Raw genomic sequence first — 57,671 nt, 5'->3', positions numbered from 1 at the left:
CGCTCAACACACATGTCCTGAATGCAGCACCGCGCAAGCTGGTTGCGCGTGTAACACCGCTGACGGCTGCTGCCCAGCAGGTTGTCGTTTCTTTTGCTGTTGCAGGCCTTACAGGGTTCCTGACTTCTCGCGTCACCAGCAATACAACGGGCACGGGAAAAGCAGATATCGTGAACGGCATGGTTAGCGGCTTCAACGACACATTTTTCCTCGCGGCATGCATCGCCTTGTTCGGATGCCTGCTCAGTCTGATTCTGCGCAAGCCGAAACGCAAGCCTGAACCCGAGCTTCAAACAGGGGATCAGCCTGATCCTGCGATGATGATGGGTCACTAAGGCGGATAGAGCAGGCTGTACTTTACCCTTTAAGGGCGGGTTAGCCTATTTAAATCAACTAAGGCAGTCTGGAGCTTATGCGCTCTGGGCTGCCTTTTTACGTCTTGTGAACTTTTTCTGTTCTATATAAATTGAACTAAAGAAACGACATTATACCGATTAACGGTTCATGATCGTCAAAGAGCGTTGTAATGGGCAAGAATACCAGCCTTGGCAGGCTGTTTAAGTCGAAAAGGGAAGGCTAACGATCTCCATAGAGCTTATTTTCCCTGAATCGGGGACATTTGAATTCTAACGATCTCCAGGAAGCTTATTCCATTCGAAATCCTGAAAAATGAGCCTGATCAAGCTGGTTTCAGCACAATAGCGTCTCTGGGGATCGTTAGAATTTTCCAAAGCCCGAATATGCCGAAATAAGGTTTCTCCTGATCGTTAGCGCTCGCAGTAGAGGGTGGCAGACTTGCACTTGCCAATTGCCATGAGCGATGTACGATATTTGACTAGTGCCTGGATTGATGAGCATATTGGAGTGGATTGTGTACATTTTTTAGTTCAACTTATATAGCTTGTAACTATCAATGAAAAACGCGCAATGCAGTCATCATCTCCCGGAAAGAGGCTGCATATCGGTCAGGGGAGAAGGAAAGGGTCACATGCTGTCTTCCCTGAATGCGAATATACTCCCGCAGCTTCTTGTTATTCATCAGGTCCAGAGCTTCACTCACGGCGACTTTCACATTGCCAAGCGGGTAGAACTTTCCGGTTTTGTTGTGTGTGATAAACAAACGCACGCCATCCGAATCGGTACTTAGGACGGGACAGCCGCAACTGATGGCCTCGGCTACGGCGTAACCGAAACCTTCGAGTAAAGAAGTGGACAGCATGATGCCACCAGAAGCTGCGATCATCGAGTAGAACGTCGGCATCTGTGAATGTGGCACATTCATAAAGATGCCGATCCGGTCTTCTAATCCATATTCGGCCAGCATGTGCCGGAACATGACCTCGTCTTCCGGATTAGCCAAGGTAGGATCGTGAAACAGCCAGAGTCTGGCTTTGGGTTTCTTTTTAATAATCGCTTTGCATATTTCGAGATACTCCCGCCAGTTTTTGTTATGCTCCAGCCGCCCGACCCATGCAAGAACAGGATATGGCGGCGCTTCTACGGAGGTTGGGGCGAAGGTATCCGTATCCAGCATATTTGGAATGACAAAGCGATGCAGCCATGGACAGATGTGAATGAACATATCGAGCAGATGATCGGTTGGCGGCAGGACTGCGGCATCGCAGTGTGCTTGTAGATAGGGCACGCCCATTTGAATCGTCTCCAGCGCCTGATCCCGTGTACCGAGCCCTTGGGCTTCGAAGATAATCCGTCCTTTGTAACCGAGACCTCTCAAACGGCCGGGCATGGCAATATCCGAAGTGGTAATAATGGCATCATAGTGCTCGGAGTGAATCAAATGATGAATATCCTGATCGCTGGAAGCTGTAAAAATGCGTGTGTCACTGCTGTTCTGCAAACCTGAGCCTGTATTCAGATACAATAAATGTGCTTCAATGCCATGGCGTTTCAGTACGGCAGTACGCAGTCGGTTCAGTGTATCTACGCCCCCGCTGGGAACATAAAACGTGAATAATACCTTCACACGGTTCACCCTCTGACTATTGGTCAGGAGCTCATTCTCCTGTACTCCATGGTACGTTTAACCGAAGGGGGGGGTGTGGGTAAAAGTTCATTTGTTCACAGTTTAGACACAAAATATTAAGCTTTATTTTAAGTGATATTAAGCTGGGACTAGGATACATCTCGTATCATACAAATGATTTCCCGTGTAGAGTTAGTCATGCTGCTGCACGGGTATTTTAACGGGAAAGGATGAAGGACGTGCTCGAAGTGAGACAGGTGAGCAAAGTGTACGAAGGACAGCGCGGTGTGCACCAATTGGACTTCACCATGGAACGAGGCGAGATTGTCGGTTTTCTTGGACCGAACGGTGCTGGCAAAACGACAACAATGCGCATGATCACAGGGTATTTGCATCCCACGGCAGGCTCGGTGCTGGTGGATGGGGTGTCCGTGCATGATCAGGGACGCAGCGTTCGCGCCAAAATTGGTTATCTGCCGGAGACACCCCCGCTTTATCCGGATATGACGGTGCAGTCGTATCTCAAGTTTGTCGCAAATCTGAGGGATGTTCCAGCGCGCGAGGTCAAGCTGCGTGTCAGCGAAATGGTTAGCAGACTTGGGCTGCAGGGCAGGGAAAAACAAATGGTGCGTGGTTTGTCCAAAGGTTACAAGCAACGTCTGGGACTGGCAGGAGCCATTATACATAAGCCGGATCTGCTGGTATTGGATGAGCCGACCTCAGGACTTGATCCTAATCAGATTATTGAGATCCGGGATTTGATACGAGAGCTCGGTGAAAATCATACGGTGCTGCTTAGCACGCATATTTTGCCTGAGGTAAGCACACTCTGTAACCGGATGCTGATCATCAATCAGGGAAAACTTGTATTGGATGGATCACCTCATGACCTCGGCTCAGCGATGGCGGATCGCTTCAAGGTATCCCTCGAAGTGAAAGCTACGCAGCAACAGCTGATGGATGTATTAACACCTTGGGAGAAGGCACACAGCGAGGTCATTGCTGATTCAACCCTATCCTCAACGCCAATTTTAGCTTCTAGCTCCACTTCCTCATCGTCTGGAGAAGGCACAGTTTCGGCAGCAGTGGCTTCAGACGCGCCGGAGAATGCAATATCCAGCACACCTTCAACCGTTCGCGTCAGACTCACCGGGGAAACGTCGGAAGACTTCCGGGAAGAGCTCTTTTATCTGTTGTCCGGGGCAGGTTTGCCGATCCTTGAGATGAAACGTGAGAACCTCAGTCTGGAGCAAATCTTCCTGAAATTAACGACATCCGAACCGGAGGCCACTTCGGAGGCAGTAGCTGAACCAGATGAAGAAGCCATAGGAAATGAGCATGTTTCAGAGGTTCAGGCTGTATCTGAGCGGGAAATGTCTGATTCCGATTCAGGGGAGGGAAGCAAATGAGACGAATGATGGCGATCTGTACCAAAGAACTGCAGGCGTATTTTCTGTCGCCGACTTCTTATTTTGCTTTTGCCGTATACGTGCTGATGACCAGCCTGTTGTTCTATTCAAGCTTTGTTTACTACCAGCCAAGCATTGTGGACTATCGCCTTGTTCTGGGTGATACGTTGTCCATGCTGCTTTTTGTGGTGCCCCTGTTGACCATGCGACTCGTTGCAGAAGAGTTCAGGCAGGGAACGGATGAGCTGCTGCTGACTTCACCGACACGAGTGACCGAGATTATTTTCGGAAAATATCTGGCCTCACTCGCCATACTGCTTGTATTGATTCTATGCAGTCTGGTATATCCGTTCATTATGTCGTTCTATGGAAAGCTGGACCTGACCTCTGTCTGGTTGTCTGCACTCGGTTTGTTTTTCCTGGGCGGCAGCATGATGGCAATTGGACTATTTGCCTCCACGCTGTCCCAGCATCAGATGGTGGCTGCCGTGGCGGGTTTTATTATATTGCTCGTTTTGTGGATGCTTGATTCATTCGCAGGAAATACGGGGTCTGCATTGCAGAAATGGCTTGATCCGTTTGCGCTGACCAATCACTTTGACAGCTTCACCAAAGGCGTTCTCAGCGGACCGGATGTTCTATACTATGTCACGCTTACGGGTGTGTTTTTACTGTTAAGCATTCAAATTGTGGAACGGAAGCGGTGGAGGTGAGAAGATGAAAAAATGGCTAAGTCATACCAACAGTACCGTTTTGTCTGTCGCGGTGATTGGCATCTTTATTTTGCTGACCCTGTTCCTGAACTCGCTTGGCGGCTTTCAGCTCGACCTGACTTCAAATAAACAGTATACGTTATCAGACCAGTCTCTGACGGCAATTAAAAATGTCAAAGATGACGTCAATATTCTTGTATTAACGGTTGAAAATGCAAACAATACAGTGCTGAACCGTGAAGTGGCCGATATGGTTCAGGAATATACGAAACGAAACAGCAAGCTTAAGCTGAAGCAGTACAATCTAACGCAGGAGCCAGCGCTTGCTTCGAAATACGGCATTACGGGCAGCTCGATTGTGCTGGAGCAGGGAGATCGCCATAAGGTCATCGATATTGCCAGCCTGTTCACGGCGAACGGGGATGGAAGCGATGGTTCTTACCAGTTTACAGGGGAAGAGAAATTAACTCAGGCTCTGATGAATCTCTCTTCTACGGAAACCAACAAAATGGTATTCCTGACCGGACATGAAGAGTTAAGTCTGGATCAGATGGGGACACTGCGATCTTCACTGGAACAGAATAATATCACCACAGAAGAGCTGCAGCTGAATCAGGCTGGTAAAGTGCCGGAGGATACCGATGTGCTCGCCATTATCGGGCCGCAGCGTGATCTGAGTGACGCCGAGCTGAAAGAAATACGGACTTATATGAGCAAGGGGGGCAAGCTGTTCATTTCCCTCGGTTTTGCAGAAGATATGAAATCAAGCTGGAAAAACATTGATGCCTTAATCGCTGATTATGGTGTGGTGGATGAGCATGCCGTCATGGTGGATAACAAACAGGCCAGCACGATGGGGCCGCTGTGGGTTGTGCCGGAGTATGGCAGTCATGCAATTACAGACAAGCTGGCTCAGAACAAGCTGTACCCGATGCTGTCTCTGTCGATTGCACTGACCAGCAAGGAGCAGGACAAGTACACCTTGTCTCCGCTAATGCATTCCTCCGATGACAGCTATGGGGAGACGAATATCGCCGGCCTGCTGCAAAACGAAACGAACAATGATAAAGATGCTGACGTTCAAGGTCCTGTCGAACTTGGCTATGCAGCGGATACGAAGGATGGCAAGCCCAAAGCGGTCATTCTGGGATCGTCTATTTTCATGCAGGATTCGCAAATTTCGAACGGTGGCAATCGGGATTTTATTTTGAATACAGTGAATTATTTGAGTGAAAAACAAGACGGTCTAACGATTCGACCACGTGTCCAGGCTGGATATGAGATTGCTTACCTGGATGGTCAGCAGGCCAGAACGATCTTTTTTGCAGCGATTGTAGCATTCCCGCTTGTCTTTGTAATCATCGGTGCACTCTTATGGTGGAGGCGCAGACGGGTATGAAAAAGTTAATACCAACGATGGTTGTCGTTGTGATCTTGATTGCGGGCTGGCTGTATGCAGCCAATCATAATTATTTTCGGGAAGAAGAGGCAGTACAGGCGAAGCTTCTTGGTATCACTTCAGCAGATATTGAGGCGATTACCCTGCATGAAGGGGCTGCAGATAATTCCTCAACTCTTGAGCGAAAAGATGGCATCTGGCAGATGTCACAGCCGAAGGGTTATCCGCTGAACGAATACAGTGTGGGCAGTTGGCTTGATGCGCTGAGCGGCGCAGATCAGGAGATGGTTGTGGAAGAATCGCCCAAGGATGTGGAGAAGTACGGTTTGGGCAGCACTGCCACAACACTCGATATCAAAGTAAAGGATGGGCGTGAGCTTAAACTGGTGATTGGCAATCAGCTGCCTGCGGGGGATGCACATTATGCGCGCGTCGATGCAGGGCCGGTGGTGGCTGTCAAAAATGAAGCTGTAACGAATATCGCCCTGACACGTCATTCTTTGCTGGACACGACTCCGTTCAATATGGATGAATCCAATGTCCGTACACTGGAATGGGAAGGGGAAGCCGCGAGCTGGATGCTCAAGGCGTCGGCTGAAGGAGAAACCGCATCCGAACACGAATGGACGTTAAATGGCAAGTCAATTAAGGCAGAGAATGCAATCTCGCTCATTGGCAAAATCAAAAACCTCACAACTGGCGAAGACGTTCGCAAAGCGTCCGAGTTAAAAGGAGCCATCCCTCGTTCCACACTGTCTGTTGAACAGCAGGTGAACGGGCAAGAGACGACCACGGTTTATCGTTTGCTGACCACATCTTCTGATCCCGACCAGATCTGGGTAATTACCCCGGACGGAGAGTGGGCTTACACGATGGATGCAGCAGCTCTCAAGGAAGCTGAGAAGTTTCCGGAAAGCATTAAAAATACGTCCGCCGTTCCTTCAGATGCCAATAGCTCCTTAGCTTCTTCGGAGTCTGATAAGTCGGGAGCATCCGCGAAATCGGGGTCTTCTGACAAATCTTCAACTTCTGCGGCAGCTTCCGGGAAGTGAACCTTAGTCAAAAATAGACAGCTTAGTCAGGAAAAGCACAGTTCTGCGCTGAATGCAGTGACTGTGCTTTTTAGTGTGTGCGGGCAAGAATGTCTATATAAGTTGGCAGGTTAAAGTGCCATATCCTTTCAGCATATCGGTAACACCAGACGCGCATCCTATCTATGTGAACCAAACCAACCACATTGGAGGATGAACATTACATGCCAACAGTCAAAAAGGCAACAGCGATTACGTTATCATTGTCTACTGCAATTTTTGTAATGGCCGGCTTGACGGGTTGTGGGAATCGCGATCACAATTTGCATACGCAAAGTGTTCGCGAACAGGCGCATGGCATCAATCGGTATGGCGTCGAGACCAATGGAATGGACGGAATTCGTGCGCATAGTTACCGGATGCATAATGTTACTGACCTGCGATCCAGTGATGAACTGGCAAAACGCATTGCGGAGATGAAGGAAGTGGAATCCGCCCATGTCATGTTAACGGATCGTAACGCATACGTTGCTGTTCGTTTAGCGAATGGACATGCAGGCAAGCTGGGAAGTAAATCGACTGGACATATGGGCAACCGTTTGAATGGCACGATGCGTAACTATGCCAGCGATACGATGCGCGATGGAAATATGAATCGGGACATGGGCGGTATGCGAGTTCATGGCGGATCGGGCACGAATTCTCCATACAGCACAAGCGGAATCGCACCGGGACTGAATACCGGCACCGCAACAGACCGCAGCCATATGGGCAATGACCGCGGCATCTATGGCACGATGGGCACAGGCGCGGTAGGCATGATGCGCGGCTTGACCAAGAGCGGTACAGCACGCCCGATGAATGAAAGCCAATATGGCACAAGAAGTGAACGTCCACGTATGATGGATAGCTCCGACGATAACACGCCGGAAGAAATCAAAGGCAAAATTTCAGCCAAAATCAAGCAATTTGCACCGAACGTCGAGAACGTATACGTATCTGCTAATCCTGATTTCGTAGGTCAGGTCGAGAACTATGCAGCGGATCTGCGTAACGGTAAACCGGTCAGCGGTATGATCGATACGTTCCAGTCGATGGTAGAGCGTATTTTCCCGACCAATGCGGCTGAAACTCATCACCGTGACGGTGTGCTGGGTGACGGTGTAATGAACCGTAATCATAATGGCGGCGTGATGAATCGAATGAATCGGTAAGATGCTGAAATGAACAAGTGTGCCTTTGCTGCGGGATGCATCCACTGCAAGGGCATATTTGTTTGTACATAGTACATAGTTGGTCAAAAACCAATAAATATCTATTTAGGATTCATGAATATTAATTAATTTTTGTATGAATTGCTTTAACTCTCTGGTCGTTTCGTTCAAGTGGTTGATCGTTTCCATAAATTCGCTAACGAGCTCAGCCTGCTCCTGTGAACTTGCCGTAATTTCGCCAAGGTCGTTATCTAACAATTGGATGGACTGCCTCACCGTCAGCAATGACTTCTCAATTTCGTTAGTGGCATTTTTGGTATCTACAGACAGTTTGCGAATTTCCTTGGCGACTACCCCAAAACCGGCTCCTGCATCCCCTACACGTGCGGCTTCAATGGCCGCATTAAGGCCCAGCAAGTTCGTCTGCTCGGAGATCTCACGAATAAATCCAGCAACCTCAGTTACACCGCCGGAAGTCTGAACAGCTTTTTTGGTATTGCCTAGCATTTCTTCTGAGGTAGCGCTCAGTTCTTCCGAATGAGCTGCAACATGTTGTACACTGTCGACCAGTTGGTTGGTTAGTCCTTCAACGATGTTCATTAGCTGCTGCAGCTTTTCCTGGTCTTCCATGCTATATACGAGGGTAAATACAGCGACAATCTCGTCAGCAACATTTTTGACAGGAATGAAAGCAACATCAAAGGGAATGCCAAATACCTCCTTCGGAAAGTGACTGTATGTCGTTGTTGTACCGTTTCGAAGATCGGCAAAATTCCGATTTGCCTCAGGGAGTGGATCTCCCGTCTTAAACTTCAGTTGTTTAAGCGATTCTCCTGAAGAGAAATACAGATATTTCTCTCGATCAATTAAGGATAACGTCACATCTTGTCGGATGGCTGCTCGAAAATAAGGCATGCTTTCAATTAGTGCTTGAATAATGTCCATTAATGTGTGGCTCCTTTTATGCAAGGCTATAAATTTTAATACAAGTTTGTTTTAGGTATATCGGCTCTCGAGTGAAGAAAATGAATAAAAGAGTAAGGACGAATTTGAAAATCGCAAGCATACAGAATTCACTTATTCTTTCACAATCAAAAATGGAGCAAGCAGTGATTTGCTTAAAAATGAGTGTTATGTGCTGGCCCGCCTGAAAATCCCATTCAACTGCCCATTTTTCTTATAAAACTGAACCAACGCCCTTGATCTGACATAAGATGAGTTGACTGTATCCCCTTAACCTTGTTACACCAACACAACCCGAGCAAGGAGGGGTGAACATTGAAGGGTATCGATCATCATAAAAGCAAATTTTTGTTAACCCACCGTGAGCGCGAAGTATTCGAATTGCTGGTTCAGGACAAAACAACGCGTGACATCGCAGGGCAGTTATTCATCAGCGAGAAAACGGTGCGTAACCATATCTCCAATGTGATGCAGAAACTCAATGTTAAGGGTCGTTCGCAGGCAGTTGTAGAGCTGATTAAGCTCGGAGAACTGAAGATTTAGATGCGAACCGCAGTTCAATGTGGCAGCACAAAAGCCTTTCTCTATCCTTCAGAATGAAGCATGGGGAAAGGCTTTTTTGTTAATGAAATATTGAGATAATAATCCTGTATTCTTCCCAACGTAACATTTTTATCTGCTTATACGTCTAAGTGCAGAGTTTTTTGTAAAAAATAAAAGGGAATCATAAAGTAAACTCGAATACCTTTTTAACAACATAAAATCTTCTAGCAATTATGAATGGCGGTGAATGTATGAATGAACAGATTAAAGCTGAGGCAATGCACGTGCTGGCGGAGCATCATGGAATTGCTCGAACAAAGGATTTTATCAAAGCGGGTGTATCCCCGTATCACATAAAAAAGTTGGAATTCATTGGTGAGATTGAACGAATAAAGCAAGGGCTTTACCGACAATCTGGACTAATACAGGAAATGCCCAATGAAATGGTCGAAGTGTCAAAGCTGATCCCTAAAGGAGTGATTTGTCTTCTCTCTGCACTTTCCTATTACGAGCTGACAACCTACAATCCTTGGGAGTACCAAATCGCTATTCATCGCAGCAGTAAAAAGCCAAAACTTCCAGACTATCCTCCTATTAAAATATTTTATCTGGCAGATGCTCAATACAACATTGGAATCGATGAAGTGGATATCAATGGCTCGGTAGTTAGAATTTATGATCGTGAAAAAACAATTTGTGATATGGTGAGGTATCGAGAGAAGCTTGGAATGGATTTGATGAAGGAAGGGCTGAGGAATTACCTTAAATCATCTAATAAAAACATAACCAAGCTTGTTTCATATGCTGATAGGCTGAGGATTCAAACGGTTTTGCAAAAATATCTGGAGGTATTAATTTGATGAGTGAGATTAAAAACGTCCCCGCTTCTGTTTCAGAACGCTTGAAGAATATAGCCAAAGAATCAGGAAAGGCTTTTGATACACTGCTGCTTTTATATTTTCAGGAGAGGTTCTTATACCGCTTATCTATCTCTGATTTCAGAGACAAATTTATTTTAAAGGGTGGGCTGTTTTTGTTTTCGCAAACGCAGTTCAAGGCGCGCCCAACTAAAGATGTTGATTTTCTCGCCAGACAGATCGCTAATAAACTGGAATTATTAAGAGAGTCATTCATTTCAATTTGCTCCATAAGTGTTCCCGAAGACAGTGTTGTATTTCAGTTGGATGAAATGACAACGGAGAGAATTAAAGAAGATGCCGATTATGAGGGTGTGAGAATTAAGATAACTGCACTTCTAGGGCGCATGAGGAAAATCTTGCAGTTTGATATCGGATTTGGTGATGTGGTGGTTCCGAAGCCACAGCTTATTGACTATCCTGTTCTATTAGATATGGCAAAACCACAAGTACAAGCCTACTCAAAAGAATCTGTCATTTCAGAAAAATTTGAAGCCATGATTACATTATCAGTGATGAATAGTCGTATGAAAGATTTTTATGATATTTATATGCTGTTAACAACGAACAACTTCGATGGTCGTGTTCTTTATCAGGCAGTATTAGAAACCTTTAGACATCGTGGCACAGTACTAGAAAAAGAACATCCACTGTTTCAAGGGACATTTGCTATTGACGGAAATCGCACAAAACAGTGGCAGGCTTTTCAGCGTCGTTTAGGGATAGAAAAACAACTCGTATTTCAGGATGTAATGGATGCACTATATCATTTTCTCCATCCCGTTTATCAATCCATCCTTAAAGAAGAAGAACATAGCGGGTATTGGCACTGTGCCAATATGATGTGGATCAACAAGTAGCACACGCGAGGGATGGAGTCCAGTACAAAACGACTCGGATGCATGATACAGATTATTGATCAGCTATAACTTCCATGCTCCTCCAAAAAAACTCTCCATTTTCTTTTTGAAAATGGCTGATAAAATAACTGCTCTAATTCCTCATACTGTGCCTTGTTTAAATGCAAATATAATGCCTTTTTTGCAATTTTAGCAGCAGGTTGTGACGAAGTGTGATGACCTTGCATTTTGCGCTTGACCGGCACATGAAATTGCAAAAAATCTTCGTAACGTTTCCAACCTTCCCAGCTCAAGCGGGCTCCACGTTTCCAGTCGATGGCATAGAGAGCATAATATATGTTTGTGTCAGTCTGCTTGGCAGCAATGATCCAGATATTCGGAACGATTTTGCAGTGTTGTCTACGGTTCATGAGAAAATCCCCTTTATCAATGAATACAGCAAGGTATACGCATGGCCCTTGTGATGAATGTATCGTGGATGCAAAATTACATACGATTAACTTTAGCAGACTGTGAGAAAACTGCAAACGAAGTGTACCGGATTTAAACTTGCTTGATATACGCGATTAATAGCAGTAGCTCCAGAGAAAATCCCTCTTGCTTTGCCAGAACATCTTGATTAAAATAAAGATATAAAAATAATTTTCTTTTAAATAGAATAAATAATAAAAATAATTTTCATATAAAAGAGGTGCTTATGGCAGCCATCTTACACGCGTTGCAGCAACAATTAGATAACCTGCCGTCTCAGGAAAGACGGATCGCCGAGGTCATTATCGAGTCTCCTTCAGATGTGCCGGGCATGACCATTAATCAATTGGCAGAGCTAAGCGGTACAAGCGCGGCGACGGTGACCCGTTTTTGCAAATCATTTCACTTCAAAGGTTTTCCCGATCTCAAAATGAAGCTTGCGGCCGAGCTGTCACAGACACCGAATGAAACGGCCTATCAGGATATTGTTGCAGGTAACTCGTTATCCAGAATCGTTGAGGCTATTGAAGCAAATCATATGGCTTCTATTGCGGATACGACTCGTTTGCTCGATCTGGGCAGGCTGGAACAATCTGTACAGCTGCTCTGTCAGGCGAGGCGCATCGACCTGTACGGCGTGGCAACCTCGTCTATCGTGACACAGGATTTCTATCAGAAGCTGGTGCGGATCGGCAAAAGCTGTACAGCCTTTTCAGATTCCCACATGCAGATTACATCCGCTTCCTCCCTGGGGGAAGGTGATGTGGCGGTGGCTGTATCGTATTCGGGTGAAACCCCGGAAACGATTGATGCATTAACCTGTGCCAAACAAGCCGGGGCTTCCACGATCTCGCTGACCTCTTACGGCAGCAACACACTGGCTGAAACGGCAGATATTCCGCTGTTTACTTCCTCGCTCGAAGAAGGTATGCGACGCGGGGATATGGCTTCACGCATTGCGCTGCTGCATGTGATTGATATTTTGTTCACAGGCATGGTGAGTGCAGATTTTGATCAATTCATACCTAAACTTGAGCAGTCGTATCACAATGTGCAGTCCTATCGTTTCCATCACACCGGAGGTGCTTGACAGATGAATATTCGTATTTTTGAAAATGAAGAAGATTTAAACGCAACAGGAGCAGGACTAATCGCCAGCTTGCTGCAAACGAAACCACGTGCCGTTCTGGGACTGGCAACCGGAAGCTCGCCTGTAGGCATTTATAAGCAGTTAATTGCGATGTATCAAAAAGGCTTGGTGAGCTTTGCTCAGGCCTCTTCCTTTAATCTGGATGAATACGTCGGTTTGCCTACAGAGCATCGCGAAAGCTACCGCAGTTTTATGAATGAGCAGCTGTTTCATCATATCGACATGGACCTGTCCCGCACGAATGTGCCGAATGGAGAGGCGGCAGATTTGGCGGAGGAATGTGCTGGTTATGAGCGGCGTCTGGAGGATCGCGGGCCTGTTGACCTGCAATTGCTGGGCATCGGGCATAATGGTCATATCGGTTTTAATGAGCCAGGAACGGAATTAACCGGTCGCACCCATGTAGTGGATTTGAAGGAAGAGACAAGAAAGGCCAATGCACGTTTTTTTGACAGCATCGACGAAGTTCCAGCGCAAGCGATTACGATGGGAGTCGGTTCTATTTTAAAAGCAAAACAAATTCTGCTCATCGCCCGTGGCGAAGAGAAAGCGGAGATTATCCGCGAAGCGTTCATGGGTCCAATTACAACCTCCTGCCCGGCATCCTTGCTGCAATGTCATCCGAATGTAGTTGTACTGCTGGATCGTGCCGCAGGGAGGCTGGTTCGATGACCAAAGCCCATCATCAAGTTAGTGGCGGTGAGTTGGAAAAAAAGATAACTTTGCTCCGTGGCAGACTGCTGCTCTCCGATAAAGTGCTGGAGGACGGTCTGATCGTCTGGCACGCCGATAAAATCGTATATGCTGGCATACCGGAAGGTCTGCCTGAAGCCCTTCGGCAAGAAGCTGGCGAGCTTCCTGTCAAAGGAGCGGGTCTGATCGTACCTGGCTTTATTGATATTCATGTGCACGGCGGCAACGGAGAAGATTTTATGGATGCAAGCCCGGAAGTGCTGGACAAGATCACTTCATTCCACAGCTCACAGGGAACAACAGCGATGCTGGCGACATCCATGACGGCTCCGAAGGAGCGTCTGGATCATGTTTTGGCCGAGGTAGATCGCTACCGCTCCGGGGAAATGCGCTATGCACAGCTGGAGGGCGTGCATCTGGAGGGACCTTTTTTTAGTCCGAAATGGCCTGGTGCGCAAAATCCCGATCATATTGTGCTCCCAGATGTGACCTGGCTGCAGGGGTGGGAAAAGCAGTACCCTGGCCTTATTCGTCAGGTGACTCTGGCGCCGGAACGTGAGGGGGCGCTGGGGGTGATCTCCTGGCTGCGGGAGCAGCGAATCACAGCTGCGCTTGGTCACACGGACGCAACCTACGACGATGTACAGCGAGCAGTGAAAGCGGGCTTGCATCATGCTGTGCATACATTTAACGCCATGACACCGCTGCACCATCGTGAGCCGGGTACGGCCGGGGCTGTGCTGAGTGATCCGCGCATCAGTGCGGAAGTCATTGCCGATGGCATTCATGTGCATCCTGCGGCAATATCTATTCTCGCTCAATTGAAACAGGGGAATGATCAGCTTGTGCTCATTACCGATGCGATGTCAGCAGCAGGACTGGACGATGGTGAATACAAGATCGGGGATCTGCCCGTGATCGTGAAGAACGGAGAAGCACGTTTGAAAGAAGGCGGCGCTTTGGCGGGCAGCACCCTGACCATGGTACGCGGCTTTCGTTATCTCGTGCAGGAAGTGGGGCTGAGTCTGGTAGCTGCGTCAAGGGCAGCAAGTCTGACACCGGCACGTCTGCTTGGCATTGAGCATCGCACCGGTTCCCTGACACAGGGAAAGCAAGCGGATATTGTTTTGCTGAATGAGGAACTGGCGATTGAGTCGGTGTGGGTGAAGGGCAGAAGAATCGGCTCATAATGCTGATAGGAACATAGGTAGCTACTAATTTAAGCAGTGCTTTAAGAAGTACTTGATATGTAGCTAATCTAGTCACATAGATCGTAACTGGCAACCGCATTAGATTTGTTTGTATGAGAAAGCATGAGTGTGGGACTTGCCGGGGATGGCATAAGAGGAAATGCGCTAAACAATATGTTAAAATAGATCTCAAAAAATGAGATCTGCGGATCATTCACGGAGGCATGAACCATGGAACGTAACGCCATGCTGGAACATGATCCGTTTATCCCCGTGCTGGCGGAGAAGCTGCACATTCACGGATATTATGCTTTTTATGGCGAGCATTACAATGAGACGGATATGGAGCAGTACCGCAAACATTTGTTCACGACCTTTAACAACATCGTATGGATTGAGCTGGATGCACGCAAAAAATACATGATCGTGGACCACCGCGGACGCAACACGGTCATGAAGCTGATTGAAGGCATGCTGAACACGCGCAGAACACTGCGAGCCAATCAAGCGATGGCAGGCACGGATACGAGAGACGTGGATCAGGAGATTACGCATTTCTCCAAGATGGTGCATATGCTGAAGTTCACGACATTTCGCACGTAATTGTTCGCATAAGGAAGGAGTTTGCCTGAGAGCTTTCCTGTTTATTTAAACCAACTGCACCGTTGATCGAAGATGACACAGTAATTTTGATACACTTTTAAAAGGTCGCCAGTTAGGCGACCTTTTATGTACATTTGTTTTTTTAGTTTTTTTCCATAGACAGCTGAATATTAGGCCTTCTTGGAAAGAAGCGTATTATCTCATTTGTTGTCTTTCTATTCACAAAGTATCCATTGAATCTATTGATTTACTATATATGAGCAAGTGTAGGTTGTAATAATACAAGGAGGTTATTCTTTATGTATAATAAAGTTATTTACTTCTTTCTTGTATTTAATTTAGTTTTTTTTGGAATTGTGGGGTGTACAACAGAAACTAGTGCTACCCAAGAAATGGCGCAAGCCTTAATGGAATTAGATAAAAATAGTGATCTATTTTTATTCGAGTCTATACTTTATAAAAAGGTGAAAACCGTTAACGAAGCAGAATTTAAATCTGTAGATACGACTTTATATGGAGAAATATCAATGAAACACTATAAAAGTACAAAGAAGTTTAAATCAGGTATGGCTACTGTATTGCCTCCAGGCACAAAATTGTTTCGTTCCATAGAGCATCCTGAGTATGTATATTCCAGTGAAGAAGGCAATTATACAATGTACAAATCTGTGCCTGAGGGTTAAATATTAACCTGACTAATCTACGACTTATGGCAAGAAGTGGGCTATGAAAAGTTTGCTCATGCGCTAACGATTCTGAGAAGCCTTATTTACCCGATTTCACGGCATTTCGAATTTTAACGAATCCGAGAGACGCTATTTCACATGAATCAGCCCATTTTGGCATGAAACGCAGCTGAATTTGTCAAATAAGGCTTGTACGATTCGTTAGATTTTTCAGACCTTCTAAAATGGTGAAATAAGCTTTCCTGAGATCGTTAGAGCGTGGGAAGCGGCTATTTCCTTGTCTTGGTGACTATTCTGGCAGGAGTCAATACGGTTGTGCTGTACTATGTTGTGTTTTGTTAGGAGTTAATTTTGATGAGGGGCATGTTACTGGTTGTTTTCGTAGATTCTGCGTTGGTTGGCCGCGTAAAAAACACATTGTGATGTTGGTTCTCGTGCTACGACTTCTATAAGTCTATACTATTATAATTCTACACTCCCACACTCATAAAGTCGAAACTCCCCATTATTCTTCATGGATAGGTTCGGTTCAGCGTACAGCTGACAAAGCAAAAGCATACCCCATTAAGAGTCCTGTCAGATCAGATGACAGGGCTCTTTTTAGTGAATAAATTTCACAAGTTTATCTGAGCACAAAGCTTAGCGCATCTCTGAATGCACATCTTAAACGCATATCCGAATACGTATTTGAACTTTTATCTAAACTCATATTTGAAGTGCATATTTGAAACGCATCTCTCAATGCATATATCGTATCTAAACATATATCTAAACACGTATCTAAACACACATCTAAATACATATCTCGTATTTGAACGCATATCTACATGAATATCTACATGCTTTTCTGATTCCGTATCCGAATGTTTATCTGAACGAAGTCACGAAGCTGCTGAACAGCGTTCGCACATCGTATTGATATTGATGGATCGGCTCCACCGGGCGGTTGATGCCAAGCAGTGTATATACGGCGATGCGTGCGGCGCGCACCGAATATTCTTCTGTGAACACCACATCGTCGGGAATCTCGCAAAATTGACTGATAAACGCCAGGTTGGTTGAACCTTCCGGCACCACTTGAGGGCGGTCACTGTTCAGCCGTGGCATGAATTGAGCGGTGATATAAGGCATCATACAAGGGATACAATTGGCTGTTGCCATGATCGCGTCCTGGTGCTCCCGAAAATGCAGATGGCCGATCAGTTCCTGCATAATTTCTTCACCCGTGCAATCACACATTCTTTTTTTCACATAGTCACCTACGTTGTCTGGATACAGCCCGTAGCCCCAGAAGACTTTGACATGCTCCGGCTGATTCCGGAAATGCGGCTGAAAAGCAAGTACAACGGACATGAACCAGCTTGAATCCTTGAATGTGACGAGAGCACCAGTACCGGCGCGGTTGCGAGTGAATTTTTCCATCAGATCAAAAAATACCGAATCCTGAAACGTAACCGTGAACGATTCCCATTTGGACTCATCGACATGATCGTTAAAGGAGGAAGGGTTGCCCAGCAGCGGCTTTTTCGCCGCAATGTTCTCCCACAGCTTCCAGGAGCTGCCCTTGCCGTTCAGCTTCGGAGCGGAAGTCATGGAGCCCAGATCAGCGCCTTCGGTCATGGAACCGTTTGTTACAATCACCAAATCCCCTTCATGAATATCAATTACTTCCTCGGCTCCATTCCGCCGCACATGCATGTGAGTCACGGTGATTCCGTCGCCCTCTTTGAAGTCCAAATCCGTAACAGTACATTTCAGCGTGAAATCTACGCCGAACGGCTCCAAATATCGGTGCAGCGGCAGAATGATGGAGTCGTATTGGTTATAGGGTGTGCGCGTAACCCCTTCCAGCGTCTGAATACGTGGAAACTCGTGAAAAAAGCGCAGCATATATCGTTTGAACTCCACCGCACTGTGCCAAGGCTGAAATGCAAACGTCGTCGCCCACATATACCAGAAGTTCGTTTGGAAAAAGTGGGGAGCAAACCAGTCGTTAATTCGCAACTTGCCAAGCGTATCTTCAGGGGTAATAATCAGCTTGCCCATCGCCAGCCGGTCGGCCATGTCAAAGCCCATGGACAGAACATCTTCGACCTGACCATCGCGGTTAATCAAGCGTGCATTGGAATGTGTCGGGTTGGCATTGTCAAAAGCAGTGATCTCTTCTCTTACCGACATGCCCGGATGGTCAATGGAAGGCATGGTCGCCAGCAGCTCCCACAGATTCTCATACGCCTCATCATTAAGCATACGTCCACCGCGAATCACGTAACCCTGCTCGGCATTACCTGCCCCGTCATTACTGCCGCCGAGAATAGGCATTTCTTCAATGATGTGAATGTTTTCACCAGGAAAGTCACAGTCTCTCACCAAATAAGCTGCTCCCGCAAGGGATGCAATACCGCCGCCAACAAAATAAACCTGTTTAGAGCCATGTTCCTTTTTCACGACCAATCGCCTCCAAATGATGGTGTACTCACATTCCCAATGTAAACCCATGCATGGAAAGAAGGTATGATCAAAAGAAAGCAGGTGTCTGTTTTTTAGTCACTATTGGAAAAATGTCTAGTTATAGGCGGTCTTGTTGTTTGGTTAGGACTCATTTTCTGTTGCGACAAGAGTATAAGCCTGCTGGTTTCCATCTTTCTCTTCCAATCAAGCTAACCGAACCTGATCATGCTCCAAATGATACTCGCAAAAAAGCCGCTCATCCTGAAGCCGATGGCAGCTTTCCGTGTTATTTTAAGTGCTCATATTTAAGCTCATACTTGTGCAGTGCCCTGATCACATTTCCTTCAATCAGTTCACTCAGCTTGGTAATGATCTGATCAGGCGGCTCCTTCATGTCATTTCTCATCCATTGAATAATCAGCCCGGTGAAGGCGAGTGTGTAGAAATTGGCGACAAACTCTTTATCCTCACTGCGAACCTTGGCTCCACCCGCCAGCTCGTTAATCACCCCCATAATCAGATCATGCGTAACCTGATAGAGGTATCCATCCAGATGAGCACGACCGAGGGATTCTAGCGTATTGCAGCAGAAGGCTTTATTATTTTCAATGTAACAGAAAATTTTGTGAAATCCTTCGGTCCATGTGTCGTAACTGCGATACCCCGCAAGGCTGTTCACAGCTTCCGTTTCATAGATCCATCCGAGCAGTGCATAAATGTCCTGAAAATGATAATAAAACGTTTGCCGGTTCACACCGCAGTCCTCGACCAGATGTTTTACCGTAATTTTGTTCAGCGGGGTATGTTCCATCAAATGTTTGAGTGAATGAGCCAGTGCAGTTTTGGTCAAATGAGAAGCAGACATCACAGTTCACCTCATCATTCAGATTCGGCTTGCAAGTGCGGAGATGCAGGAATGTATCAGGTTTGAAAAAAGTACCCGCGGTTATAGATACCGTTCCTGTCCCTGTCCCGTATAAAAGTAATGTTATGAATGCGTTTAGCGCTGCAAACTCTTTATAAGAAGATTAACATGATCTGCCATGACATGGAATCATATTGATCACTATATACACAGCTTGTAATAAAATAAGAAACCGATAACCATAAAGGCTATCGGTTTCTTATCTCGCTATATTAATGACATATGGCTAAAGAAAAGAGTAGTAACAGCAATTCGCAAGAACGATTCGCACCGAAACGTCCTCCCAGCGCCCCAATCCCTTTTTACTCTCCCAAAAGCATTGCTTATCTTTTAAAACGAGTATAGAACAAGGCGCAAACGTAGTGGAGGAGGCGAGATCGATTCTGTAGAAGCGAAGCGTTCGCCTTTATCCCCGGATTTTCCCCTTGGAAAAGGGAATCGAAAAATCTGGGGATAACAGCGATCGGAAGAACGACTCGCCACCGGAACGTGCACTAAGCGCGCCCCACATCCTGTTTTTTCTGCCATGCCCCATAAAAGGGGGCATAATTTTTAAAAAAGGACAGAGGAAAGGCGCTAACGTAGTGGAGGAGGCGAGATCGATTCTGTAGAAGCGAAGCGTTCGCCTTTATCCCCGGATTTTCCCCTTGGAAAAGGGAATCGAAAAAATCTGGGGATAACAGCGATCGAAAGAACGACTCGCCACCGGAACGTCCACTAAGCTCGCCCTCACCTCCGTTTTAACCGTTAAGCCAGACTTTTCATAAACTCCACAACAGTCAGCAATCCCTTATCAAAGTTCTCCAGATTGAAGTGCTCGTTCGGTGCATGCAGATTCTCGTCCGGCAGACCAAAGCCCATCATGACCGCAGGCACGCCCAGCACGCGGGAAAGCTTCTCTACAATCGGAATCGAGCCGCCATCCTTGGTGAAGAGGGCACGTACGCCGTATACTTTTTCATATGCATCTGCGGCTTTTTGCAGGATCGGATCAGTCGGATCGGTGTTAAAGGCAAAAGCCTTCTCGATCTGTTCAATTTGCAGTGTGGCACCTGGCTGTACATGGGCGCGAAGATGCGCTTCAATCGCATCAAGTACATGCTGCGGGTCCTGATCTGCAACCAGACGGCAGGTGATTTTGGCATGTGCCTCTTTCGGAATGACGGTTTTGGTGCCTTCGCCCTGGAAGCCGCCCCATACGCCGTTCAGCTCCAGCGTTGGACGTGCGCCGACACGCTCCACGAAGGAATAACCTTCTTCACCATACAAATGCTCGAGTCCGAGATCCTGACGAAGCTGCTCCTCGTTGAAGCCCTGCTTTGTGAATTCCTCGCGCATTTCCGGTGACAGTGGCAGAACTCCGTCGTAGAAGCCGTCTACACTTACGCGGCCTTGCTCATCATGAAGGGATGCCAGCAGGGATACGAGAGCATGCAGCGCGTTGGGTACACCACCGCCGAAAGAGCCGGAGTGCAGATCGGTGTTGGCGGTGAACAGGTCTACATGCATGGAGCACAGGCCGCGCAGGCCCGTGGAAATTGCCGGTTTTCCTTTTTCCAGCAAGGACGTATCCGAGATCAGCACCATGTCAGCACGCAGCTTTTCCGTATGATCGTTCAGGTAGATCGGCAGGTTCGGGCTGGAGATTTCCTCTTCACCCTCGATGCAGAACTTCACGTTAATCGGAAGCTCTTTGTTCTCGGCGAGCAGTGCTTCAACGGCTTTGATATGTATAAAAATTTGTCCTTTATCATCCGTTGCACCACGGGCATACAGCTTGCCATCTCGAACCGTTGGTTCAAAAGGAGGTGTCTCCCACAGGTGAAGCGGATCAACCGGCTGTACGTCGTAGTGTCCGTAGATCAGCGCTGTCGGTTTACCCGGAGCATGCAGGTGATCTGCATAAACAATCGGATGTCCGGCCGTTTGGATAATTTCTACATTTTCCATCCCGGCACGTGTGAGTGCATCTGCTGCCCACTGTGCGGCACGTTGGATATCTTCTTTATGCTCAGAAATGGCCGAAATGCTCGGAATGGATAACCATTCATTCAGTTCTGCCAGATGTTTATCCCGATTTTGTTCAAAATATGCTTGTTCTTTCATCAAAAGAGGCCTCCTTCAATCTGCTTTCAATCTATTGTAATCCATTTTGCCACGTTAATAAAACATTGGTTAAAAAAATGCAACATCCGCATGGCTTCAACACATTGCCAATTGTGCGTATAATACAGAAAACGGCGTTATCCATATATTTTCAAAATAGAACCGGTCACCTCAACTATTGAACAGGGAGTTGAAGGAAAGTTCATGACAGTCAGACTCAAGCATTGGCCTGAATGGAGGGCGACAAGACACAAGGGCCGTTTCTACCGAAACAGCCTGATGCTCATTCTATTGATCGTCAGCATTCCCGGTTTAATTACGGGCATCGTCATGTACCAGCTCGTCGTTGGATGGATGGAAAATGAATTTAATCGCATGCACCAGAGCCAGATCGAGAACCGTGCGGGGAATGTGGACGACCAGCTCGCCTACCTGGAGATGAATTTATCCCATTGGGCATTTGAACCGAGATTTGGCAATGCACTGCGGAATCTGGATTTTATTTATTATTTCAATGAAACGCAGGAGATCGTAACGACACTGTATGTGCTGCAGGGTTCTCATCCGTTAATTCAATCCGCGCAGCTGTATCTGCAGGAACCGAAGCCGATTCTGTTTAACCGTGATTACACGGAATTGACGGACAGCTCGCTTGCGGCAGCCTATCAGCGTTATCTGACGATGGGCAACCATGTATACTGGACGGATTGGCGACCTGGCAGCAAGACAGAGGCAATCGGAGGAGCGGAAGCAACGCAGGATAAGGGCCCGAATTCAGTTCAAGAGCAGTCTTTGAACCAGAGCCAAGAGCAGACCCTGAATGCAGCTCAAGGCAATCCGCTTGTGCTTGTTCATAAAATACCGGGGGAGAGCATTCATCCGTTCGGTGCACTGATCGTCACGCTGGATAATGAGAAATTGGCAAGTTTATTGAAAACGCTTACTCCTTATGATGAAGGCTTAACCTTTCTGATGGATGAGGAAGGACGTACGCTCATATCAGGCGATTCAGACAGCAGCAGGCCGTATACTGCTTTTGAGCAGCAGCTCAAAGAAGAGGTGGGTCTGCACAAGGACAGTCGCTCCTTTCTGTTTCGCTACGAGGATCAGACCTACTCTGTTTCGTACGGGACGTTGGATCGGATTGACTCGGCATGGAGGTATGTTTCGGCTGCGCCTTTGAACGCGATCACTTCTCCCGTCAAGCTGATATCCACTATCATTGTGGCAGCCAGTGCGGGCAGTCTTCTGCTGGGGCTGCTTCTGTCCTGGTTCGCCTCACGTCAGATTTACTCCCCGGTAGCCCGTATGCTGCATTTGCTTATGCCTGTGCGAAGTGAGAGTGACAGGGATAAAGAAACAGCGGGAGCCGGGCTGGATGAGTTCGAACTGTTAGAACGGCAATGGCATGAGCTGACATCACGCAGTGTATCGGCACATCGCCAGCTGCAGGAGCATCTGCCGCATCTGCGAACCAGCTTTGTGTTACAGCTTATCCAGGGCCATATGTATGCTTATAGCGAAGAGGACTTGCGTCAGCGAATGTCTCATCTTGGCTTTGAACTGGAAGGCAGGCAGTTTCTGCTGGTACAGATGTATTTTACGGGATATGACCAGCTGCAAGGACGGTTCGGAAGTCAGGATAAAGGGCTGGTGACGTTTGCCGCAGTCAATATCATTCAAGAGGTTGCGAGAGCGTATTTCAGTCAGAGCAGTGTGATGAATTTTCACAACCTTTCTTCCGCGATGCTGATTATTGCCCCTGAGTCTGAATCAATCAAACCACAGGCACGGATATGGGCTGAGGAACTGGTCGATGTCATTGCGCGCACACTGAGATTGAATGTGACCTTGATGGTCAGCAGGCCCGTGACTGCGCTGCAGGAATTGCCCGGACAGCTTGTGGAGATGGAGCAGGCTGCGGCATACCGCCGCGTAGAAGAGGGCAGTCAGATTCTTGATCTGGAGGATGAGCAATGCTTTCGTAACGATGAAGGCGCATCATATCCGCTGGGGCTGGAACGTGAGCTCATTCAGACGCTGCGGCTGGTGAATCTGTCTGAAGCGGAGCAAGCCCTTGCAGCCTTCATGTCTGATATTACCGGCGCGGGCCGCACCGAATTTCAGGTACAGCAGATGATGCTGCAATTGCTCGGAAGTATTCAACATATGATGCTTCAGACCGGGGTAACTCCGTATACCTTGTTTGGCGGCAGCAACATGTATGAACAATTGTCCGCCATTCGCGAGCCGGTACAGATGCAGGAGTGGATGGTTCGGGAGGTTTTTTTACCCTATATAGAAGAGATACAGTCACGCACCCAAGAGCCGTTGAATCAGGTCGTTGAACGCACCATGAGGTATATCGAGCAGCATTATGCAAGCGATATTTCACTGGAAAGCTGTGCAGACCTGGAGCAGATGACCCCGTACGCTTTGAGCAAAGCCTTCAAACAAGTGTCAGGCAGCAATTTTATTGATTATGTCACACGGGTGCGAATGGATGCAGCCAAACAGCTGCTGCGTGACACAGCCATGCGTATCAATGACGTTGCCGCTGCGGTTGGTTACCAGCATAGCTACTTTAATCGTATTTTCAAGAAACAGGAGGGCATTACGCCAAGCCAGTACCGGGACCAATGGTTTAAATAAGAAGAGCTCCCATGGTGAACCACTTATTTGCCGCTTATTTGCGGCGGAATGTCAGGGTATACCCGCTTGATCCATCGCCGGATGTCTGCTTGACGCAGATACCGGTTTTTCATTTTGATAACAAACAAACAAACAAACAAACAAACAAAGAAAGAGAAATCGGCAAAAAAGTGCAATCTGCCCCTCTGCAAAAAGTGCAAAGCCTCGCCAAAATGGCGCTATAGCGGGCTTTTCGATGAATTATACAGTCACAGCAAAAAATGAAGGTTGCCTGCAAATCGCTGGCTGTATAGTCTGAATACCAGAACTTTGATAACGCTTACAATCGAAGTCGCAGACAACAAGGGGGGGAACCATGAACGGGAAGATGAACCATCATGAACCGGGCCAATCAGCACTGACTGCCCCGGCGGAGGTGATCTTGCAGCCGCTGAAACGGGAGTCCAACTGGAAAAGGCAGATTAAACGAAACAAATGGTTATATGTGCTTGTGCTTCCCGGTTTTTTGTATTTTGTGATCTTCAAATATTTGCCGATGTGGGGCATCGTCATTGCCTTTCAGGATTATCAGCCCTTCCTTGGCATTCGTCAGAGCGAGTGGGTCGGGATGGAGAACTTCACCACCTTTTTCTCTAACCCGGATTTCTTTCGATTGCTGCGTAACACGCTGCTTCTGGCGCTGTATGATCTGATTTTCTTTTTTCCGGCACCCATCATTATTGCCCTGTTATTAAATGAGATTCGCGTAGCTTTCTTCAAAAGAACCATTCAGACGCTGGTCTATGTGCCGCATTTCGTATCCATGGTCATTATCGCGAGCATCACCTATGTGTTTCTCACCCCGCAGGGCGGTGTGCTCTACGATCTGATCGCCTGGATTACAGGCCGACCTGTCGATGTGCTCTCCAGTCCGGGTTCCTTTCGGCCCCTGATTATCATTCAGATGATGTGGAAGGAGATGGGCTGGGGCACGATCATTTTCCTCGCAGCTCTTGCAGGGGTTGATACGGAGCAGTACGAGGCTTCTATTGTAGACGGAGCAGGACGGCTGCGGCGCATGTGGCATGTGACACTGCCTGCGATCCGCACGACGATAGTCATTTTGCTGATTCTGCGGCTGGGCAACTTCCTGGATACCGGGTTTGAACAGATTTACCTGATGACCAATTCGCTGAACCGGGATGTGGCCGATGTTTTTGACACATACGTATACACCGTGGGTATTACACAAGGCGCATTCAGTTACAGTACCGCTGTTGGACTATTCAAATCGGTGGTTGGCATTATTCTTGTGCTTGGCAGCAATAAACTGGCGAAGAAGTTCGGTCATCCCGGTATTTATTAATGGTGTGCAAATGATTGGAAGGAGGAACACCCGTGAACAGCCGTTTATACAACAGCTCTGCCGGTAAGGTATTTGATGTGTTCAACTATGTCATGCTGGGCCTGCTGGGCATCTTAACCGTGCTTCCTTTCCTGTATATTATCGGGAATTCGTTTGCCACGGAGGCCGAAATTACAGAACGCAGCTTTTTTCTGATCCCGAAGGTGTTTTCCTTCAGTGCCTACGAGTATATTTTTTCGTCCTCTACCGTATTCCGCAGCATAGGTGTGTCGGTTTTCATTACCGTTGCAGGCACGCTGGTGAATCTGTTCTTCACGCTTACGATGGCTTACCCGCTGTCCAGAAGTGACTTCTGGGGCCGCAATGTGCTGATGAATATGGTCATTTTCTCGATGCTGTTTGGCGGGGGCATGATTCCGACGTACCTTGTCATTCGCGGATTGGGACTGCTCGATTCGTACTGGGCCTTGATGCTTCCTGGCGCTATTAGCGCTTTTAATTTAATCGTTGTCAAAAACTTCTTTCAGCAAATGCCGCCCGGGCTGGAGGAAGCCGCCCGGATCGACGGCTGTTCGGACCTGGGGGTACTGTGGCGAATTGTACTGCCGCTGTCCAAGCCGGTCATTGCCACCTTTGCCTTGTTCTATGCCGTAGGCCACTGGAACAACTTTTTTTCGGCACTGCTGTACATCTCGGACAGTGACAAATGGCCCTTACAGGTCATGCTGCGACAGATCGTGCTTTTATCCCAAGCGAGTGTGGGCGATATGGCGAATATGGACCCGAACTTTGTGCAGCCGCCCGAGCAGTCGATCAAAATGGCGGTAATCGTTGTCGGTACCATCCCAATTTTGCTGGTATATCCGTTTTTGCAGAAGCATTTTGCCAAAGGTGTCATGTTGGGTTCAATCAAAGGTTAAAACCAAGGGGGAGAACGTATGGTACACATGAACGCGTTTAAAAAAGGGGCTTGGCTGCTTTCGGCATCACTGGTACTCGGCACGGTTTTAGGGGCATGCTCCACAGAAAGCAAGCAATCAGGAGCATCGGGAGCAGGCGCGAAGCAGCAGCTTACCGTGATGCTTCCGAACTTTGAAGCGGAGAATCCGCCGGCGAACAGTCCCGTGATTCAGAAGCTGGAGGAACTTACTCAAGTGGATGTTGATCTGCAATGGGTGCCAAGCAGCTCATATGAGGATAAATTCAACATTACACTCGCTTCAGGTAAGCTTCCTCAGATTATGGTTGTGCTGGGCAAGTCCCCTAGCTTTATTAATGCGGCCCGGACAGGTGCGTTCTGGGAGCTTGACCCGTACTTGAAGGATTATCCGAACCTGAGCCAGATGAATGAGATCATCAAGAACAATGCTTCTATTGATGGCAAAACATATGGCATCTACCGGGCGAGAGCATTAGGGCGCAACGGGGTGACCATTCGCAAGGACTGGCTGGAGAAGCTGGGGCTGCAGGAGCCCAAGACCATCGAAGAGTTTTACAATGTGCTCAAAGCATTCACGAAGGATGACCCGGATGGAAATGGTAAAGACGACACCTATGGTCTGGTTGCCAGCAAATTTACGGGTCCATGGGATAATATGCAAATTTGGTTTGGCGCCCCGAACAAGTGGGGAGATGACGGTAAGGGCGGCCTGATGCCTGCACATGAGACGCCGGAATATATGGAGGCATTGAAATTTTTCAGACAAATTTACAGTGAAGGTCTGGTCAACAAGGACTTTGCCGTGATGGACCCGACGAAGCTGCCTGATCCGTTTGTGAACGGGAAAGCGGGTGTCATGGTCGATGTAGCGGATAATGCACAGCGCATGGATCAGAAGATTTTGGAGAAGGACCCGAACGCCACAGGGCGTGTAGATGTATTACAGGCGATGGAGGGGCCTAAGGGGCTGCGGGATATGCCGACATCCGGGTATTCGGGTATGATTGCGATCTCCAAAAGCAGTGTCAAAACCGAAGAAGAGCTCAAGAAGGTGCTGCATTTCCTGGATCAATTGAACGAGCCGGAACTGCAGGCTTTGCTGGGGAACGGTATCGAGGGCAAGCAGTATGAGAAAAAAGGAGATTATGTGCTTCCAACGACCGACAAGCTGGCGCTGCGGGATGTACAAGGGCTGAATCAGATACTGATGTTCATTCCTGAGGACAAAACACTTCGCGTCGAGCCAACCCCTGTCCGGGAGAAGGTGGCACAGGTGCAGAAGGCGAATGAGCAGATCGTTGTCGCTAATCCCGGCGAGCCGCTGATCTCGGACGTGTATGCCCAGAAAGGGCCGCAGCTGGACAATATCATTAACGATGCCCGGATCAAATATATTGTAGGGCAGATTGATGAAAAAGGCTTCGCGGATGCGGTGGCTTTATGGAAAAGCAGTGGTGGTGACGAATACGTGAAGGAAATCAACGAGCTGTACGCTGCCCTGAAATAATGGACGGATTTCCGTGTGAAATGATAGGTGAGTGAGCGTATAACCAACAGGGAGGCAGATGGCATGAAGTGGGACCATAATGCATTTGAACATCCCGAAGCGCAGTATCGGGTACATCCCTTCTGGTTTTGGAACGGGGAGATGCAGGAGCAGCAGATCAGGCGGCAGATCGCAGAGATGCATGCGCAGGGTGTGGGTGGATTTTTTATCTGCCCTCGCCAGGGGCTGCAAATTCCATATCTGTCTGAAGCGTGGTTTGACAAGGTGCGTCTCGCTGTCAGTGAAGCTGCTGCTTATGGCATGCAGGTCTGGCTATATGACGAGTATCCGTATCCAAGCGGGATGGCTGGTGGAGAGGTAACGCTCGATTTTCCAGAAGCAAAGCAGCGTGAACTGGTGCATCATCATGCGGTTGTTCGTGGGGGGGAGGTTGTCCAGATCCAGCTCCCATGGGGGCGTATTTTGCTGGCGCAGGCGGTTCGTCGGGATACAGAGGGAAATCGCGAGTGGCATACAGCCGTCAACCTGCGCAGCTGCATCGGTAATATACAGACGGACCAGGTCTATCAGGAGACGGGACTTACATCATATAACCGCAAACGTTTCTTTACGTATCAAACCGCGTTTCGCCTGATATGGGAGGTGTCGGAAGGTGATTGGGAGATCATTGTTTTTCAGGAAAAGGAGATCGATGACTTTAAATATTACGGCAATTTTGTAGACCCGTGTCACAGGGAAGCGATGAGTCATTTTATCCGGCTGACCCATGAACGGTACAAAGCTGCTGTAGGCGAGCATTTTGAAAGTGGCGTGATACAGGGCATGTTCTCGGATGAAATTGCTCCGCTCGGCAGGCTGCCCTGGTCGCCCCAACTGCCCCGTTATTTCCACGAACGGTGCGGATACAGTCTGATTGAGTCCCTGCCTGCACTGCTATACAGGGATGTGCCGAATGCGGCTGTGATTCGATATGACTATTTTCAGTCACTGCATTTGCTCCTGCGGGAGTCGTATCACAAGCAGGTGCATGACTGGTGTGAAGCGGCAGGTATACAGTATGCGGCAGAGGTGCCAGGGGTACGGATGACCACCCAATTATACAGCCATATGCCCGGAGGGGATTCGGCGCATGAAAAAATCGGGCGTCCGTTGTCATGGATACTGGAGCGGTATGGTCAGCGGCTGCGCGATAATCCGAAAATGGTCAGTTCGCTTGCCCGGCAGCTGGGCCGGAGCCGCAATATGATTGAATGCTTCCACAGTGTCGGCTGGTCGATGACCTTGCAGGATGCCAAGTGGATGATTGACCGAATGGCGGCCATGGGCACTAATTTTTATAACTTTCATGCGTTTTTCTATACGATTGGTGGTTTGACCAAGCATGATGCACCGCCCTCTCAATTTCTACAGAATCCGTACTGGAAACATTTCAGGCAGCTGGGTGATTATACAGGCCGCCTGAGTTACCTCATGAGTACAGGGACAGCGATGATCCGTATTGCGGTGCTTGACCCAACGACCACCTTCTGGAGCCTGATGGGCAACCCGCTGCACGGTTTCGAATACAGCGGCGAGCATGAAGCAGAACGGGTGCAGCTGAATCAGCTGATTCAGGACTGGATGCGAATCACGGCCCATCTGCTGCAGCAGCGGCGGGATTATGATCACCTTGACCCGGAATTATTGGTCGAAGGGCATGTTGCAAATGGGGTAATTGAGATCGGTATCGCCCGTTACGATGTATTAATTCTGCCGCCTATGCTCAATCTGGAGGCCGCTGCCTGGAAACAGATCAAACGATTGGTCGCAGCAGGAGGAACCGTGATTTCCATGGGTATGCTGCCTCATATCGCGATACAGCCGGGAAGCCCGGCAGGAGATGAGGCTGCTGATTTTTTCGGAACAGCGGGTCAAAATGGTCAGTCAGGCGAGAAGCGGGGCAACGCCTGTTTTCTTCCGTTCGAGGTGGAAAGCGAAAGCGGGCATGCCCTTCCGTTACGACAGTTATCGCAGCTGCTGCAGGAGGTTGTGCCTGAGGTAGTCAGCTGGGACATGGCAGAGGAGAGTACAGCACTGCTGATGCAGACCCGTCAGTTATCTGCGGGAGAGTTTATGGTTTTCCTGTCTAATCAGGAGGGCGAAGGCTATGAAGGACAGCTGAAGATCAACCGCGAACATCTGCATCTAAGAAGCGGCATGGGGTTATCCAAAGACGAACACAAAGTACTGATTGTTGAACGGCTTAACCTGGAGACTGGCCAGAGGGAGGTACTTCCGTATAAAGCGCTTGAAGGCCGGTGGTGCATTCCGCTTACGTTGGCGCCATATGAAGCACATGCGGTTCGGTTTCTTTTACAAAAGTGGGTTGCGGGTGGGTCACAAGAAGATGAGGTTGCAGGAGCAGAAGCGGAAGCTGCCCATCAAATCGTGCTTTCCTGTGAAGGGCCTTGGCGTATCAAGGCGTTACAGCCGAATAACTTGCGGATTGGACAGTTTCAAGTACAGGCCTCTAATGAGCATGGCGATTTTCTCGACATGGCGCAGGCCAGCGTCAAGCCGTTTATTGATCTGGCCGCAGCCTTTGCAGAGCAGCATCCGCTTCCACTTCAGTTTGATCAGGTATTTGGCACACCGAAAAAGGCTTCAATAGCCTACCCGATCCAGTGTCGATATACTGCGGCGTTTGAGCTGAGGACATCACTGCCGGAATGTCTGCTGTTTATGGACCGTGCTGCCATTTCGGGGGCATGGGTGATGGAAATCAACGGTCATACTCTAACGAGAGATCAGTTCATACCTGCCGAGATTACCGACCATACGAATATCGCCTGTGATGTTGCAAAGCTGCTGCGTAGTGGCCTTAATGAACTGGTTATTACAGTGGATATTACCCAAGATGAGGATGGGATTGTTGATCCGCTGTATTTGCGGGGAGGATTCGGCGTTCAATTTCATCATGAAGGCGCAGCCTCACTTGTACCAGAGCCGTACGTGGCAGAGCGCATCGGACCAGAGCCGCTGCCGCTGTATACCCATTTTGCCGGGGAGATGAGTTATACACGTATGGTCTGGCTGGATCAAGCCGAAACAGAGATGCACCGTTTTGAACTGGAATTCGAGCATTGGTCTGTGCAGGATGTTACGGAGGTGCGGGTCAACGGGCATAGTCTCGGTGTGCGCTGCTGGTCTCCGTATCGCTGGCAGGGCGAGGGGAGCTGGCTGCGACCAGGAGAGAACGAGATTGAAGTGTGTGTGACCAACACGTTGATCGGTCTGCTGGAAGGCATGTATTTTGACGGGAAAGAACATCGGCTGAAGGACGCCGTGCTGCGACAATCGTGAAGAGGACATGAACAGGAAATGAAGCAGAAACAGCAACAAGAAAGAAGGGAAGCGAATGGGGCATCGTATCCAGTATGACCGATATCCGGGTGGAGTAATGAAAGCGTTAACGCTAAGTTACGATGATGGCGTAGTGCACGACAGAAGACTGGTGGACATATGCAATCGTTATGGTCTAAAAGCAACCTTTAATCTCAACTCAGGCTTGCTGGGCAAGGCGGGGCGAATTGAGGCAGAGGAAGTAGCCGCATTGTATGCAGGGCATGAGGTAGCTGTACATACGGTTACCCATCCGACTTTGCCATATGTGCCGAACGAGCTGTTGGTTGAAGAAATCATGCAGGATCGGGCAGCGCTGGAACGGCTTGCAGGTTATCCGGTGCGCGGGATGGCTTATCCGAACGGAGGATACGACCGTGCGCTGAGCACCAAGCTGGCGTGGCTTGGTATCGACTATGCTCGTACCGTTGAATCCCATGGTCGTTTTACCTTACCCGAGCAGCCGCTAGAATGGCATCCGACCTGTCACCATAACGATGTGTCGTTATATACCGAGCGATTTATCCAGCATACCAAAACAGGTACGCCGCTTCTGCTCTACGTCTGGGGTCACAGCTATGAGTTTAACAACAATGATAACTGGGAGATCATCGAACAGTTTGGTCAGCAGATCGGCGGCAGAGATGATATCTGGTATGCCACCAATCGTGAAATTATCGCCTACTGGACAGCGGTGCAGCGGCTGGAATGCTCGGCAGACAGGTCGATCATTCATAATCCGTCTGCCATTTCGGTATGGTTTACCGCAGATCAGCAGGTGCTTGAGGTCAGAGGCGGGGAGACCCTGCGGCTTGGCGAGCGGGTTCAGGTATAGAACGGGAAAGGAGCTGACGATCATTCGATATTTTCATGAAAACGAGGCGATTGCGAACAAGGTCTATGATGATGATTCCATCCCGGATGTGCTGACAACAGTGGCCCAGCGTTATATTGGCGATCATCCGCAGCACTCCTTCACATTCAGAGCCTGCCATCAGGAAGGCTTTCGCAGACTGGGAGATTACAGATACGATCTCGATCTGGCAGATCGCTGCAAGGAAGCACGAAGTGGTCAGTATGTGTATGTATGGGGCAAGCTTTGGAGTGATGGGCAGACCGCATTGAATACAAGTCTCAACTGTTATAGTCCTGTGACGATCTATGTGAACGGGGAACAGATATTTAAGTCGGAGCTGCTTCAGGAGCTGTTCCCCGAACGAAGAACGCCGATCCCCTTGCAGGTGAGGGAGGGATGGAATGATGTGCTGCTCTGTTTTGTGAAAACAGATGCTGGCTTTGGCGGTATCTTTGGTACAGGTTCATTCAAAAATTTCCCGCTTCACTTCCTCACACCCGGGGTGGATCGCAAAGGTCAGGAAGGCTGGCTCTACTCCGAGCCTGTAGATGAACCCATATCAAATCTGCCGTGTAACGGGATGACGGAGGAAGAAACGGGGCTCATCTGGTATCCACGCAAGTCATGGAGTGATGAGGAGCGAAGCAGGGGAGCGTTTGCCCGAATATTCGGCACCTCCCGGCCTGCGGTTGCCTATGCATGGTGCAAGCTTGATGTTACACAGCCAGGGCCAGAGCCTGTTATGTTGCAGGGCCATCATGAAGGCGCGCTTACGCTTTATCTGGACGGAACAGAAATGTATACGGCATTGGGCAGTGGGCATTTTCGGGTGCAGCTTCCGAGACAATATGGTACGTGTGATTTGGTCGTGAAGGGACAGCTGGATCGAGCGGGCGAGCCGAACTGGGGTTTTACACTAGGGAAGGCGGGGGTTGAGGAAGCTGCTATTGATTCATTGGTTAATGCAGGCTGGAGGCTAATGCCGCCGCGTCCTGTAGCTGGATGTGCCGATGTGTGGCTTTACACCGGGTCTTTCGTTCCGGGCACCGAGCCTTCTCCGGCAGACATTGCCGTAACGGATACCGTATTTGAGGATGGGGCTCAGGGGGTCTATTGGCGTGTTGATCTGCCAGCGACGCATGTTCGTCCGTTCCTGGAGAATACCCATTATGGGAAATGGAACTATCCGCTTGGTGTTACTCTGATGGGATTGCTCCAGACAGGTCAGCAGCTTGGGCGCAAAGATTACATCCAGTATGTGCGCGAGCATATCGGGCTTAGTACGGCTTTTGATCAATACGCATTATGGGACAGGGCAGCCTATGGTGCAGCAGGTATTAACAATCAGTTGTCCGCCATAGACAGTCTGGATGACTGCGGCTCATTCGCTTCAACGCTGCTGGCAGCGATGGAGCTTGGCGAGATTCGCGGAGGCAGAGAGACGGCAGACCGGATTGCCAATTATATGGCTCATGAGCAGGAACGTCTCCCGGATGGTGCATTCTACCGTGTTCGCGGCAGCGGAGAGATGCGGCAGGAGACGATGTGGTGCGATGATCTGTATATGAGCACGCCGTTTCTGATGCGCTATGGTCAGTTGACGGGGGATACGTCCTGTTGGGACGATGCAGTGAATCAGTTTCTGATGTTCCAAAAGTATCTTTACCTGCCTGATCAGCAGATCATGTCCCATGTCTATGATTTTGTGCGGGGGAAGGCAACGGGCATTCCGTGGGGACGCGGGAACGGCTGGGTGCTCTTTTCCTTGACCGAGCTGTTATCCATTCTCCCCCGGGATCATCCGAAGCGGCCTGAACTGCTAACCTTCTATCGGGAAATGTGTGCCGGGGTTCTGACGCTGCAAGGAGAGAACGGGCTGTGGCATCAGGTGCTGAACTGTTTCGATTCTTATGAGGAAACCTCCTGCACCTCCATGTTTATCTACGCTTATGCCCGCGGCATTCGTGAAGGCTGGCTGGAGAAGCCGGGAGCCTATCTGAACGCAGTACGAAAGGGCTGGGAGGGCTTAACCCGGATATCGATTGATCACAAAGGCAACATCTACGGTGTCTGCCGGGGTTCGGGATATTCTTTTACCGCTCTCTATTACCGCGATGATCTCGGCTGGAATCTCAATGATACCCATGGCATCGGCATAGTGCTGCTGGCAGGAGTGGAAGTATATAAGATGCATCAGCAGCTGAGGGAGAAATCGGCTCAATTCACGTATAGTAATAATAGATAAGTTCAAAGAAAAAGAGGCAGCCCCCGGGCTTGCCTCTTCTGTATTATTTTGTTAGAATCCAATCCTAAAATAACTCCAGCTGCTCCGGGCCTTCTTCCTTCTCCGGCTCCGTGCGGTCAGGGAAAGGCTTGACAGGTTGACCTAGCAGTTCCATCATCATCTGGGCATTGGCAGCGGCATCTCCGGCAGAATTGTTGTTGAAAATGACAAAAACATCTTCGCTCTGCGCCTGCAGCTGCTCCAGATAACCTTTCCATTCCAGCAGCTCCTGCTCATTGTACCGATACAGATACCGTGTCTCGCGCCAGTTGGGTGCCCCGTTCTGATGCCAGCCCGACACATTGCGACCATGCATGCGCACCAGCGTCATGTTTGGATCGGTGGCAATCGGTACGATGGGAATCGAACCCGGCCCAGCCTGGGGTTCGTCACAGACGCTGTGAATCCAGCCCTGCTCCTTCAGAAAAGCAAGCGTGCGTTCACGGAAGCTGTCCTCGTACCAGCTGCGATGCCGGAATTCAATCGCACACGGAATGCCCTCCATGCGCAGCTTCACTTCCCGCAGTTCATTCACATTGTCCCGGTTGCATTCAAACCATGGCGGATATTGAAACAAGGCCGCTTGCATTTTACCAGCCTCGATGACGGGCTCCAGTGATTCCCGAAATGCTTTGTACATCTCGGATGTGCTGTTGAAATACGGCTTGCCGCGCAGATGTCCGGTCATTCCCTGATAAGCCTTCACGATAAATGAGAACGACTCGGGTGTCTCCGCCGCCCAGCGGGCCATCCGGTCCCGAGGCTGTACGGCATAGAAGGAGCTGTCCACCTCCACTGTAGAGAAAAATTGGCTGTACAGCTGCAGCTTGTCCTTCGCTTTGGTGCGGTTCGGGTAGAGGTCATCATGATCGCCCCATCCCGTGAGTCCGATACGAATCATAGGAACACCTCCTGTTATTTATATTTAACCGATTCGCAGGAGTATGACATGTGTAACATTATATCGTGCGTTATGGGGGCATTCAATGAGACGAGGGACGATCATTTTGAGTTTGGGACATAAACGGTTACAATAATTTGAAATGATGCATCACAGACGTGGAGGTCGAAGGTCTACATGACGGAATGGTACGAAAAGAGCTTTGGAGAAGATTATCTGCTCGTATACAAACACCGGGATGTGCATGGTGCCTATGAGGAAGTACATAAAATGATTAACTGGCTCAAGCTCCACCCGGGTGCAGAAGTACTTGACCTTTGCTGCGGCATGGGCAGGCATTCTCTTGCCCTGGCGGACGCCGGATTACAGGTGACAGGAGTCGACTTGTCGGATGTTCTGTTACAGGAGGCACGTGAGCTGGATACAGAGCATCGGGTCAGATGGGTTCATGCCGACATGCGCAGCGTTCCACTCGAAGGTGGATTTGACGCGGTGGTTAACCTGTTCACTTCGTTCGGATATTTTCCCGAGGATATGGAGCAGCTCAAGGTGCTGTATGCCATCCATCATATGTTACGGCCGGGAGGCCGCTTTATTATTGATTTTATCAATACTGCTTACGTGAAGGAACATCTGGTTCCACATTCGGTTCGTGAAGACGAAGGGCAGCGGATCGAGGAACTTCGCAGAATACAGGACGGTTTTGTGCAAAAGGAAATTCGAATCACGGACATCGCAGCCGGAGCTGAACCGCGCATTTATAAAGAAAGTGTCAAGCTCTATTCATGTGAGGAGCTCAGCGATTTGATTCATGAAGCAGGTCTCAAGGTGGATCAGGTGCATGGCGGCTACGATGAAGAGCAATACGAAGAGCAGACTTCGCCACGGATGATTTTTGTTGGACATCGACCTGCGGAGTAATTAATCTTTACACGTTAACGAAGAGGACAGGGGATAACGATGAAACGTACACGTAATGAAACCATATCAATGCCAGGAGGCATGCATCGTATTCAGATCACAATGTCTTTTCCGCTGCGCTGGGTGAACAGCTATATTTTAACCGAGCCGGATGGCAAGGTGAGCATTATTGATCCGGGACCGCGTACAGCGGAGACCGAGCAGGAGTGGCATGACGCATTAGGGGAACTAGGCTTGACCTTTCAGGACATTCATCAGATTGTACTGACTCATCATCACCCGGACCATCTCGGCTTGTCCGGCTGGATGCAGCAGATGACCGGTGTGCCCGTGCTGATGTCGGCGCGCTCCGCCCAGGAAGCGGATTATATGTGGGGACCTGAAGCGAGCATAGATGAGAGGCTGCCTGAGTATTATCGCATCCACGGTATGCCAGAATGTAAAACAGTTGAAATCAAAGCGCACATGAGAACATTCATCTCACAGATTACCCCGCTTCCCGAGGTGACACGCATTGCAGATGGGGAGATGCTGCATATGGGAGGTAAAACGTGGATTGCCGTGGAGACGGGGGGACATGCACCGGGACATCTGTCGTTCTATGCGCCTGAATCGAGGGAAATATTGTGCGGGGATGCCGTGCTGCCACAGATTTCGCCCAATATCAGTCTGCAGCCGGGCAGTGACCCGGAGCCATTACAGTCCTACATGCAAGGTTTGATTCGTTTGAATGCATTGACGGTGGAGCGAGCCTACCCGGGGCACCGCAATCCGTTTACCCGTTTTACGGAACGTACAACAGAACTGCTTGCACATCATGAAGAACGCCTGGCGAAGCTGTCGGAACGTTTGCAGGAGAGCCCGGCCCACGCATACGATATTTGTTTGCATCTGTTTGGCGATCGGCTGGGAACACACCAGCTGCGTTTTGCGATGAGTGAGACGCTGGCCCACTTGCAAGAGCTAATCCGGCGTGGCCTGGCAAGAGAGGCACAGGAGCCGGACGGCATCATTTATTTCGAATATCATCAGTAGAACGGAGTGGATTGTGCAAAATCTTCAATTCAACATATACAGATCGAAGTGAACAGTGGCACTTATTTTTCATATAAAATACGGTTATAACCCGGAGTGGGGATGTTAACGCATCCTCGCTCTTTTTTTGTAATCATGCTTTAGAAAAAAGCTTTAGCCGCTCTTAACCGTTTATTCAGATTATTTTAAGCCAGCGACTTTATCATACAACTATGAACTTCGCTATAGAAAGCAGGGATGAGCATGGCAAGGCGTAAACAAAACAAATGGCGGAAATGGCAGGCCTCGGCGGCGGCTACGTTGACTGTAGCTGCAATCTTTCAATATGTAAGAACTTCGGATGCTTTTGATACTGCATATGCGGCAGCTAATGGTACAGATACAGGTGTGATGACGTCTACGCAAACGGACTCACGGGACGATGTTATGGATGAGTGGTCCCCGGATTCGACAGATTCATATAGCTGGAATACAGATGGATATACGGGTGATTCCAATCAGGAACAGACGGATCAATCCGGGACAATGCAGGATAATCGCATGGATCGTGGAAGCTTGGGTTCACGAAGCAGCGACTCCGGTAGCAGCAGCAGTGGAAATTATCGTTCACGCACAGGTGCATCATGAGCCGCACAGAGCAGGTGTATCGTGCCCTCCGTTTTCGATTTCAGGCGATGAACACAAGCGTTGAGGTGCAGCTCTGTGCAGACCGCGAGCAGGCCGAACATGCGGCATCTCTGGTGAAAAACTGGTTTGAAACACAGGAGCAGCGCTTCAGCCGCTTTGTAGCTGGCAGTGAGCTGAATCGTCTCAATAACAGCAGCGGGTGGATGCCCGTATCGGCAGCGATGGATGAAGTGCTTAGTCTGGCTTACGGATATATCGGGCAGACAGAAGGCATTTTTCAGCCAGGCATCTCACATGCTCTTCGTTTGTCAGGATATGATGCAAGCTTTGAGAAAATACATGAAAGAGCATCTTATCAGTCTTTGACGGAACGGAATCATCTGATCCATGGAAGAGTAACGAAAGCGGTCAGCAGAGAACAAGATCCGTTTGACTATAGTCGTCCCACCTGGATACAGCGTGAAGGCAGTCGAATGGTGCATCTGGACCCGGGAACAGAGCTTGACCTCGGTGGAATCGTGAAAGGCTGGGCTGTAGAACGTATTGCAGACTGGCTGCAGAAAAAGATGAAGATTGCTGCGGGGATGATTAATGCAGGCGGTGATGTTCAGGTATGGGGAACCTTTGATCATTCCCTATGGATTCTTGAGGTATCCAGTCCGTTTACACAGGAGCAAGGCATATCCGGGGAGGTTCGGCTTCGGAACGGAGCTGTAGCTACATCCGGCATAACCCGGAGACAGTGGCAGGATAACAACGGACGTTCAGCGCATCATTTAATTGATCCCCGTACGATGAAGCCAGCGGACACAGACATTCTGCAATGCACCGTTGTCGGAAAGCATACATCACAGTGTGAGATTATTGCCAAAACGGTATGTATCCTGGGCAGCGGAGAGGCGGTAAAATGGCTCAATCGTCATTATGACCGACACGATGTACTTTGGATGACAAGAGATGGTTCTGTTTATTTTAGAGGCAATACAGCAGCACTTGCGGAATGTTGGCCCGGTTTTGATCCGGATCACCGTTTCAGCCTGATATAGAGGATTACAAGTCTAATAGATATGGGGGAGCCGGTTATGGCACAGTGGATCGTAGATTACCTGCCGACGTGGAGTATCATTCGGATTAGCGGCATTGCGGCATATTTGTTTCTTTTTGTGGGTGTATTTCTAGGTATTGCTCAAGGCATGCCTATGGCAAAGGGCAAGCCCAAAGCCGTGATGTTCCAGTGGCACACACGGACAACCTGGCTTGCCTTCGGGCTTGGCATCCTACACGCACTTACATTAGTTATTGATCATTATAGTCCGTTCATCTGGAGCGAGCTATTGATTCCTTTTACCGCCTCGGTTCACCCGGTGGGCAGCGGACTCGGCACGTTAGCTTTCTACGGCCTGTTAGTCGTATTGTTATCCAGTGATCTGCGCAACAAGCTGGGGCGCAAATGGTGGTTCATGTTCCATATGTTATCCTATCCGGTGTTCGCAGGTTTATTGATTCATGGCCTGGTGACGGGAAGTGATTCGGAGAACATCATCATTCGTTTGATGTATGTATTTACCGGGCTCAGCATTGTGGGCATCACGGTATTGCGCGGCTTGCTGCGGAAGCGGAAAGGACCGGAGATCACGATCGGACCGAAACAGACAACATCCGAATTGATCACGGAGCGTAAATGGGCAGAAGCCCGTGCACTGGCTGTACCTGCTGGACAGGAGCAGTTTAAATAGCTCCATGCGTTGTCCATGATCAGAATGTTCATTCGAAATATGTTTAATGGAATACTATAGTCACAGATTCAGTGATTCAATGGTTCAGTGGATAATTCATGAAAATGATATTGAGAAAGCGGCCGAGTTGGGCCGCTTTTTTGACTGTTTTTTTATCTTAAACACAGATAAGGCTGATATGTATGGATGCGAAATGCAATCGATCCATGTAACCCGAAGCTATCCATGTTCATGTTATATTTTATCGTCGCTGACAGGCTTCTCTCCCATGGCCTCTTCCATCTCGGACTGCTTGCGGTGGGCAATTCGGCTGCTGGCAGCTGATGCGATAGCACCCACAATATCATCGAGGAATGTATGCACAGGTCCAAGACTTTTGTCATTTAACCGTTCCAGCACGCCAGGCTTCAGCTTGTCCACATATCCGTAATTCGTGAAGCCGATGCTGCCGTATACATTCACAATCGAAAAGGCCAGAATTTCATCCACACCGTACAAACCTTCATCATTCTCAATCATCTCTTGCAACGGAGAGATCAGTTGTCCCTGCTCTGCCAGCAGATCAAGCTGAATGCCTGTGAGCACAGCGTTCTGTACCTCACGTTTCTTCAGGACCATCTCCACATTCTCGATGCATTCTTCCATCGTCAGTCCAGGGTAATACTTTTTCTGCAGTAGCATAACCAGTTCTGCGATCTCCAGGATCGTGACGCCCCGCTTGTGTAGCCACTCCCTTGTCGCTTCTGCAACCTTGCGGCTGTTGAGACTGTAAGGGATTTTTTCCTGCTCCGGATGTTCCATGGGCGAATCCTCCTCTGATGTTAATATAAATTGAACGAAGAGGTTTACACGGGAACACTCCGATGACAGAATAACCTGGAGAGTAGCGGTTATCTCCAGATTTTTTGGATTCCCTTTTTTGAAAGGGAAAATCCGGTTATAAGCGTATGCTTCCGATGTAGCTTTCTTGCAGAAAGCTTTCAGGCGACCGCTCCGCTTTTCCAGGTTTTTTCTGTCCTCTCCGTTAACGTGTAAAAAAATCGTTCAATTTATATAGAAATACGTTTATTACCTACATACGTCATTAACCAGATTGCGTTGCTTTTATGTTTGTATCATATGCAGATCGTCAGGTCCAGCAGGGCTTGTGCAAAAAGTAGTTATTTTTTGACCAAAGGCTCGTATACATGGTAGTACAAACTGTAAAAATGATGAGGGGGAACGTGATCATGAGAAAGATCCCGTCTTTGCGTAAGGCATCCGCAGCAGCATTGTTAAGTATTCCTGTTGTATTAAGTGGCTGCGGGATGTTTGGTGCCCAGTCTTCGGAAGCGATTGATCCGCCGCCGCGCATTCAGGAGGCCGCCATGATTCAGGCTGCGGAAGGGAATGGCAAGCTCGCCACGCTTCCGCTGACGACGGTTTATTTGCAGGATCAGCAGGGACTTCTTGCGCCCGTTTCCTTAACACTTCCGTCTGGAACGGATGTAAGCAGTCCGAAGACTGCACTGGATACGCTGGTTACGGGCGGAGCCTACGCTGGAATGCTTCCTGAAGGCTTCAAGGGAGTGCTGCCACAAGGTACAGTTGTACAGAATGTAACACTACATGCGGACGACAAGCTCGCTGTTGTGGAGTTCTCGGGTAACTTTGCCAAATATGACGCCAAAGATGAACGTAAAATGCTGGAAGCTATCACATGGACGCTGACCGGCATCCCGGATGTCAACAACGTGCAGATCTGGGTCGATGGCAAAAAGCTGAGCCAGATGCCCGTGAACAGCACACCGCTGCCAGAGCCGCTGAACCGTGCAGTCGGCATCAACCTCGATCTGGGGGATACCTTTACAACGAACAGCAGTCCGGTGACGGTTTATTTTTCAGCCGCTTCCCCTGCGGGTGTGCAATATTATGTTCCTGTTACACGTCTCGTAGCGCCAGGTGGGGACCGTGTGCAGGCTGCTCTGAACGAGCTGATCAAAGGACCAGCCAAGGGCGGAGAGCTGGAGGAAGTGATGACAGGCGGCACCGAGCTCCAATCCGTAAAAACGTCTGAGGATGGTACGGTGACGGTTGCGCTCAAGGATGATATGTTTACCGAAGGGGATATCGTGCCAAGTGAACTGCTGCAGTCCGTTGTCCTGACAACGACAGAGAATACCGCAAGCAAAGACGCCAAGGTACAGATTGAGTGGAACGGACAGAAAACAGTCAAGGGCGATGATAACCGGGACTACAGTGCGCCTGTGTCCAAGCCGGAATATATTAACGAAATCCCGATTTAACGGATATGAGCGGCACAAGGGTGCTTTTAAACGAACTCTTTGGTAAAATATAAAGGATTGTTGTTAGAGAGAAGAAATTCAACATTACAGGATGCTTAAGTCGTAGGAGGCAGAAAATATGAGATCTAACGGACGAACTAGCGAGCAGCTGCGCCCGATGAATTTAACAATTAACACGAATAAATACGCTGAGGGCTCTGTATTGATTGAAGTCGGTGATACAAAGGTAATCTGCACAGCAACCGTGGAGGAGCGGGTTCCTCCCTTCATGAAGGGTCAAGGAAAGGGCTGGGTCACAGCAGAATATTCGATGCTTCCTCGGGCTACACATACCCGAAACCAGCGTGAAGCCAATCGGGGGAAATTGACAGGGCGTACGATGGAAATTCAGCGTCTGATCGGTCGCGCTCTGCGATCTGTAGTGAATTTGCAGGCACTCGGTGAGCGTACCATTACGCTGGACTGTGATGTTATTCAGGCGGATGGAGGCACTCGTACAACGTCAATTACGGGGTCCTTTGTCGCCTTGGCGCTGGCGGTGAACAAAATTGCGCAGCAGCACAAGCTGCAGGTGTTCCCGATTACGGACTTCCTGGCTTCCGTGAGTGTAGGCGTTGTGGGCGAACAGCCGGTGCTGGACCTGAACTATGATGAGGACTCGAAAGCCAAGGTCGATATGAACCTGGTAATGACGGGCAGCGGCAAGTACGTGGAGCTTCAGGGCACAGGTGAGGAAGCGCCATTTGACCGCCGTGAATTGAATGCGATGCTGGAGCTTGGTGAGCAGGGAATATTGGAGATGATCGAGCGTCAAAAGGAAGTGCTTGGACCGATTGCGCTCAAAATCGGCTCCCGCGGATTAGGAGAGGCATAAGATGAACCTGGATAGCCCGGTTATCGTTGTTGCCACTCGAAATGCAGGGAAAGTGCGTGAATTTGCACATGCCTTTGCGCCGCTGGGAAAAGAGGTCAAAAGCATGTTCGACTATCCGGAGCTGCCGGATGTTGTGGAAGACGGTGTGACATTTGCCGAGAACGCGTGGAAAAAAGCAAAAGCGGTTGGTGATGCTCTTGGGCTGCCTGTTCTGGCAGACGATTCAGGGCTTTGCGTTGATCTGCTCAACGGGGAGCCAGGGGTGTATTCGGCACGTTATGCGGGTGAAGGCGCAACCGACGCACAGAACAACGCCAAGCTGCTTGATGCTCTTGCCAAGCTGAAAGCAGGCGAGGATACACAACCGCCGCTGCTGAGCACAGCACGATTTGTGTGTGCACTTGTGTTGTATGATCCCGCAACCGGCGACAAGGTTGAAGCGGAAGGCACGGCTGAAGGCTGGATTACGGCTGACGCAGCGGGTGAAGGCGGCTTCGGTTATGATCCGCTCTTCTATGTGCCGGAATATGAGATGACGATGGCCGAGCTTACGCTGGAGCAAAAACAGGCGATCAGTCATCGGGGCCATGCGCTGCGAGCGCTTGTTTCCCGTTTGGAAGCATAACAGGCATAACAGCAACTTCATAATTCTAATGAGACGTTGACGAAAAGCATTTTCATTCATGGAGATTGAGCCGTGGCTGAGCTGCTTTTCGTTGGCGTCTTTTTTGTGCTTTATCCTGTTGTTGGTATTCATTCATTGTAACGAAATGTGTGATGTCATGCTTCAATATACCTAAATGAAAGGACTTATTCAGGAAGGAGAGAGATGAGAACATGTGTTCTTTTTCCTATGTGAAGAATAGGGTCCTTTGCATGATTGAGAAGCGCACTGGGACTGGGGTTGGAAGAAGTTGCAAGTCAGGCCGGGTATGGGTTAACATTCAGAATAGCAAATGATTATGGAACCATAAACGGGAGGGATTTGGCATGCAGGAAGTGAAGCTGGTGGTGTCTTACGATGATTATGAAGAAGGGAAGCGAATGGAGACGTTGATTCGCGAATTGGCGTCGAAACCGGAAGCGGCATCGCTGGAGAGTCTGATCATTGGAGATTGGGGACAAGCTTATGAAAATTCACCGATGGAATTCCAGGATACGCTGATTGAGCTTGCCCCGAGCTTTCCTGCTTTGAAGAAACTGTTCATCGGTGATATGGAATCCGAGGAGTGTGAGATTTCATGGATTGTGCAGACGAATCTTGCGCCCTTTGTACAGGCTTTCCCGAATCTGACCTCCTTTGTTATCCAGGGAAGCAGCGGTTTGGAACTGGAACCCCTGAAGCATGGCAAGCTTGAAGAGTTGATTATTATCTGCGGAGGACTGCCGAAGGCTGTATTAAACTCCATTGCTGCAGCCGAGCTGCCTGAACTGCGCAAGCTTGAACTGTATCTGGGCGTTGAGGATTACGGATTCAATGGTTCGATTGACGATGTGCTGCCATTGCTGGAAAAGGGGCGTTTCCCCAAGCTGGAGTACCTCGGATTAAAGAACAGCGAGATTCAGGATGAGATTGCCAAGGCGGCTGCAAATGCACCGGTTCTCGACCAGATTCAGGTGCTTGATCTCTCCGAGGGAACCTTATCCGACGAAGGTGCAGAGGCACTGCTAGCCAGTGAGAAGATTAAACAGCTGAAGCACCTCAACCTGAGTTATCACTATATGTCGGATGAAATGATGGCTCGTTGGGAGCAGTCCGGCATCCCGGTGAATGTCAGTGATCAGCAGGAAAGTGATGAGGATGACTGGCGCTTCCCGATGATTACGGAATAATTCATGTCTGGTGAACAGCCTTTGTTATTGATCGGCAATCCGGACAATCGGCGGACGGCGGGGCTGCAGGAGGCCAGGAAACGAATGGACATGAGCCCTGCTGTGGTGTTGTCGTATGAGCAGCTGCTTCGGACCTGGAGACAGGGCGGAACGCTGGCCGAGCTTGTGAAGTCGGTCCCCATCGCTGCTTCTCCGTTGATTCGACTGGATGCTCCGGGCGAAGACTGGCAGGTGGAGCGTGGGCTTTTACATCTGGGGGCCATGGACAATAAGATATGGCGTGATGAGCCTTTTGGGGAGAGTTTATCTGCCGAAGCCTGTCTTGCATTGGAGCAGCAGTGGGGCAGAATTTATGCCCCTGCTCAATGGTTTCGCGGCTGGAAGGTTTGTCTGGAGCGGATCAGGCTGGAGGCGCGGGAACTGTGGCCGGAGGTGCGTTTCTGGAATGACCCGGAAGAAATTGGTTTGATGTTTGACAAAAGAGCATGTCAGCGGCATCTGGCACAACACGAGATTTCAGTACCGCCGTTATTGCCGTCCTCACAGCCTGTCACATGCTCGGAAACGCTGCGTGCGGCGATGGATGACTCGCGGATGCATCGGGTTTTTGTCAAGCTTGCCTACGGCTCGGGTGCTTCCGGGGTTGTTGCTTACCAGCTGAATCCGCGGACGGGGGCGGAGATCGCAACAACTACGGTGGGCATGGAGACCGTTCAGGGCCGGACTGTTTTTTACAATGAAGGGAAACTCCAGAAGTATACCAGCCATAACGAAATTCGGATTCTCATGGACTGGCTTTGTGCTGAAGGCGCCCAGATCGAACGATGGATGCCGAAAGCAACACTGGATCAACGGGTGTATGACATTCGGCAGCTTGTCGTGGCAGGGCAGGCCGGTCATGCCGTCATGCGTCTGAGTCGCACGCCAATAACCAATTTGCATTTACGCAACGAGCGGATGCTGCCAGCCGATGCTGGTCTGAGCGAGCAGTACATGTCGATGATTCAGCAGGCTGCACAACGTGCGATGATGACCTTTCCTGATTCATGGTCGGCTGGAATTGACGTGATGCTTACAGGGGGAATGAATCCCCGAGCCTATGTGCTGGATGTGAATCCGTTCGGAGATTTGCTGTACCGGGTTCAGCATCAAGGCTTGAATGCTTATGAATGGGAAATGATGCTTTTGCGAAAGGAGCCTGTAACACATGCCTGATATGAACACCATTGTGGGCTCCCACGATATATTAATGATTACACTGGATACGCTGCGTTATGATGTCGCCAAGCTGGAGGAGCAGCATTGCCCTAATCTGTGTGGCTCTGGTTCCTGGGAGAAGAGGCATACCCCCGGGAGCTTTACGTACGCTGCACATCATGCTTTCTTTGGCGGTTTTATGCCTACACCTGCCAATACAGACAAGGCATCTCATATCCGGCTGTTCCATTCACGGAACACGGGACTGAAGACGCACCCTCATACGTGGCTGTTTGATACACCGGATATCGTTTCCGGTTTTGCCGGTGAAGGGTATCGTACGATTTGTATTGGCGGGGTTATTTTTTTCACGAAAAAGAATGCTCTTGCCAAGGTGTTGCCTGGTTATTTCCAGCAAAGTTACTGGCGAATGAATTTCGGTGTAACCAATCCAAGGTCCACAGAGAACCAGGTGAACCATGCCTTAAAACTGCTTGATCAGACAGCACCGGATGAGAAGCTGTTTCTGTTTATGAATGTGTCCGCTATACACGGGCCTAATCATTATTATGTTGAAGGAGCAAGAGAGGACTCGGTAGAGACCCAGCGAGCTGCTTTGCGATATGTGGACAAGGCATTAGGGCCTTTGTTTGAAGCGATGAGAGAGCGTGAGCGGCCGACGTTTTGTCTGGCTTTTTCGGATCATGGTACAGCTTATGGCGAAGACGGGTACCACGGACATCGGCTTGCACATGATGTGGTCTGGACCGTTCCGTACCGTGAATTTATTTTATAAGGAGGAAGCCGGGTGAGTGATTATTCCGAGCGAATGGCAACAAGAGCTGCACAGTCTGGTACTGATCCGGCGTCAAGTCTGCGTGACGTGCTGACATTCCCTTATCGTTCCTATCTTTACTCCTATCCACACAAGACCGCATATCGGGAGCTGCAGCCGCCAATCCCGCTGCAGTCATTGTGGGAGAAGGAAGATACCGAAACCTATTTTTTGTACATGCATATTCCCTTTTGTGCCGCTCGCTGCGGGTTCTGCAATCTGTTCACTTTGCCGGACAAGCGGCAGGACAGCCACGAGCAATATGTGGACGCACTTGAACGTCAAGCAAAGCAGTGGGCACCCATTACATCGCGCAGACCTTATTCACGATTTGCTATTGGTGGAGGAACACCAACATTACTGAATGAGGTACAGCTTAGCCGTCTATTTGATATTGCTGAACAGATTATGGGGCTCGACCCGGAGCAGGCGTCGATCTCGGTGGAGACATCACCAGACACGGTAACGGACGGCAAGTTAAGTATTTTGAAGGAGCGGCGAGTGGATCGGGTCAGCATGGGCATTCAGAGCTTTATTGAGGCAGAGGCATCTGCGATCTATCGTCCGCAAAAACCGCAGGAGGTAGAACGGGCGCTGGAGAAGCTGGCTCGTCACGATTTTCCACTGTTAAATCTGGATCTGATCTACGGGCTGCCTGGTCAAACGGTGGAGTCATGGACGTATTCACTTGAACGAGTGCTGGCTTACGAGCCGGGTGAGATTTTTATTTATCCTTTGTACACAAGAGAAAATACGATTGTAAAGCCTGAAGATATTCAGCGTCAGGGACCTGATATTCGTATGGAGCTGTACAAGGCCGCGCGTAAGCTGTTAAAAAGCAAAGGTTATACGCAGTATTCCATGCGGCGATTTGCCAAACAGAAGTCTTCTGTCAAAACATTGCTGCCTTACAGCTGTCAGGAAGAGGGCATGGTCGGTCTTGGATGTGGCGCACGCTCCTATACAAGCGAGGTGCACTATGCTTCCAAGTATGGCGTAACCTACAAAGCAACACAGAGCATTATTGCCGATTATGTTAACTCGGAACGTTACGATGCAGCGGATTATGGCATTGTGTTAAGCCTCGAAGAGCGGAGACGCCGTTTTATTTTAAAAGCGCTGCTTCACCGGGAGGGACTGATGCTGTCTGCTTACCAGGAACGCTTTGGGACAGATGTAATGTCTGACTACCCGTGGTTGATGGAACTGCTCGAAGAGAATATGGCTTGTTTGGAGATGGATGCTGGTGAGCGAGTGCTTCGTTTGACAGAGGACGGACTTGGTTACTCCGATGCCATCGGGGATTGGCTGATTTCTGCGGACGTTCGGGAGCAGATGGAAGGATTTGTTTTCTCATGAGAGCGACGTTGTATTATCGGGGAAAGTTGTCTTCCTGCAATTATGATTGTCCTTATTGTCCGTTCAGCAAAACGGTGGATTCCAAAGAAACGTTAGCTATAGATCAGCAGCAGCTCAGGCAGTTTGTAGACTGGGTGAGAGAACAGGAGCGAGAGGGTCATCGTTTCTCGATCTTTTTTAATCCATACGGAGAGGCTTTGGTACGTCGATGGTACCGGGAAGCGATGGTCGAATTATCCCATATGCCCCATGTGGAGAAGGTGGCTGTTCAAACGAATCTGTCGGTCAAACTGGATTGGGCACGTGAGCTGCATGTAGATAAAGCGGCATTCTGGGCAACCTATCATCCCAGAGAGACGAAGGAGCGTTCTTTTGTCAATCAATGCATGGCTTTACGGGAGATGGGCTTGTCTTTTAGTGTAGGTACGGTAGGGTTGCGTAGTGCGTTTCCGGCGATCGAATCCATGAGAAAGGCTTTGCCGGATGATGTGTATATGTGGATCAATGCATTTAAGGATCGGCCCAAGTATTATACTCCGGACGAAGTTCAGTTTCTGCGCGGAATTGACCCGCTGTTTGAAGGTAATTTGCAAGACTATGACAGCTTGGGCAAGCGATGTGCCGCAGGCTCGGACGTTTTTTATGTTCAGGGCTCGGGACATGTAAAAAGATGCTACAAGGATCGCCGCATTATTGGTCATCTCTATCGTGATGGCCTGCAGGCCCTGTCAGCAGAACGACCTTGCGGTATGAAAAAATGCGGGTGTTATATCGGTTATATTCATATGCAGGATTCCCCGTTCAGAGAGACATTTGGCACAGGGCTGCTTGAACGTAACCCGGATTTTATTTATCAATAAATTCATCTTTCAGCAATGCTTGTTGCAAACCGAAAGGTTTGTGTACAAGCTCTTACTGAAAGGTGTTTTTTTATTTTTACATAAGAGATTATCTGGATTTCAAATACAATTAAATAGGTCTTGACATGTTTTTAGTGCAAATTATTTATTTTTATGTTTCAAATTTAGTTCTTTTTGGGTTAGTATTAATTAGTAATAAAGACCTGTTTTAGAGATGTTATGCATGTATATTATATAGATCATATCTTTTTATAGGTCTTTGTACTCAAATCAAGGAGGGTTGGATACGCAAACGTATAATTTGCAAACTTTTATTGAACCTCGGGAGGAATCAACGTGAAAAGGGTATCCATTAGTCAAAAATTGCTGATCGGATTTTCATCTGTACTTTTGCTATTAGTAGCGGTTACGGCTATATCCTATTTTCAATTTGTAAGTTTGGAGAGAACGTATACCAATTTAATCAATGACCGAACAAGCAAGCTGCTGAAGATCAAAAACATGTCGATTGACCTGAAATCACAACAAGTTGCTTTGAGAAACTACATTTTGCAGCCTGGTCAGGAAAATGAGGATACTTTTCAAAAGGCTTATGAAGATTACATAAAGTTGAGTGAAGAATTGAAATCAACTGTTACAACCTCGACGATGAAAGATTATATAGCTAAATCCGACGAGATGATGGGCAAGTATTATGATTTTACTAAAAATATCATGTCTTTGACCAAGCAAGGCAATACAGAGGAGCTTTCACGCTTAATGGAAGGAACCGGGCCGCAGATTGTTAATGAATTGGAAGCCATTGTTCAATCTATGGAGAGTCATCAGCAGAAAGCAATGGATGAAGGCATTGCTGCGGCCAATGTGCAAACCGCCAATGTGCTGCGTTTGATCTGCGTTATAGGCATCATTGCGATCCTCATTGGTTTAGCCATTGCCCTCATTATTGGCAGAATCATCTCCAAACCGGTTCAGTCTGTTGCCCGTGCGGCAAGTCGAATTGCAGACGGGGATCTGACAGGAGAGCCGCTTGTTGTCCGTAACAAGGACGAGATTGGCGAAATGGCGCTGGCATTTAATACGATGTCCAGTAATTTGCGTATGCTTATTCATCAGGTTGGTGATGGTGCGGAGCGTGTGGCGGCTTCTTCGGAGGAACTGACGGCAAGTACAGAGCAAACGGCCACTGCTACGGAGCAGGTAGCCAAGACGATGGAAGAAATTGCAACAGGCATGGATGCGCAGGTTCGTATGGTCAGCGAAGGCTTCCAGACGATGAATGAACTCGCAATCGGATTTCAGCAGGTAGCCGAGAGTACAAACCTTGTGTCCGATAAAGCTTCAGAGGCTTCCGCTCAAACGATCTCTGGCAGTGAGTCCATACGTTCAGCGGTTGGACAGATGAACTCCATTCAAACGACAGTATCTGGTCTTGCTGCAGTTATTGAGGAACTGAGTAAACATTCCGCTGATATTGTGAAAATGGTCGATACCATCTCTGAAATTTCGGCGCAAACCAATCTGTTATCGCTGAATGCAGCTATCGAAGCAGCAAGAGCAGGCGAACACGGGCGAGGATTCCAGGTTGTTGCGACAGAAGTTCGCAAACTGTCAGAGCAATCGGCGCAATCTGCCGGGGAAATTGTGACGCTGGTCTCCTCCATTGAGACGGGTATGAGAAATGCTGCGCAATCCATGAGCGTGGTGTCATCCGAGGTTGCGGAAGGTATCCAGTTGGTGCATCAAGCAGGTGGCACTTTCGAAGATATTCGCAACGCGGTTAGCGGTGTGGCCGGGCAGACTCAGGAGGTCTCCGCTTCAATTGAGCAGATGAATGCAGGTGTGGAGCAGATCAATGCATCAATGAAATCGATCATGGAAGTAACGGAGAGTGCGGCAGCAGGCACGGAGGAAGTAAGTGCGACGAGTGAGGAGCAGTTATCCGCAATGCAGGAGATTGCTTCGGCTGCTAATGATCTTTCATCAATGGCTGAGATCTTACAGCAGTCGGTTGCTCGTTTTAAAGTCTCGTAAAGTCTTCTAAAGTTCTCCTAAAGTCTCATCATTCAAGTATGTACAGGAATGCCCCTACACCGTGTTGATGGTGTAAGGGCATCTTTGCTTTATACCCGTTCAAGATGTAAAAGATGCATGATGCGATGATTGAAAAGTAGATATGCGCTTCAGTGAAATTAACGAATAGCTACGTTATATGTTTTTAACCATCCATTGATCTGGGTCAAATAAGCAAATAGCTGTGGTCCTGACATCAATTGTCCAAACCATGGCAGATTAGAAGAGGCTTCAGGTGAAGAGGCCAGATTTCGAATCTGTACTTTGTCGATTAACGGCAAAATAGGGGATGCTGGATCATCCAGAATATCAAGTACCTGCTGTTTAACTGCTGCAAGATACTGAGGATTATGAGTTTTGGGATATGGACTCTTTTTACGATATAACACATCATCAGGCAGCACGCCTTCAAGTGCTTTTCGCAAAATACCTTTCTCTCGTCCACCCGTAATTTTCATTTCCCAGGGAATGTTAAATACGTACTGGATCAGCCGATGGTCACAGTAAGGGACACGCACTTCCAGACCTGCCCCCATACTCATTCGGTCTTTGCGATCGAGCAATGTCGGCATAAAACGCGTAATATTTAAATAAGACATCACACGCATCTGTGCTGTTTTGCCTGTTTCTCCATCCAGTAAAGGAACTTCGGCAACAGCATCTGAATACCGGTCAGCCAGATAGTCCAGTGGTTTAATCCAGTCGCGAATTTCGGGAGATAATAATCCGGCCCTCATATCAGGTGCGACTGACCAAGGGAATGTGCCGGAGTTCAGCATCTCATCCCGGTGAAACCATGGATAACCGCCAAATACCTCATCTGCGGCCTCGCCGGAAATGGCGACGGTTGCTCCCTTTTTAATCTCCTTGCAGAATAAATAAAGTGATGAATCCACGTCTGCCATACCCGGCAAATCTCGTACCAGCATAGCCTGATTCAGGGCATGAACAAGCTCCCCGTTCTCAATCTCGATCCAGTGATGGTCGGTTTTGAGCTCATCCACCATCCGTTGAATCCATGGACCGTCTGCACCTGGTTGAAAGGAATGCGCTTGGAAGTGCTTGGCGTTATCAACATAATCGACGGAATATGTGCTGACTTGACCTTGCCCTGTCCGGTTATAATAATCCACTGCCAATGCAGACAGAGCGCTGGAATCAAGGCCGCCGGATAAAAGAGAGCATACCGGAACATCGGAAGCCAACTGGCGCTCCAGCGTATCCTGTAACAAGCGGCGTACTTCAGCGGCAGTCTCCTCCAGGTTGTGTTCATGGTTGACGGATTCGAGCTTCCAATAGGCATACGTTTTGATGCCATTACGGCTGTAAATCATCGCGTGAGCGGGTTTTAACTCATGAAGTGAGGAATATACACCGTGTCCCGGTGTTCGTGCAGGACCAACGATAAATACCTCTGCGAGCCCTTCCGGGCCGACTGCGGCCTCTACATCCGGATGAAGGAGCAGAGCTTTGGGCTCGGAACCGAAAATAAGGGCTTCCTTTCCATGGCTGTAAAATAGAGGTTTGACCCCTAGGCGGTCTCGAGCTATGAAAACCTGCTCGCGCCCGCCATCCCATATGGCAAAAGCAAAAATTCCGTTAAACTTTTCAACGCACACAGGTCCCCATTCGATATATGAGGCAAGAAGCACTTCGGTGTCACACTGGGTACGAAAGTGATGCCCACGCTGAAGAAGCTCCTTCTTCAACTCGGGTGCATTGTATAGTTCTCCGTTATACACAACGGTATAGGAGGCATCTCCTTGTAATGCATGCATGGGCTGTGCCCCGTTCTCCGGGTCCATTACGCTGAGGCGGCGGTGTCCAAAAGCACAAGGGTTGGAAATCCACGTACCTGAAGCATCGGGCCCGCGGTTCGATAAGCTATCCGTCATCCGGACCAGCAGCTCCGATTCCTGTGTCAAATCCCGATTCCATTGCACGAAGCCGGTTATACCGCACATGGTTAGTTCATCCTTTCTTGGTCGAGTCGTTCATCCGTATGCTGCCAAGCGTCGAGAGCAGCTAGCAAATGTTGTATTTTTCGTCAGAAGTCGTAACAAATATATGCCGAATGCAGGCATAAAATGTCTGTCCTCTTCGGAAACTACATCTAGGGATATCAGCCTCAAGCTGCCTGTGAAGGAGAGAGCATGCAATGGACAGGATCAATTATTACGTGTCTGTCATAGGCCGCTCGGTTATACCGGATTCATCTGCATCATCCTATGAATGGGTGATTCAAGCCACACCGCAGGAAGCGGAGCATTTACTGGGATTGCTTTATCTTATGCAGGAAAAGGAAGAAGAAGCCTTTCCAGGGATGGTATTTCCGTGGCCCGACACGCCAGAACATGATGTGAACCGTGCGTATGAAGCGGTTTTGCAGCAGGTATATCGAGAAATTTACCGGCTAGGCACACCGGAGACCAGGCAACAAATTGAACAAACGACATGAACAGAGCGGGCAACATGACTGGAACTGGAACGAAGCCAATGATCAGAACAAAAGGAGAGAGATGACGATGTACGCCATTCAGGATGCTAAAATACGCAGATTAACAGAAGTGGATGGATTATCTTGTGCAGAGGTGGAAGTACAGCCTGGCAACGCGGGAGATCCGTCATTACTTGTATACGTTGCTTCAACCCAGCCGGGAAACGAGCTTCAGGTGGTGCGCATTGTACGCAATCACTCGGATGCAGCGATTGACTGGTATAACAACAACATGCATACGGCTTTTGAAGATGCGACAGATACAGCGTTTGAAAATAGTGAGGGCGTCACAGCCGAGGAGGACAAGGCGCAGTTTCAAAGCAACCTGTTTGCCTTTGGTTTGCTTGGCCCCACACTTCAGCGGTATTTGATCGGTAAAGCGTGAGGGGAAAAGATCAAAGTTATTGTTAGTGAGTGAATTAGAGGTATCGTTAGGGTGGGCCAAACCAGCTTAGATCAGGGCGCGTCTGAAAACGATGAAGGGAGCAGATTTTTTGTAGAATTTTCGTTCCGGGCGAGGGGATTTACTGCAGGTGTGCCGGGGCACGTCAAGGAAAAGTGACGCAGAAGGGGACGAAGAGGTGGCAGAAGGTGCACTTCAGCGGGTTTCGTGATACGCCCTATATAGGGTGGTTTTTATTGTAGTATGCGCGTAAACAGACACAACCCCGCCGGGTACGGCGGGGCTGTTGTCATTTTGTCAGCATTCGGATCACATGGGAGTGAATTGCTGAGCAGATGAAATGAGATGTGATATTCACTGCTGCAGAATCAATAGCAGATCAATAGTATTCGCGCAGAACCTGAATGCCTTTTACGATATTGTACACAAAGCTCAGGCCATAGATGACAAAGAACAAAACAACAAAACCGACAGCTGATCCCACGCTTTGGGAGGTCACGAAGAAATATAATAACGGAATCGCAGCAAGAAATGGGAATACATGGGAGAAAAGTGCGCGCTTTGCATGTCCTGCGATGTATTCATCCCGCGCAACAATCCAAACAATGATGGGAAATAGAAAAGGTGCAAAGAAAATGCTGAAATAGGATAATGATGATAAAAGTTGTCTCATTCACAAATCTCTCCTTCAATCAATCTCTGAAATGTATGTATGCAAACCAATTACCCTGCAAGTGGTAAGTTGAATAAGTGGGAGTGGTGCCGGTATCCTACTGATGATGGTGAATTTGGGTGAGAGGTGTTTTGGCTAAGAATGTTATTACTATTACCTCAAAACCAATAGCCTATTCGGCTTTAGATAGCAGTATGCATACTATACGGCGCAGGGTGTTTAGTGGATGCATTATTAATTTTTAATAAAACTATTGAAAAATATAGAAATCGGAGTATAATAGAGAACGTTCCGCATTTTTGTTATACATATTTGTCTCAGTAGCTCAGCAGGATAGAGCAACGGCCTTCTAAGCCGTCGGTCGGGGGTTCGAATCCCTCCTGGGACGTTAGTGAAAAAAGCTTCCTTTGGGAAGCTTTTTTTGCGTTCAAGGGATGAGAACCCCAAGGGTTCGTCGAAGCATCGGCTTCATGAGAAAAGGCATCGCAGTCTCGCCTGGAAGGCGAGTATCCCTCCTGCGAAGTGAGACCGCGTAGACTGGCATTGATTGTGTGAGGAGCGCGCAGTGAGTTCAGCGTCACCTTTAGCGCAACCAGTACCGCCAACACAAACATCACCATCATCATATCACAACCATTACAACCGTCATCATCAGCATCACCAGCATCACAACCATTGCACCATCGCAACCATCATCATCACTACAAACGTCACATCAAAATTTTAACGATTCAGAGAAGCGTTATTTGCCTCATTTATTGCATTCTACAAATCTAACGAATCGTAGAAAGCTTATTTCGTCTATTTCACGAGTTTTGTGCCCGTTTTCGTGCCAATTAGCCTAAATAGCGTTTCCTCGAATCGTTAGAATTGGAACATGCTCAAATTCATTATAATAAGGTTGTTTCGATTCGTTAGAATTACAAATGCGAACGGAGAGGGGCTTGGGGGCGAGTGATGCCTAAGAAACAGGATAAGAACTAACATTAGTAGCTACAAAGTAAGTTGAATGAGCACAAGTGTCAGAAATTACGTCACACCGGGTCCCCATCACTCGCAGAAGGAAGTGCGTTCGCGCCAAGTCACCATCACTCGTAGAAGGAAGTGCGTTCGCCCTAGGTCCCCATCACTCGTAGAAGGAAGTGCAATCGCCCCAGGTCACCATCACTCGTAGAAGGAAGTGCGTTCGCCCTAGGTCACCATCCCCCGCAGAAGGAAGTGCAACCGAGCCAGATCGCCATCCCCCGCAGAAGGAAAGGTGTCCGCCCACCCCGGTGTCACTCTTCCATAAAAAAATCATGTAGCAAGATAATGCCTGCTCTAACTACCTCAGCGACGGGCTTTAACGGAAGAACAATTCCAGGCTAGTCACCCGAAATAGCTGCCAAATAGCTGACTAACCGTGACATCCAGTTTCTAGCATGCATTCGGAAGAAGAGATGCCCGCCCTCTCCTTGATTGTTTTTACCTATAAGACAGATAGATTATATATATTTAAACAATAAGGTAAATTGTGCCACAATATATCTATCAACAGCGAAAGCGACGGTGGAGCAGATGAAATCAATTAATCAGTGGCAGGCGGAGGACTACGACAATCAACTGGCTTTTGTATCGGAGTATGGAAAAAGTCTGATTTCCTGGCTGCGTCCCCAAGCGGGTGAGTACATTCTCGATCTCGGTTGCGGAACCGGAGATTTAACGCATGAGATTTCTCTTTTGGGAGCAGAGGTGACGGGTATGGATGCTTCCTCGGATATGATTGCCCGGGCAAAGCAAAAGTTCCCGCAACTGGAGTTTATGGAGGCAGATGGCGAGCATTTTCATACAGAACGGGCTTATGATGCCGTGTTTTCCAATGCGGCTCTACACTGGATGCGTAATTCCCGTAATGTTGTAGACTGTGTATGGCACGCCTTGAAGCCGGGAGGACGATTTGTAGCCGAATTTGGCGGTCAGGGGAACGTGCAGATCATTGTGAATGCAGTGGAAGAGGTGCTGGAGCGACATACAGGCATTAACGCAGCGGAACGTAATCCTTGGTATTTTCCGACCATTGGGCAGTACAGCCGTATTTTAGAGGACAGGGGATTTATGGTTCGTCAGGCCTATCACTACGATCGTCCTACTAAACTAACAGATGGGGAGGATGGAATTGCAGGCTGGCTGACTCATTTTGGAGATGATTTTTTTAAGGGGTTTAACCCCGAACAGGTGAAGGAATGGTGTCAGGAAATTAGCGAAATCGTCAGACCTCAGCTGTGGAAAAATGATGCGATTTATGCAGATTACAAACGACTGCGTATTGAAGCATTCAAGCCAGAAAATCAAGTTTAAATAATTTAAAAACTTTGTTATATGAATTTTAAACTATAGAAAAAGGAATGCTGTACCACTTCTCACCCTACCGTAAGAATGTTTTAAATTGAATAAAACCCACTCAAGACCATGCGTTTATCTCGTTCAGATAAAGCATGGTTTTTCCTTGTCCTCACCCCATATTTTGAATTTTAATATTCAAACGACAGGAATATACAAATGCGAATATTTAACCTACCAAAGACCCATATAAGTAATTTCTATATCATAATGTAAGTAATTAGAAGGAAAATGAGATATTTTGGTAGAATAATTTACCAAGGGTCAAACATCTTGCAGATAGGCGGTGAATGTAGTCGAAAGAATTGCAGTGCTTAGCAGTGAGCAAGAACCCATTTTGGTGAGGTTTACACGATGAAGGAGGGCATAACCTTGAATAAACGATTGATATCCATGTTATTGAGTGTCCTTATGGTTTTTTCACTTATCCTGCCAGCTGCCGGAGCTGCTCCTGCAGATTCCGCAATTCAACTGGATAATACGTTAAACAGCACCGAAGCAAAGCAGATGAGAGAAGTGCTTGCTAATCGGGAGGCACGAATTGCTGCAGATCCATTTTTGGATAAAAGTCTGGAAGGTCTCGGCGGAGAGAATATTCGCGTTATCGTCGAGCTGTCCAATAAACCTGTTGCTGTAGCACAAGGTGAAACAACCCTCTCTGGAAGATCATTTACCTCCTCTATGGAAACAAAGGCTGTGACTCAAGTTGAAGAGCAACAACAGTCATTTGTACATAGCCTCACTCAGAAAAAAATCAAACACGAAGTGCTGGACAATTATGCATATGCCCTTAACGGTGTAGCCCTTGAAGTGAAGGGGAATCAATTGGGACAATTGCTTCAAATACCAGGAGTGGTCAGTGTATATCCTGACCTTGAAGTAACCCTGGCACCAGACACAGGTGAAGTCA

49 protein-coding genes and 1 tRNA gene (2 of these 50 cut by a window edge) are annotated in these 57,671 nt (G+C 48.5%); 40 read left to right on the top strand and 10 right to left on the bottom strand.

Translation table 11 applies throughout. The features are described from left to right. Window positions 1-335 carry the 3' end of a DHA2 family efflux MFS transporter permease subunit gene (locus ACQSGY_RS13685; RefSeq protein WP_427052288.1) on the top strand. Its footprint begins 1,150 nt before the window's first position, so only the last 335 of its 1,485 coding nucleotides appear in the window; the start codon falls outside the window, past its left edge; the stop codon is at window positions 333-335. Between the two features lie 575 nt (window positions 336-910). Here the strand turns inward: ACQSGY_RS13685 and ACQSGY_RS13680 are convergent. Beyond that, entirely contained in the window at window positions 911-1,984 is a 1,074-nt protein-coding gene (locus ACQSGY_RS13680) for a glycosyltransferase family 4 protein (protein ID WP_427052287.1), read from the bottom strand. A gap of 230 nt (window positions 1,985-2,214) precedes the next feature. Between ACQSGY_RS13680 and ACQSGY_RS13675 the strand changes: the two genes are divergently transcribed. From ACQSGY_RS13675 to ACQSGY_RS13655, 5 genes are all read left to right on the top strand, one after another. Continuing rightward, window positions 2,215-3,393: an ABC transporter ATP-binding protein gene (locus ACQSGY_RS13675; RefSeq protein WP_427052286.1), complete on the top strand. Its 1,179-nt coding sequence runs from the start codon at window positions 2,215-2,217 to the stop codon at window positions 3,391-3,393. Then, window positions 3,390-4,106, top strand: a complete 717-nt coding sequence (locus ACQSGY_RS13670; RefSeq protein ID WP_427052285.1) for an ABC transporter permease subunit — start codon at window positions 3,390-3,392, stop codon at window positions 4,104-4,106. The genes ACQSGY_RS13675 and ACQSGY_RS13670 overlap by 4 nt, the downstream gene beginning before the upstream one ends. Window positions 4,107-4,110: 4 nt before the next feature. Further along, window positions 4,111-5,505 carry a GldG family protein gene (locus ACQSGY_RS13665; protein WP_427052284.1) on the top strand — a complete coding sequence of 465 codons (1,395 nt, stop codon included), beginning with the start codon at window positions 4,111-4,113 and terminating at the stop codon, window positions 5,503-5,505. Beyond that, complete coding sequence (locus tag ACQSGY_RS13660; RefSeq protein ID WP_427052283.1) at window positions 5,502-6,557, top strand: DUF4340 domain-containing protein; 1,056 nt, start codon at window positions 5,502-5,504, stop codon at window positions 6,555-6,557. Before ACQSGY_RS13665 ends, ACQSGY_RS13660 begins: the two co-directional genes overlap by 4 nt. A 203-nt stretch (window positions 6,558-6,760) precedes the next feature. Continuing rightward, window positions 6,761-7,750: a YhcN/YlaJ family sporulation lipoprotein gene (locus ACQSGY_RS13655; protein WP_427052282.1), complete on the top strand. Its 990-nt coding sequence runs from the start codon at window positions 6,761-6,763 to the stop codon at window positions 7,748-7,750. Window positions 7,751-7,855: 105 nt separating this feature from the next. Here ACQSGY_RS13655 and ACQSGY_RS13650 read toward each other — a convergent pair whose 3' ends face one another. Next, a complete protein-coding gene (locus ACQSGY_RS13650; RefSeq protein ID WP_427052281.1) occupies window positions 7,856-8,695 on the bottom strand; it encodes a methyl-accepting chemotaxis protein in 840 nt (279 codons plus the stop codon). 333 nt (window positions 8,696-9,028) lie between these two features. Here ACQSGY_RS13650 and ACQSGY_RS13645 point away from each other — a divergent pair, with 333 nt between their 5' ends. The 3 genes from ACQSGY_RS13645 to ACQSGY_RS13635 all read left to right on the top strand — a co-directional run bounded on the left by ACQSGY_RS13645 (window position 9,029) and on the right by ACQSGY_RS13635 (window position 11,033). Continuing rightward, a complete protein-coding gene (locus ACQSGY_RS13645; RefSeq protein WP_090919235.1) occupies window positions 9,029-9,256 on the top strand; it encodes a helix-turn-helix domain-containing protein in 228 nt (75 codons plus the stop codon). A 251-nt stretch (window positions 9,257-9,507) separates the two neighbouring features. After that, window positions 9,508-10,116 (top strand): type IV toxin-antitoxin system AbiEi family antitoxin domain-containing protein, encoded by a 609-nt coding sequence (locus ACQSGY_RS13640; RefSeq protein ID WP_427052280.1) that lies wholly within the window; start codon window positions 9,508-9,510, stop codon window positions 10,114-10,116. Further along, a complete protein-coding gene (locus ACQSGY_RS13635; RefSeq protein WP_427052279.1) occupies window positions 10,116-11,033 on the top strand; it encodes a nucleotidyl transferase AbiEii/AbiGii toxin family protein in 918 nt (305 codons plus the stop codon). The genes ACQSGY_RS13640 and ACQSGY_RS13635 overlap by 1 nt, the downstream gene beginning before the upstream one ends. A 59-nt stretch (window positions 11,034-11,092) precedes the next feature. Here ACQSGY_RS13635 and ACQSGY_RS13630 read toward each other — a convergent pair whose 3' ends face one another. Continuing rightward, window positions 11,093-11,443 carry a hypothetical protein gene (locus ACQSGY_RS13630; protein WP_427052278.1) on the bottom strand — a complete coding sequence of 117 codons (351 nt, stop codon included), beginning with the start codon at window positions 11,441-11,443 and terminating at the stop codon, window positions 11,093-11,095. Between the two features lie 287 nt (window positions 11,444-11,730). Here ACQSGY_RS13630 and ACQSGY_RS13625 point away from each other — a divergent pair, with 287 nt between their 5' ends. From ACQSGY_RS13625 to ACQSGY_RS13605, 5 genes are all read left to right on the top strand, one after another. Continuing rightward, window positions 11,731-12,594, top strand: a complete 864-nt coding sequence (locus ACQSGY_RS13625; RefSeq protein ID WP_426333330.1) for a MurR/RpiR family transcriptional regulator — start codon at window positions 11,731-11,733, stop codon at window positions 12,592-12,594. A gap of 3 nt (window positions 12,595-12,597) precedes the next feature. Further along, entirely contained in the window at window positions 12,598-13,326 is a 729-nt protein-coding gene (gene nagB / locus ACQSGY_RS13620) for a glucosamine-6-phosphate deaminase (RefSeq protein ID WP_188593389.1), read from the top strand. Further along, the gene (nagA, locus tag ACQSGY_RS13615) at window positions 13,323-14,537 is read left to right on the top strand and encodes an N-acetylglucosamine-6-phosphate deacetylase (RefSeq protein ID WP_427052277.1); all 1,215 of its coding nucleotides are present in this window, start codon (window positions 13,323-13,325) and stop codon (window positions 14,535-14,537) included. The genes nagB and nagA overlap by 4 nt, the downstream gene beginning before the upstream one ends. 231 nt (window positions 14,538-14,768) lie before the next feature. Beyond that, the gene (locus ACQSGY_RS13610; RefSeq protein ID WP_145405308.1) at window positions 14,769-15,140 is read left to right on the top strand and encodes a hypothetical protein; all 372 of its coding nucleotides are present in this window, start codon (window positions 14,769-14,771) and stop codon (window positions 15,138-15,140) included. A gap of 299 nt (window positions 15,141-15,439) precedes the next feature. Next, entirely contained in the window at window positions 15,440-15,823 is a 384-nt protein-coding gene (locus ACQSGY_RS13605; protein WP_427052276.1) for a hypothetical protein, read from the top strand. 870 nt (window positions 15,824-16,693) lie between these two features. Here ACQSGY_RS13605 and ACQSGY_RS13600 read toward each other — a convergent pair. From ACQSGY_RS13600 to ACQSGY_RS13590, 3 genes are all read right to left on the bottom strand, one after another. Beyond that, window positions 16,694-18,325 (bottom strand): oleate hydratase, encoded by a 1,632-nt coding sequence (locus ACQSGY_RS13600; protein WP_427052275.1) that lies wholly within the window; start codon window positions 18,323-18,325, stop codon window positions 16,694-16,696. Between the two features lie 238 nt (window positions 18,326-18,563). Further along, complete coding sequence (locus ACQSGY_RS13595; RefSeq protein WP_427052274.1) at window positions 18,564-19,142, bottom strand: TetR-like C-terminal domain-containing protein; 579 nt, start codon at window positions 19,140-19,142, stop codon at window positions 18,564-18,566. Window positions 19,143-19,949: 807 nt separating this feature from the next. Next, complete coding sequence (locus tag ACQSGY_RS13590; protein WP_427052273.1) at window positions 19,950-21,308, bottom strand: dipeptidase; 1,359 nt, start codon at window positions 21,306-21,308, stop codon at window positions 19,950-19,952. Between the two features lie 204 nt (window positions 21,309-21,512). On the opposite strand from ACQSGY_RS13590, the gene ACQSGY_RS13585 reads away from it, so the two are divergent. From ACQSGY_RS13585 to ACQSGY_RS13555, 7 genes are all read left to right on the top strand, one after another. Further along, the gene (locus ACQSGY_RS13585; protein ID WP_427052272.1) at window positions 21,513-23,960 is read left to right on the top strand and encodes an AraC family transcriptional regulator; all 2,448 of its coding nucleotides are present in this window, start codon (window positions 21,513-21,515) and stop codon (window positions 23,958-23,960) included. 355 nt (window positions 23,961-24,315) lie between these two features. Then, complete coding sequence (locus tag ACQSGY_RS13580; protein WP_248063617.1) at window positions 24,316-25,305, top strand: ABC transporter permease; 990 nt, start codon at window positions 24,316-24,318, stop codon at window positions 25,303-25,305. Between the two features lie 92 nt (window positions 25,306-25,397). Further along, window positions 25,398-26,225 carry a carbohydrate ABC transporter permease gene (locus ACQSGY_RS13575; RefSeq protein WP_427052442.1) on the top strand — a complete coding sequence of 276 codons (828 nt, stop codon included), beginning with the start codon at window positions 25,398-25,400 and terminating at the stop codon, window positions 26,223-26,225. A gap of 27 nt (window positions 26,226-26,252) precedes the next feature. Further along, the gene (locus ACQSGY_RS13570; RefSeq protein WP_427052441.1) at window positions 26,253-27,752 is read left to right on the top strand and encodes an extracellular solute-binding protein; all 1,500 of its coding nucleotides are present in this window, start codon (window positions 26,253-26,255) and stop codon (window positions 27,750-27,752) included. 63 nt (window positions 27,753-27,815) lie between these two features. Further along, complete coding sequence (locus ACQSGY_RS13565; protein ID WP_427052271.1) at window positions 27,816-31,094, top strand: glycosyl hydrolase; 3,279 nt, start codon at window positions 27,816-27,818, stop codon at window positions 31,092-31,094. 55 nt (window positions 31,095-31,149) lie between these two features. Further along, window positions 31,150-31,968: a polysaccharide deacetylase family protein gene (locus tag ACQSGY_RS13560; protein ID WP_427052270.1), complete on the top strand. Its 819-nt coding sequence runs from the start codon at window positions 31,150-31,152 to the stop codon at window positions 31,966-31,968. Continuing rightward, window positions 31,946-34,234, top strand: coding sequence for a glycoside hydrolase family 88/105 protein (locus ACQSGY_RS13555; RefSeq protein ID WP_427052269.1), 2,289 nt, complete (start codon window positions 31,946-31,948; stop codon window positions 34,232-34,234). Before ACQSGY_RS13560 ends, ACQSGY_RS13555 begins: the two co-directional genes overlap by 23 nt. Before the next feature lie 64 nt (window positions 34,235-34,298). Here ACQSGY_RS13555 and ACQSGY_RS13550 read toward each other — a convergent pair whose 3' ends face one another. Beyond that, window positions 34,299-35,174, bottom strand: a complete 876-nt coding sequence (locus tag ACQSGY_RS13550; protein WP_427052268.1) for a DUF72 domain-containing protein — start codon at window positions 35,172-35,174, stop codon at window positions 34,299-34,301. Window positions 35,175-35,351: 177 nt separating this feature from the next. On the opposite strand from ACQSGY_RS13550, the gene ACQSGY_RS13545 reads away from it, so the two are divergent. From ACQSGY_RS13545 to ACQSGY_RS13525, 5 genes are all read left to right on the top strand, one after another. Continuing rightward, window positions 35,352-36,095: a class I SAM-dependent methyltransferase gene (locus tag ACQSGY_RS13545; protein WP_427052267.1), complete on the top strand. Its 744-nt coding sequence runs from the start codon at window positions 35,352-35,354 to the stop codon at window positions 36,093-36,095. Between the two features lie 39 nt (window positions 36,096-36,134). Further along, on the top strand, window positions 36,135-37,130 hold the full coding sequence (locus tag ACQSGY_RS13540; RefSeq protein ID WP_427052266.1) for an MBL fold metallo-hydrolase: 996 nt from the start codon (window positions 36,135-36,137) through the stop codon (window positions 37,128-37,130). Between the two features lie 243 nt (window positions 37,131-37,373). Next, window positions 37,374-37,757 carry a hypothetical protein gene (locus ACQSGY_RS13535; protein WP_427052265.1) on the top strand — a complete coding sequence of 128 codons (384 nt, stop codon included), beginning with the start codon at window positions 37,374-37,376 and terminating at the stop codon, window positions 37,755-37,757. Beyond that, window positions 37,754-38,803, top strand: a complete 1,050-nt coding sequence (locus ACQSGY_RS13530) for an FAD:protein FMN transferase (protein WP_427052264.1) — start codon at window positions 37,754-37,756, stop codon at window positions 38,801-38,803. The genes ACQSGY_RS13535 and ACQSGY_RS13530 overlap by 4 nt, the downstream gene beginning before the upstream one ends. A gap of 36 nt (window positions 38,804-38,839) precedes the next feature. Then, the gene (locus ACQSGY_RS13525; RefSeq protein ID WP_427052263.1) at window positions 38,840-39,493 is read left to right on the top strand and encodes a ferric reductase-like transmembrane domain-containing protein; all 654 of its coding nucleotides are present in this window, start codon (window positions 38,840-38,842) and stop codon (window positions 39,491-39,493) included. Between the two features lie 234 nt (window positions 39,494-39,727). Here the strand turns inward: ACQSGY_RS13525 and ACQSGY_RS13520 are convergent, their stop codons facing one another. Next, window positions 39,728-40,294, bottom strand: coding sequence for a phosphatidylglycerophosphatase A family protein (locus ACQSGY_RS13520; protein ID WP_111268920.1), 567 nt, complete (start codon window positions 40,292-40,294; stop codon window positions 39,728-39,730). Between the two features lie 428 nt (window positions 40,295-40,722). Here ACQSGY_RS13520 and ACQSGY_RS13515 point away from each other — a divergent pair, with 428 nt between their 5' ends. The 9 genes from ACQSGY_RS13515 (at window position 40,723) to ACQSGY_RS13475 (ending at window position 50,770) form a co-directional block, all read left to right on the top strand. Continuing rightward, window positions 40,723-41,778: a GerMN domain-containing protein gene (locus ACQSGY_RS13515; protein ID WP_427052262.1), complete on the top strand. Its 1,056-nt coding sequence runs from the start codon at window positions 40,723-40,725 to the stop codon at window positions 41,776-41,778. 118 nt (window positions 41,779-41,896) lie between these two features. After that, the gene (gene rph / locus ACQSGY_RS13510) at window positions 41,897-42,652 is read left to right on the top strand and encodes a ribonuclease PH (RefSeq protein WP_110898930.1); all 756 of its coding nucleotides are present in this window, start codon (window positions 41,897-41,899) and stop codon (window positions 42,650-42,652) included. 1 nt (window position 42,653) lies between these two features. Then, window positions 42,654-43,277, top strand: coding sequence for an XTP/dITP diphosphatase (locus tag ACQSGY_RS13505; protein WP_216519689.1), 624 nt, complete (start codon window positions 42,654-42,656; stop codon window positions 43,275-43,277). Window positions 43,278-43,642: 365 nt separating this feature from the next. Continuing rightward, window positions 43,643-44,485, top strand: coding sequence for an STM4015 family protein (locus tag ACQSGY_RS13500; protein ID WP_427052261.1), 843 nt, complete (start codon window positions 43,643-43,645; stop codon window positions 44,483-44,485). A 3-nt stretch (window positions 44,486-44,488) separates the two neighbouring features. Continuing rightward, entirely contained in the window at window positions 44,489-45,700 is a 1,212-nt protein-coding gene (locus tag ACQSGY_RS13495; protein WP_427052260.1) for an STM4014 family protein, read from the top strand. Next, window positions 45,693-46,478, top strand: a complete 786-nt coding sequence (locus ACQSGY_RS13490; protein ID WP_427052259.1) for an STM4013/SEN3800 family hydrolase — start codon at window positions 45,693-45,695, stop codon at window positions 46,476-46,478. Before ACQSGY_RS13495 ends, ACQSGY_RS13490 begins: the two co-directional genes overlap by 8 nt. A 33-nt stretch (window positions 46,479-46,511) precedes the next feature. Then, a complete protein-coding gene (locus tag ACQSGY_RS13485; RefSeq protein ID WP_427052440.1) occupies window positions 46,512-47,876 on the top strand; it encodes an STM4012 family radical SAM protein in 1,365 nt (454 codons plus the stop codon). After that, window positions 47,873-48,736: an STM4011 family radical SAM protein gene (locus ACQSGY_RS13480; RefSeq protein WP_427052258.1), complete on the top strand. Its 864-nt coding sequence runs from the start codon at window positions 47,873-47,875 to the stop codon at window positions 48,734-48,736. The genes ACQSGY_RS13485 and ACQSGY_RS13480 overlap by 4 nt, the downstream gene beginning before the upstream one ends. 336 nt (window positions 48,737-49,072) lie before the next feature. Then, window positions 49,073-50,770, top strand: coding sequence for a methyl-accepting chemotaxis protein (locus ACQSGY_RS13475; protein ID WP_427052257.1), 1,698 nt, complete (start codon window positions 49,073-49,075; stop codon window positions 50,768-50,770). 158 nt (window positions 50,771-50,928) lie between these two features. Here the strand turns inward: ACQSGY_RS13475 and asnB are convergent, their stop codons facing one another. Beyond that, window positions 50,929-52,773: an asparagine synthase (glutamine-hydrolyzing) gene (gene asnB / locus ACQSGY_RS13470; protein ID WP_427052256.1), complete on the bottom strand. Its 1,845-nt coding sequence runs from the start codon at window positions 52,771-52,773 to the stop codon at window positions 50,929-50,931. Window positions 52,774-52,967: 194 nt separating this feature from the next. Here asnB and ACQSGY_RS13465 point away from each other — a divergent pair, with 194 nt between their 5' ends. Both ACQSGY_RS13465 and ACQSGY_RS13460 read left to right on the top strand, forming a co-directional pair. After that, a complete protein-coding gene (locus ACQSGY_RS13465; RefSeq protein ID WP_188593356.1) occupies window positions 52,968-53,267 on the top strand; it encodes a hypothetical protein in 300 nt (99 codons plus the stop codon). Then, window positions 53,251-53,691, top strand: a complete 441-nt coding sequence (locus ACQSGY_RS13460) for a hypothetical protein (RefSeq protein ID WP_367398493.1) — start codon at window positions 53,251-53,253, stop codon at window positions 53,689-53,691. The genes ACQSGY_RS13465 and ACQSGY_RS13460 overlap by 17 nt, the downstream gene beginning before the upstream one ends. Window positions 53,692-54,088: 397 nt before the next feature. On the opposite strand, the gene ACQSGY_RS13455 is transcribed toward ACQSGY_RS13460, so the two are convergent. Then, window positions 54,089-54,382, bottom strand: coding sequence for a DUF4870 domain-containing protein (locus tag ACQSGY_RS13455; protein ID WP_111268931.1), 294 nt, complete (start codon window positions 54,380-54,382; stop codon window positions 54,089-54,091). 314 nt (window positions 54,383-54,696) lie between these two features. On the opposite strand from ACQSGY_RS13455, the gene ACQSGY_RS13450 reads away from it, so the two are divergent. From ACQSGY_RS13450 to ACQSGY_RS13440, 3 genes are all read left to right on the top strand, one after another. After that, window positions 54,697-54,770, top strand: a tRNA-Arg gene (locus ACQSGY_RS13450). A 1,169-nt stretch (window positions 54,771-55,939) separates the two neighbouring features. Next, entirely contained in the window at window positions 55,940-56,719 is a 780-nt protein-coding gene (locus ACQSGY_RS13445; RefSeq protein WP_427052255.1) for a class I SAM-dependent methyltransferase, read from the top strand. Between the two features lie 414 nt (window positions 56,720-57,133). Further along, a protein-coding gene (locus ACQSGY_RS13440) for a S8 family serine peptidase (RefSeq protein WP_427052254.1) crosses the window boundary here: on the top strand, window positions 57,134-57,671 show its 5' end (the start). Its footprint extends 3,518 nt past the window's final position; 538 of the gene's 4,056 nt are visible here — the first part of the coding sequence; it begins with the start codon at window positions 57,134-57,136; its stop codon lies off the right edge, out of view.

It is taken from the genome of Paenibacillus sp. TC-CSREp1 (assembly GCF_050171015.1).
In the GTDB taxonomy this organism is placed as follows: domain Bacteria; phylum Bacillota; class Bacilli; order Paenibacillales; family Paenibacillaceae; genus Paenibacillus; species Paenibacillus silvae.
Note: the sequence above shows the minus strand (reverse complement) of the source record. Positions and strands in the feature narration are given on the sequence as shown.

Excerpts from the sequence above, each read along its gene's own strand:
- ACQSGY_RS13595 (WP_427052274.1), bottom strand. The coding sequence starts at position 19,142 with ATGTCTGCTTCTCATTTGACCAAAACTGCACTGGCTCATTCACTCAAA.
- ACQSGY_RS13610 (WP_145405308.1), top strand. The coding sequence starts at position 14,769 with ATGGAACGTAACGCCATGCTGGAACATGATCCGTTTATCCCCGTGCTG.
- ACQSGY_RS13485 (WP_427052440.1), top strand. The coding sequence starts at position 46,512 with ATGGCAACAAGAGCTGCACAGTCTGGTACTGATCCGGCGTCAAGTCTG.
- ACQSGY_RS13670 (WP_427052285.1), top strand. The coding sequence starts at position 3,390 with ATGAGACGAATGATGGCGATCTGTACCAAAGAACTGCAGGCGTATTTT.
- nagB (WP_188593389.1), top strand. The coding sequence starts at position 12,598 with ATGAATATTCGTATTTTTGAAAATGAAGAAGATTTAAACGCAACAGGA.
- ACQSGY_RS13625 (WP_426333330.1), top strand. The coding sequence starts at position 11,731 with ATGGCAGCCATCTTACACGCGTTGCAGCAACAATTAGATAACCTGCCG.
- ACQSGY_RS13455 (WP_111268931.1), bottom strand. The coding sequence starts at position 54,382 with ATGAGACAACTTTTATCATCATTATCCTATTTCAGCATTTTCTTTGCA.
- ACQSGY_RS13465 (WP_188593356.1), top strand. The coding sequence starts at position 52,968 with ATGGACAGGATCAATTATTACGTGTCTGTCATAGGCCGCTCGGTTATA.
- ACQSGY_RS13535 (WP_427052265.1), top strand. The coding sequence starts at position 37,374 with ATGGCAAGGCGTAAACAAAACAAATGGCGGAAATGGCAGGCCTCGGCG.
- ACQSGY_RS13590 (WP_427052273.1), bottom strand. The coding sequence starts at position 21,308 with ATGAAAGAACAAGCATATTTTGAACAAAATCGGGATAAACATCTGGCA.
- ACQSGY_RS13445 (WP_427052255.1), top strand. The coding sequence starts at position 55,940 with ATGAAATCAATTAATCAGTGGCAGGCGGAGGACTACGACAATCAACTG.
- ACQSGY_RS13655 (WP_427052282.1), top strand. The coding sequence starts at position 6,761 with ATGCCAACAGTCAAAAAGGCAACAGCGATTACGTTATCATTGTCTACT.
- ACQSGY_RS13635 (WP_427052279.1), top strand. The coding sequence starts at position 10,116 with ATGAGTGAGATTAAAAACGTCCCCGCTTCTGTTTCAGAACGCTTGAAG.
- ACQSGY_RS13525 (WP_427052263.1), top strand. The coding sequence starts at position 38,840 with ATGGCACAGTGGATCGTAGATTACCTGCCGACGTGGAGTATCATTCGG.
- ACQSGY_RS13530 (WP_427052264.1), top strand. The coding sequence starts at position 37,754 with ATGAGCCGCACAGAGCAGGTGTATCGTGCCCTCCGTTTTCGATTTCAG.
- ACQSGY_RS13675 (WP_427052286.1), top strand. The coding sequence starts at position 2,215 with ATGAAGGACGTGCTCGAAGTGAGACAGGTGAGCAAAGTGTACGAAGGA.
- ACQSGY_RS13600 (WP_427052275.1), bottom strand. The coding sequence starts at position 18,325 with ATGGGTTTACATTGGGAATGTGAGTACACCATCATTTGGAGGCGATTG.
- ACQSGY_RS13650 (WP_427052281.1), bottom strand. The coding sequence starts at position 8,695 with ATGGACATTATTCAAGCACTAATTGAAAGCATGCCTTATTTTCGAGCA.
- ACQSGY_RS13520 (WP_111268920.1), bottom strand. The coding sequence starts at position 40,294 with ATGGAACATCCGGAGCAGGAAAAAATCCCTTACAGTCTCAACAGCCGC.
- ACQSGY_RS13490 (WP_427052259.1), top strand. The coding sequence starts at position 45,693 with ATGCCTGATATGAACACCATTGTGGGCTCCCACGATATATTAATGATT.
- ACQSGY_RS13500 (WP_427052261.1), top strand. The coding sequence starts at position 43,643 with ATGCAGGAAGTGAAGCTGGTGGTGTCTTACGATGATTATGAAGAAGGG.
- ACQSGY_RS13605 (WP_427052276.1), top strand. The coding sequence starts at position 15,440 with ATGTATAATAAAGTTATTTACTTCTTTCTTGTATTTAATTTAGTTTTT.
- ACQSGY_RS13515 (WP_427052262.1), top strand. The coding sequence starts at position 40,723 with ATGAGAAAGATCCCGTCTTTGCGTAAGGCATCCGCAGCAGCATTGTTA.
- rph (WP_110898930.1), top strand. The coding sequence starts at position 41,897 with ATGAGATCTAACGGACGAACTAGCGAGCAGCTGCGCCCGATGAATTTA.
- ACQSGY_RS13580 (WP_248063617.1), top strand. The coding sequence starts at position 24,316 with ATGAACGGGAAGATGAACCATCATGAACCGGGCCAATCAGCACTGACT.
- ACQSGY_RS13570 (WP_427052441.1), top strand. The coding sequence starts at position 26,253 with ATGAACGCGTTTAAAAAAGGGGCTTGGCTGCTTTCGGCATCACTGGTA.
- ACQSGY_RS13495 (WP_427052260.1), top strand. The coding sequence starts at position 44,489 with ATGTCTGGTGAACAGCCTTTGTTATTGATCGGCAATCCGGACAATCGG.
- ACQSGY_RS13505 (WP_216519689.1), top strand. The coding sequence starts at position 42,654 with ATGAACCTGGATAGCCCGGTTATCGTTGTTGCCACTCGAAATGCAGGG.
- ACQSGY_RS13585 (WP_427052272.1), top strand. The coding sequence starts at position 21,513 with ATGACAGTCAGACTCAAGCATTGGCCTGAATGGAGGGCGACAAGACAC.
- ACQSGY_RS13565 (WP_427052271.1), top strand. The coding sequence starts at position 27,816 with ATGAAGTGGGACCATAATGCATTTGAACATCCCGAAGCGCAGTATCGG.
- nagA (WP_427052277.1), top strand. The coding sequence starts at position 13,323 with ATGACCAAAGCCCATCATCAAGTTAGTGGCGGTGAGTTGGAAAAAAAG.
- ACQSGY_RS13545 (WP_427052267.1), top strand. The coding sequence starts at position 35,352 with ATGACGGAATGGTACGAAAAGAGCTTTGGAGAAGATTATCTGCTCGTA.
- asnB (WP_427052256.1), bottom strand. The coding sequence starts at position 52,773 with ATGTGCGGTATAACCGGCTTCGTGCAATGGAATCGGGATTTGACACAG.
- ACQSGY_RS13630 (WP_427052278.1), bottom strand. The coding sequence starts at position 11,443 with ATGAACCGTAGACAACACTGCAAAATCGTTCCGAATATCTGGATCATT.
- ACQSGY_RS13665 (WP_427052284.1), top strand. The coding sequence starts at position 4,111 with ATGAAAAAATGGCTAAGTCATACCAACAGTACCGTTTTGTCTGTCGCG.
- ACQSGY_RS13640 (WP_427052280.1), top strand. The coding sequence starts at position 9,508 with ATGAATGAACAGATTAAAGCTGAGGCAATGCACGTGCTGGCGGAGCAT.
- ACQSGY_RS13575 (WP_427052442.1), top strand. The coding sequence starts at position 25,398 with ATGCTGGGCCTGCTGGGCATCTTAACCGTGCTTCCTTTCCTGTATATT.
- ACQSGY_RS13660 (WP_427052283.1), top strand. The coding sequence starts at position 5,502 with ATGAAAAAGTTAATACCAACGATGGTTGTCGTTGTGATCTTGATTGCG.
- ACQSGY_RS13550 (WP_427052268.1), bottom strand. The coding sequence starts at position 35,174 with ATGATTCGTATCGGACTCACGGGATGGGGCGATCATGATGACCTCTAC.
- ACQSGY_RS13480 (WP_427052258.1), top strand. The coding sequence starts at position 47,873 with ATGAGAGCGACGTTGTATTATCGGGGAAAGTTGTCTTCCTGCAATTAT.
- ACQSGY_RS13560 (WP_427052270.1), top strand. The coding sequence starts at position 31,150 with ATGGGGCATCGTATCCAGTATGACCGATATCCGGGTGGAGTAATGAAA.
- ACQSGY_RS13540 (WP_427052266.1), top strand. The coding sequence starts at position 36,135 with ATGAAACGTACACGTAATGAAACCATATCAATGCCAGGAGGCATGCAT.